General features: G+C 47.4%; 53 protein-coding genes (1 of these 53 running past the window's edge). 25 read left to right on the top strand and 28 right to left on the bottom strand.

The window, feature by feature from the left end:
• The 7 genes from EDC63_RS19095 to EDC63_RS13925 all read right to left on the bottom strand — a co-directional run.
• On the bottom strand, positions 1-95 hold the beginning of the coding sequence (locus EDC63_RS19095) for a methyl-accepting chemotaxis protein (RefSeq protein WP_124947145.1). It extends 2,725 nt beyond the left edge of the window; 95 of the gene's 2,820 nt are visible here — the first part of the coding sequence; its start codon is at positions 93-95; the stop codon falls past the left edge of the window.
• A gap of 42 nt (positions 96-137) precedes the next feature.
• Positions 138-632, bottom strand: a complete 495-nt coding sequence (locus EDC63_RS13950; protein WP_124947144.1) for a chemotaxis protein CheW — start codon at positions 630-632, stop codon at positions 138-140.
• An 11-nt stretch (positions 633-643) separates the two neighbouring features.
• Positions 644-2,782 carry a chemotaxis protein CheW gene (locus EDC63_RS13945; RefSeq protein ID WP_124947143.1) on the bottom strand — a complete coding sequence of 713 codons (2,139 nt, stop codon included), beginning with the start codon at positions 2,780-2,782 and terminating at the stop codon, positions 644-646.
• A 90-nt stretch (positions 2,783-2,872) separates the two neighbouring features.
• Positions 2,873-3,238 carry a response regulator gene (locus EDC63_RS13940; RefSeq protein WP_124947142.1) on the bottom strand — a complete coding sequence of 122 codons (366 nt, stop codon included), beginning with the start codon at positions 3,236-3,238 and terminating at the stop codon, positions 2,873-2,875.
• Positions 3,239-3,307: 69 nt separating this feature from the next.
• On the bottom strand, positions 3,308-4,114 hold the full coding sequence (locus EDC63_RS13935; RefSeq protein WP_124947141.1) for a hypothetical protein: 807 nt from the start codon (positions 4,112-4,114) through the stop codon (positions 3,308-3,310).
• Between the two features lie 381 nt (positions 4,115-4,495).
• Positions 4,496-5,149: a two-component system response regulator NarL gene (gene narL / locus EDC63_RS13930; protein WP_124947140.1), complete on the bottom strand. Its 654-nt coding sequence runs from the start codon at positions 5,147-5,149 to the stop codon at positions 4,496-4,498.
• Entirely contained in the window at positions 5,146-7,077 is a 1,932-nt protein-coding gene (locus EDC63_RS13925) for a histidine kinase (protein ID WP_124947139.1), read from the bottom strand. Before EDC63_RS13925 ends, narL begins: the two co-directional genes overlap by 4 nt.
• Positions 7,078-7,340: 263 nt before the next feature.
• Here EDC63_RS13925 and EDC63_RS13920 point away from each other — a divergent pair, with 263 nt between their 5' ends.
• From EDC63_RS13920 to EDC63_RS13885, 8 genes are all read left to right on the top strand, one after another.
• On the top strand, positions 7,341-8,600 hold the full coding sequence (locus EDC63_RS13920) for an MFS transporter (protein ID WP_124947138.1): 1,260 nt from the start codon (positions 7,341-7,343) through the stop codon (positions 8,598-8,600).
• A gap of 38 nt (positions 8,601-8,638) precedes the next feature.
• Positions 8,639-10,024 carry a NarK family nitrate/nitrite MFS transporter gene (locus tag EDC63_RS13915; RefSeq protein ID WP_124947137.1) on the top strand — a complete coding sequence of 462 codons (1,386 nt, stop codon included), beginning with the start codon at positions 8,639-8,641 and terminating at the stop codon, positions 10,022-10,024.
• A 34-nt stretch (positions 10,025-10,058) separates the two neighbouring features.
• Positions 10,059-13,775, top strand: a complete 3,717-nt coding sequence (locus EDC63_RS13910) for a nitrate reductase subunit alpha (RefSeq protein ID WP_124947136.1) — start codon at positions 10,059-10,061, stop codon at positions 13,773-13,775.
• On the top strand, positions 13,772-15,334 hold the full coding sequence (gene narH, locus EDC63_RS13905; RefSeq protein ID WP_124947135.1) for a nitrate reductase subunit beta: 1,563 nt from the start codon (positions 13,772-13,774) through the stop codon (positions 15,332-15,334). The genes EDC63_RS13910 and narH overlap by 4 nt, the downstream gene beginning before the upstream one ends.
• Positions 15,331-16,005 carry a nitrate reductase molybdenum cofactor assembly chaperone gene (gene narJ, locus EDC63_RS13900; protein ID WP_124947134.1) on the top strand — a complete coding sequence of 225 codons (675 nt, stop codon included), beginning with the start codon at positions 15,331-15,333 and terminating at the stop codon, positions 16,003-16,005. Before narH ends, narJ begins: the two co-directional genes overlap by 4 nt.
• Positions 16,006-16,028: 23 nt before the next feature.
• Positions 16,029-16,715 (top strand): respiratory nitrate reductase subunit gamma, encoded by a 687-nt coding sequence (gene narI / locus EDC63_RS13895; protein WP_124947133.1) that lies wholly within the window; start codon positions 16,029-16,031, stop codon positions 16,713-16,715.
• A 229-nt stretch (positions 16,716-16,944) separates the two neighbouring features.
• Positions 16,945-17,742, top strand: coding sequence for a peptidylprolyl isomerase (locus EDC63_RS13890; protein WP_124947132.1), 798 nt, complete (start codon positions 16,945-16,947; stop codon positions 17,740-17,742).
• Positions 17,743-17,778: 36 nt separating this feature from the next.
• Positions 17,779-19,338, top strand: coding sequence for an NAD(P)/FAD-dependent oxidoreductase (locus EDC63_RS13885; protein ID WP_132920946.1), 1,560 nt, complete (start codon positions 17,779-17,781; stop codon positions 19,336-19,338).
• A 145-nt stretch (positions 19,339-19,483) separates the two neighbouring features.
• Here the strand turns inward: EDC63_RS13885 and EDC63_RS13880 are convergent, their stop codons facing one another.
• Both EDC63_RS13880 and EDC63_RS13875 read right to left on the bottom strand, forming a co-directional pair.
• Entirely contained in the window at positions 19,484-19,930 is a 447-nt protein-coding gene (locus EDC63_RS13880; RefSeq protein WP_124947131.1) for a hypothetical protein, read from the bottom strand.
• 28 nt (positions 19,931-19,958) lie between these two features.
• Positions 19,959-20,300, bottom strand: coding sequence for a ribonucleotide reductase subunit alpha (locus EDC63_RS13875; RefSeq protein WP_124947130.1), 342 nt, complete (start codon positions 20,298-20,300; stop codon positions 19,959-19,961).
• Between the two features lie 580 nt (positions 20,301-20,880).
• Between EDC63_RS13875 and EDC63_RS13870 the strand changes: the two genes are divergently transcribed.
• The gene (locus EDC63_RS13870) at positions 20,881-24,858 is read left to right on the top strand and encodes a sensor domain-containing protein (RefSeq protein ID WP_124947129.1); all 3,978 of its coding nucleotides are present in this window, start codon (positions 20,881-20,883) and stop codon (positions 24,856-24,858) included.
• Between the two features lie 129 nt (positions 24,859-24,987).
• Here the strand turns inward: EDC63_RS13870 and EDC63_RS13865 are convergent, their stop codons facing one another.
• Complete coding sequence (locus tag EDC63_RS13865) at positions 24,988-26,301, bottom strand: ATP-binding protein (protein WP_124947128.1); 1,314 nt, start codon at positions 26,299-26,301, stop codon at positions 24,988-24,990.
• Positions 26,298-27,017: an osmolarity response regulator transcription factor OmpR gene (ompR, locus tag EDC63_RS13860; protein ID WP_124947127.1), complete on the bottom strand. Its 720-nt coding sequence runs from the start codon at positions 27,015-27,017 to the stop codon at positions 26,298-26,300. The genes EDC63_RS13865 and ompR overlap by 4 nt, the downstream gene beginning before the upstream one ends.
• Positions 27,018-27,211: 194 nt before the next feature.
• On the opposite strand from ompR, the gene EDC63_RS13855 reads away from it, so the two are divergent.
• The 6 genes from EDC63_RS13855 (at position 27,212) to EDC63_RS13830 (ending at position 31,893) form a co-directional block, all read left to right on the top strand.
• On the top strand, positions 27,212-27,592 hold the full coding sequence (locus EDC63_RS13855; protein ID WP_124947126.1) for a hypothetical protein: 381 nt from the start codon (positions 27,212-27,214) through the stop codon (positions 27,590-27,592).
• Positions 27,593-27,640: 48 nt separating this feature from the next.
• On the top strand, positions 27,641-28,198 hold the full coding sequence (locus EDC63_RS13850) for a DUF3106 domain-containing protein (RefSeq protein ID WP_165923001.1): 558 nt from the start codon (positions 27,641-27,643) through the stop codon (positions 28,196-28,198).
• A 302-nt stretch (positions 28,199-28,500) separates the two neighbouring features.
• A complete protein-coding gene (locus EDC63_RS13845; RefSeq protein WP_124947124.1) occupies positions 28,501-29,481 on the top strand; it encodes a GGDEF domain-containing protein in 981 nt (326 codons plus the stop codon).
• The gene (locus EDC63_RS13840; RefSeq protein WP_124947123.1) at positions 29,478-30,554 is read left to right on the top strand and encodes an ATP-binding protein; all 1,077 of its coding nucleotides are present in this window, start codon (positions 29,478-29,480) and stop codon (positions 30,552-30,554) included. The genes EDC63_RS13845 and EDC63_RS13840 overlap by 4 nt, the downstream gene beginning before the upstream one ends.
• 122 nt (positions 30,555-30,676) lie before the next feature.
• Positions 30,677-31,543, top strand: a complete 867-nt coding sequence (locus EDC63_RS13835) for an STAS domain-containing protein (RefSeq protein ID WP_124947122.1) — start codon at positions 30,677-30,679, stop codon at positions 31,541-31,543.
• Positions 31,540-31,893, top strand: a complete 354-nt coding sequence (locus tag EDC63_RS13830; RefSeq protein WP_124947121.1) for a hypothetical protein — start codon at positions 31,540-31,542, stop codon at positions 31,891-31,893. Before EDC63_RS13835 ends, EDC63_RS13830 begins: the two co-directional genes overlap by 4 nt.
• A 43-nt stretch (positions 31,894-31,936) precedes the next feature.
• On the opposite strand, the gene EDC63_RS13825 is transcribed toward EDC63_RS13830, so the two are convergent.
• The 3 genes from EDC63_RS13825 to EDC63_RS13815 are packed head-to-tail and all read right to left on the bottom strand — an operon-like array spanning position 31,937 to position 34,952.
• The gene (locus EDC63_RS13825; RefSeq protein ID WP_124947120.1) at positions 31,937-32,635 is read right to left on the bottom strand and encodes an anaerobic ribonucleoside-triphosphate reductase activating protein; all 699 of its coding nucleotides are present in this window, start codon (positions 32,633-32,635) and stop codon (positions 31,937-31,939) included.
• Positions 32,636-32,662: 27 nt separating this feature from the next.
• The gene (nrdD, locus tag EDC63_RS18985) at positions 32,663-32,878 is read right to left on the bottom strand and encodes an anaerobic ribonucleoside-triphosphate reductase (protein WP_124947119.1); all 216 of its coding nucleotides are present in this window, start codon (positions 32,876-32,878) and stop codon (positions 32,663-32,665) included.
• A gap of 28 nt (positions 32,879-32,906) precedes the next feature.
• Positions 32,907-34,952 carry a ribonucleoside triphosphate reductase gene (locus EDC63_RS13815; RefSeq protein ID WP_262982239.1) on the bottom strand — a complete coding sequence of 682 codons (2,046 nt, stop codon included), beginning with the start codon at positions 34,950-34,952 and terminating at the stop codon, positions 32,907-32,909.
• A gap of 593 nt (positions 34,953-35,545) precedes the next feature.
• Between EDC63_RS13815 and EDC63_RS13810 the strand changes: the two genes are divergently transcribed.
• Positions 35,546-36,004, top strand: coding sequence for a c-type cytochrome (locus tag EDC63_RS13810; RefSeq protein WP_223248352.1), 459 nt, complete (start codon positions 35,546-35,548; stop codon positions 36,002-36,004).
• A gap of 84 nt (positions 36,005-36,088) precedes the next feature.
• On the opposite strand, the gene EDC63_RS13805 is transcribed toward EDC63_RS13810, so the two are convergent.
• The 9 genes from EDC63_RS13805 to nosZ all read right to left on the bottom strand — a co-directional run bounded on the left by EDC63_RS13805 (position 36,089) and on the right by nosZ (position 45,112).
• Positions 36,089-36,460, bottom strand: a complete 372-nt coding sequence (locus EDC63_RS13805; protein WP_124947118.1) for a toxin-antitoxin system TumE family protein — start codon at positions 36,458-36,460, stop codon at positions 36,089-36,091.
• A complete protein-coding gene (locus EDC63_RS13800) occupies positions 36,457-36,729 on the bottom strand; it encodes a hypothetical protein (protein WP_124947117.1) in 273 nt (90 codons plus the stop codon). Before EDC63_RS13800 ends, EDC63_RS13805 begins: the two co-directional genes overlap by 4 nt.
• Before the next feature lie 2 nt (positions 36,730-36,731).
• Positions 36,732-37,241: a nitrous oxide reductase accessory protein NosL gene (locus EDC63_RS13795; RefSeq protein ID WP_124947116.1), complete on the bottom strand. Its 510-nt coding sequence runs from the start codon at positions 37,239-37,241 to the stop codon at positions 36,732-36,734.
• Positions 37,238-38,059 (bottom strand): ABC transporter permease, encoded by an 822-nt coding sequence (locus EDC63_RS13790; protein WP_223248351.1) that lies wholly within the window; start codon positions 38,057-38,059, stop codon positions 37,238-37,240. The genes EDC63_RS13795 and EDC63_RS13790 overlap by 4 nt, the downstream gene beginning before the upstream one ends.
• A gap of 5 nt (positions 38,060-38,064) precedes the next feature.
• Positions 38,065-38,976: an ABC transporter ATP-binding protein gene (locus EDC63_RS13785; RefSeq protein WP_223248350.1), complete on the bottom strand. Its 912-nt coding sequence runs from the start codon at positions 38,974-38,976 to the stop codon at positions 38,065-38,067.
• Entirely contained in the window at positions 38,957-40,180 is a 1,224-nt protein-coding gene (locus EDC63_RS13780) for a nitrous oxide reductase family maturation protein NosD (RefSeq protein ID WP_223248349.1), read from the bottom strand. Before EDC63_RS13780 ends, EDC63_RS13785 begins: the two co-directional genes overlap by 20 nt.
• Before the next feature lie 110 nt (positions 40,181-40,290).
• Positions 40,291-40,731, bottom strand: a complete 441-nt coding sequence (locus tag EDC63_RS13775; RefSeq protein ID WP_223248348.1) for a transcription regulator — start codon at positions 40,729-40,731, stop codon at positions 40,291-40,293.
• 86 nt (positions 40,732-40,817) lie between these two features.
• On the bottom strand, positions 40,818-42,998 hold the full coding sequence (locus tag EDC63_RS13770; RefSeq protein WP_124947113.1) for a 4Fe-4S binding protein: 2,181 nt from the start codon (positions 42,996-42,998) through the stop codon (positions 40,818-40,820).
• A gap of 164 nt (positions 42,999-43,162) precedes the next feature.
• Positions 43,163-45,112, bottom strand: coding sequence for a TAT-dependent nitrous-oxide reductase (nosZ, locus tag EDC63_RS13765; protein WP_124947112.1), 1,950 nt, complete (start codon positions 45,110-45,112; stop codon positions 43,163-43,165).
• A gap of 274 nt (positions 45,113-45,386) precedes the next feature.
• On the opposite strand from nosZ, the gene EDC63_RS13760 reads away from it, so the two are divergent.
• From EDC63_RS13760 to EDC63_RS13745, 4 genes are all read left to right on the top strand, one after another.
• Entirely contained in the window at positions 45,387-45,836 is a 450-nt protein-coding gene (locus EDC63_RS13760) for a hemerythrin domain-containing protein (protein WP_124947111.1), read from the top strand.
• 4 nt (positions 45,837-45,840) lie between these two features.
• On the top strand, positions 45,841-46,062 hold the full coding sequence (locus EDC63_RS13755; protein WP_223248347.1) for a DUF2249 domain-containing protein: 222 nt from the start codon (positions 45,841-45,843) through the stop codon (positions 46,060-46,062).
• A gap of 4 nt (positions 46,063-46,066) precedes the next feature.
• Entirely contained in the window at positions 46,067-47,359 is a 1,293-nt protein-coding gene (locus EDC63_RS13750) for a hypothetical protein (protein ID WP_124947110.1), read from the top strand.
• A 214-nt stretch (positions 47,360-47,573) separates the two neighbouring features.
• A complete protein-coding gene (locus tag EDC63_RS13745) occupies positions 47,574-48,245 on the top strand; it encodes a Crp/Fnr family transcriptional regulator (RefSeq protein WP_223248346.1) in 672 nt (223 codons plus the stop codon).
• Here EDC63_RS13745 and ubiT read toward each other — a convergent pair.
• The 5 genes from ubiT to EDC63_RS13720 all read right to left on the bottom strand — a co-directional run bounded on the left by ubiT (position 48,228) and on the right by EDC63_RS13720 (position 53,245).
• On the bottom strand, positions 48,228-48,698 hold the full coding sequence (ubiT, locus tag EDC63_RS13740) for a ubiquinone anaerobic biosynthesis accessory factor UbiT (RefSeq protein WP_124947109.1): 471 nt from the start codon (positions 48,696-48,698) through the stop codon (positions 48,228-48,230). The genes EDC63_RS13745 and ubiT overlap by 18 nt on opposite strands.
• 7 nt (positions 48,699-48,705) lie before the next feature.
• On the bottom strand, positions 48,706-50,283 hold the full coding sequence (locus EDC63_RS13735) for a lipoate--protein ligase family protein (RefSeq protein WP_165923000.1): 1,578 nt from the start codon (positions 50,281-50,283) through the stop codon (positions 48,706-48,708).
• Complete coding sequence (locus EDC63_RS13730; protein WP_132920945.1) at positions 50,280-51,182, bottom strand: U32 family peptidase; 903 nt, start codon at positions 51,180-51,182, stop codon at positions 50,280-50,282. Before EDC63_RS13730 ends, EDC63_RS13735 begins: the two co-directional genes overlap by 4 nt.
• 109 nt (positions 51,183-51,291) lie before the next feature.
• Positions 51,292-52,308, bottom strand: coding sequence for a ubiquinone anaerobic biosynthesis protein UbiU (gene ubiU / locus EDC63_RS13725; RefSeq protein ID WP_124947107.1), 1,017 nt, complete (start codon positions 52,306-52,308; stop codon positions 51,292-51,294).
• Positions 52,298-53,245, bottom strand: a complete 948-nt coding sequence (locus EDC63_RS13720) for a TIGR01212 family radical SAM protein (RefSeq protein ID WP_124947106.1) — start codon at positions 53,243-53,245, stop codon at positions 52,298-52,300. Before EDC63_RS13720 ends, ubiU begins: the two co-directional genes overlap by 11 nt.
• 285 nt (positions 53,246-53,530) lie before the next feature.
• Between EDC63_RS13720 and EDC63_RS13715 the strand changes: the two genes are divergently transcribed.
• The 5 genes from EDC63_RS13715 (at position 53,531) to EDC63_RS13695 (ending at position 57,496) form a co-directional block, all read left to right on the top strand.
• A complete protein-coding gene (locus tag EDC63_RS13715) occupies positions 53,531-53,788 on the top strand; it encodes a DUF2249 domain-containing protein (protein WP_124947105.1) in 258 nt (85 codons plus the stop codon).
• 107 nt (positions 53,789-53,895) lie between these two features.
• Positions 53,896-55,017 carry a hypothetical protein gene (locus EDC63_RS13710; RefSeq protein WP_124947104.1) on the top strand — a complete coding sequence of 374 codons (1,122 nt, stop codon included), beginning with the start codon at positions 53,896-53,898 and terminating at the stop codon, positions 55,015-55,017.
• A 35-nt stretch (positions 55,018-55,052) separates the two neighbouring features.
• Positions 55,053-55,688 (top strand): FmdE family protein, encoded by a 636-nt coding sequence (locus EDC63_RS13705; RefSeq protein WP_124947164.1) that lies wholly within the window; start codon positions 55,053-55,055, stop codon positions 55,686-55,688.
• Positions 55,672-56,220 carry a hypothetical protein gene (locus tag EDC63_RS13700; RefSeq protein WP_124947103.1) on the top strand — a complete coding sequence of 183 codons (549 nt, stop codon included), beginning with the start codon at positions 55,672-55,674 and terminating at the stop codon, positions 56,218-56,220. The genes EDC63_RS13705 and EDC63_RS13700 overlap by 17 nt, the downstream gene beginning before the upstream one ends.
• A 37-nt stretch (positions 56,221-56,257) precedes the next feature.
• Positions 56,258-57,496 carry an NnrS family protein gene (locus EDC63_RS13695; protein ID WP_124947102.1) on the top strand — a complete coding sequence of 413 codons (1,239 nt, stop codon included), beginning with the start codon at positions 56,258-56,260 and terminating at the stop codon, positions 57,494-57,496.
• Positions 57,497-57,671: the final 175 nt, after the last annotated feature.

Raw genomic sequence — 57,671 nt, 5'->3', positions numbered from 1 at the left:
TAGGTAATAACGCCTTTCAGGTCAGTTTTTGAAACAACGGAATCGTTTTCTGTCAGCACGTATTCGTTGTTGGTCACAGGCATGTTCATGCGCATTTTGTGGTTCCCTTTAACAGGTTAAATTTTAATTTTTGGCGATCAGATTGCAACGTTGTCTACCAGTTCCATCTCTCTACTGGTCATGAGCCGTTCAATATCCACCAGTATGATCATGCGTTCTTCAAATGTGCCTAACCCCACTATGTACTGGGTATCCATGGCGGCTCCGAATTCCGGTGGGGGCTGAATTTGTGATGCGGGAAGTGTAATCACATCTGAAACACCATCGACCACCATGCCAACAACGCGGTTGGCAACATTCAGAATAATGACAACCGTAAACTGGTCATATACGGGTGTGCCTAGTTTGAACTTGATGCGCATATCCACTATAGGGACAATAATGCCGCGCAAGTTAATTATGCCCTTGATAAATTCCGGGGTATTAGCAATATGGGTGACTGCATCATAGCCACGAATTTCCTGTACCTTGAGAATATCAATGCCATATTCTTCCTTGCCCAAAGTAAAGGTCAGAAACTCGTTGGTGTTGCCTGTGCTGGCATCAACTCTGGTTTCTTGTGATGTCTGCATGGTCTGTCTCCTTAATCTTTATTCTGTGTACTGGTTGTAACCAGCGAAGCGACATCCAGTATGACCGCTACACGGCCATCCCCCATGATGGTAGCGCCTGAAACGTGCGGAACCTTGCGGAAATTGGTCTCCAGACTTTTAATCACTACCTGATGCTGGCCCAGAAGTTCGTCTACAAATAGTGCGACTCTCTTGCCTTCTGCCTCCAGCAGCACCAGAATGCCCTGACTCGGTTCGGTTACTTTAGGCCGCATGTTAAACAGTTTGTGCAGTGCAATCAGGGGCAGATATTCGCCACGTACCTGTACAACCTGACCCTCGCCCGTGACGGTTTTGATGTCGGCTGGAGCAGGCTGCAAGGACTCTGATATAAAGGCGAGAGGGATAATAAATACTTCTTTGCCCACGCCAATGGACATGCCGTCCAGTATCGCCAGTGTAAGAGGTAGACGAATGGTGATTTTAGAGCCCCAGCCTGCTTCTGACTGGATTTCAACACGTCCGCCCATTTCCTGGATATTGCGTTTCACAACATCCATGCCCACGCCACGTCCAGAAACATCCGTGACCTCTTCGGCTGTGGAAAATCCGGGTGCAAAAATCAATTGCCAGACATCCTGGTCAGGCATGTTGTCTGTTACAGATAAACCCCGTTCTTTGGCTTTATCCAGTATTTTGTCGCGATGCAAGCCGCTACCATCGTCGCTGACTTCGATGATGATGCTGCCACCCTGGTGGAAAGCGCGCAAGGTGATGGTGCCCTTGGGGTCTTTACCCGCTGCGATGCGTTTTTCAGGTAATTCAATTCCATGATCCAGACTGTTACGGACTAAATGGGTGAGGGGGTCGGCGAGTTTCTCTATTAGCACCTTGTCCAGTTCTGTATCTTCGCCGATGGTTTTCAGTTCAATCTGCTTGTTGAGTTTGGAGGCTAAATCCCGAACCAGCCTGGGGAAACGGCTGAAAACGAAGTTGATCGGCAGCATGCGAATCGACATGACGGACTCTTGCAGATCACGGGTGTTGCGTTCCAGTTGTGCCATGCCGGTCATGAGATTTTCGTAAATGACAGGATCGACAGTAGAAGCTGCTTGAGCCAGCATGGCTTGGGTAATGACCAGCTCACCAACCAGGTTGATGAGTTGGTCAACTTTGTCTATGTTGACCCGGATAGACGTATCAGCAGTTGGGGTGGCTGCAGGTGTAGTTTGCACTTGCGAGGCAGTTGTTGTTGGAGGGGGCGTTTGTGCAGGCTGTGCTTTTATTTCCTCAATATCAGTAAAAAATCCATAACCGGCATCTTCATCAGGTGTGACCTGGGCAGGGGTAATTTCAGTAAAAAAACCGTAGCTGGTATTTTCAGCGGGAGTATCCTGCGGCGTTTCAATATGCGTGAAAAAACCATAACCGGGGTCTGAATCCGCTGTTTCGCTGTAAGTGAAGAAACCGTAACTTTCATCCTCGCTGCTTTGAGGTTGTAGCTGAATATCAACCTGATCGGGCTTGGTAAAGTAAGCGATGGTATCAAGCAATTCGGCTGAGTCGGCGTAGGTGGACAGTTCGATTTGCCACAAGGATGGGGATAAGGCAGCGCCATTCTGGATGATTTTCAGGTTGCCTAAACCGGAAAGCTCAGCAAAAAGATTGTCCAGATTGATCTCGGGTTCAACGGTAAACTCGATATGGTAATGTTTTTTTGTGGGCGCTGTGTCGGTTGCAGAAGAGGTATTTACAGGTGTTTCAATGGCAACCTGTTCAGCCGTTTTTTTTGCGAGGGCATCCAGCTTTCGACACACTTCGGAGATCACGGACTGTTCTACTGTGCCACCATTCTGATGGGCATTCAGTTGCGCTTTGAGTATATCGCCAGCTTTTAGAAATTCGTCTATCATTTCTGTGCGTAGCGGCAGTTCTTCCTTACGCAGCCTGTCCAGCAGCGATTCCAGAATATGCGTTACTTCGGTCATGTCGTTGAAGCCGAAGGTGGCTGCTCCGCCCTTGATGGAATGGGCAGCACGAAAAATCGCGTTCAGGTCATCCAGACTGGGCGCAGCAACATCGATATCAACCAGCAGGCTTTCCATGGTTTTCAGGTGTTCTGCGGTTTCTTCGAAGAACACCTGATAAAATTGACTCATATCAATGGTCATTTCATGCCTTTAATCCCAGCATTTTCGTGCAGGGTATCAGTGGTGTGATGCGTTTTTGCAAACCGGTATCATCCTTATCGTCGGGTGAATTTAACCGATGACTTTTTTGACAACTTCAATCAGTTTTTCCGGATCGAAGGGTTTTACCATCCATCCGGTTGCACCAGCAGCTTTGCCCTGGCTTTTCATGGCTTCACCTGCTTCTGTGGTCAGCATCAGAATGGGGGTGGTTTTGTATTCTGGTAATGTGCGCAAGGTTTTGATGAGCGTAAGTCCATCCATTATTGGCATATTCTGGTCTGTGAGCACCAGGTTGATGGTTTGTGACTTGGCTTTGTCCAGCCCATCTTGTCCGTCGACTGCCTCTACGACATTGTAACCAGCTCCTTTTAACGTATAAGCAACCATTTGACGAATGGATACTGAATCGTCAACTGCAAGAATCGTTTTTGCCATTGTGTTAGTCCCTGTGCCTTTTATTGGCGTTAGCGTGCGTTAAGTTAAAAGTTCTATAATATAAAACGGTTAAAACAAATCAATGTCACCTGCGCCCATATGAGTTTGAGAGACCGGATTGTATTTTGCTTTGCTGATCAGTTCTGAGGCTTCGTTGATCGCTTTCTTGAAGTGATTCAGATTCTGAATCAAGTTGCTTAAGTTATCCGAATCATGTTGGTTGAGTGTCATGTGAACATTTGAAATGTTTTTCATGATGCTTTCGAGGGAGTCTAACCGATTGCTTACGTGGGCAATAATTTGTGCTGCCAGATCCTGAAACTGTAATGAGGTAATGGTGGTACGTACATTTTGTCCGGTTTGCTCTGATAATGTTCCGATTTGCGCGACGAGAGCATCATTGTTGGCACTGCTTTCAGTTTCAATCAGCTTTTCATGGCTGATGTTCTCTGTTAGCTTCAAGTAAATAGCGTGCTGCTGCCGCGTCTGATTTTCTATAGCAGTAAAGCTGGTGAGTAATTTGTGAATAGCATCTTCCAGAAGGACTCTGAGTTGGGTCAGCTCATGTTTGGCCTCGTTAAACTGAGCATTGAATTCACGCGCCATATCATTAAAGAGCCCTTGGGTTTTCTGGGTTAGCTGCTCAAATTCTGCGCTGGTTTTTTGCCAGTCTGTGTAATTTTGTGTTTTGAAGGTAAGGGCGCGTCTAATAATCAGCATCCATCCAGCAATGAAAAACAGCAGCAGGATGTAATCTTCCGGTGCAAACTGCCAGTTTGAGGTGGACACCATTTTGATGCCGGCAATGACTGTAATAAGCAACAGGACTTGCAGTGTCGTTGTGATGATGGTTTTGTTCTTTTGAAAACTAACCAATTGATTGATAGCCTTAATGGTGCACCAGTTTGTATTAGGATTTGCAGATTTAACTATGGTTAATCCGTTCGCAAGAGCCGCTCTGCAAAAAGTTAAGTTTTTTTTACGATGGCAATATTTGTAGCATCGTTAAATTGTGCTCGCATCTGTTTATATCGGAATCTGGGCTTAAAACTTTAGTATCACCTTCCAGAATAAAGCCTGATTTGTATCAGGAAGATTGGATTGGCAAGGAAATACAGCTTCATATTGATTCTAAGCTAGATCATTCATGATAGATGTGTCTGGAAAATATGAAAGCTTTTCAAGAATAATGGGCGTTGCAATTAATTTACATGTGCAAATAGATAGTTGGAATCCGGTTGCAAAGTGATGCTTGCTTTAAGCTCTTCTAACTTTTTCCACTGCCCAGACGGCCGCTTCAACGCGTGATTTAAGATTCAGTTTCTTTAACAAATGTTTTACGTGGACTTTAACCGTACCTTCGGTAATATTGAGTTCACGGGCAATCAGTTTGTTGCTTTTTCCTGTGGCGATATGATCCAGTATTTTACCTTCCTGGTCGGTTAAGCCTGCCTCATCAGTGCTTTTGGGACGGCTCTCTGCCTTCAGGGCGTGGGCGAGCAACCCCGTCAGGCTATTACTTAACGCCATTTGACCCTGACCTGCGGAACGAATGCTGGCGAGTAAGTCTTCCGGTTCCATGTCTTTTAGCAAATAGCCATCTGCACCAGCACGCAGGGCATCAATGAGATCGTCGGCGCTGTCGGAAACGGTCAGCATGATAATGCGTGATTCAATACCTGCTGCCTTCAATATTTTCAGTACATCTATGCCCGACATATCTTTCATATTGAGATCCAGCAGGATCATGTCAGGCTGTTTGTCATAGGCAAGTTCGATGCCTTCCTCGCCGCTGGAACCTTCTCCGACGATGGTAAATTCTTCCGCTGTTTGAATTAACTGGATGACCCCTTTGCGAAACAAGGGATGGTCGTCAATGATCAATATGGTTTGATGTATTACCTGATTCATGTCGCAAGGTTGTCCTGAAGTGGTTGGATGGGGATAAATCGGTTACCGGAACGAAAGCTTAAATTGACATGCGTTCCACCTCCTTCCCGCTGGTCTATCTTCAAAGTGCCGCCTAAGCTGCGCGCGCGTTCTTGCATGATGGACGTACCGTAGTGATGCGTATCAGCGCGTTTGGTGGAAATTCCCACCCCATCATCTTCAATGTTAACTGAAATCGTGTTGTCTGCGATATGGGTGATGCTAACCCAGGCGTGCTGTGCCTTGGCATGGTGGGTGATATTCGCGAGCGCTTCACGCACGATTTGCATGATGTGAATTTCTTCATTGGCGGATAAATGCCAACCATTGAGGGAAGCATCAAACTGAATAGGAATGCCTGCACGTTTAGTAAATTCCAGGGTGGTTTTTTCAAGCGTGGGGATCAATCCATCCCCTTCGATTTTTAAGCGGAAAGTGGTGAGCAATTCTCGTAACTCCCGGTAGGCACTGTTCAAGCCTTCGCGTAATTCGCTGAGTACTTGATTTGCGTCTTCTGCACCATTGTGTTTTGACATGATGGTTTGCAGACGGCTGACCTGAATTTTCATGTAAGACAGGGATTGGGCCAGTGAATCGTGCAATTCACGAGCGATAGATCCACGTTCTTCAAGTAAAGATAAGCGACGGTTTTGCTCTGATCGTTTACCGGTACCAATTGCAATGCCTATGTGTCGACTCAATGCTTCCAGCAAGGTGGTTTGCCATGGCTCAAGCGGTTTGTTATTGGGTATTTCAAGCTGCATGATGCCATATTGTTTCTCCAGGTCATGCAAAGGAATAGCCAAGATCTGCCTTTCCTGGTGCTCACCCAAGTGTCGAACATGCAGCATGGTCGTCTCCAAACATTTGGCGCAATTTGTCAGTGTGCAAATGTTGATATTGCCTTTGCCTGGTTCAAGTGTCGAAGCCAATACGGCAGCCTGGTCATTTTCGTTCTCGATCAGGCAGGTAATGCCATGACCGACACCCAGTAAATGTTCAATGTCATTGAGCAAGGCGACATAAGAGTCTTTTGCAATGGGCGCATCGTAGAGTCTTGAAATGGAATGATAGAGCAGTTCCAGAGAGCGATTACTGCGCTCCAGATCAGCTGTTTTTTCAGCGACTCTGGATTCGAGGTTCTGGTACATTTTGGATAAATCTTCAGCCATGGCATTAAATGCTTCACCCAGTCGACCCAGTTCGTCTTCACCCGTATGTTGGGACCGGACACTGAGATCCCCTTTACCGGCATGTTCCGCACAGGAGAGCAGATCGCGCAATGGGGTGAATACATCGGTGTACATCACGTACATGGTGGCAAACACCACTATCAAGGTGGAAAACAGGGAAATGCCGAGAATTGTACTTAACATAACGATACGATTTTCGGCTTGCAGGGTTAATTGCTGGACCAAGTTATCTATCTTTACCACGAAATCGTTTATTTCATTGACTAACTCCGTGTCTCGCTTGGAAGTTTCGGCGAAAGTAACTGAATGGCTGTTGGGGGCGAAGGCTTGTATCCGAGGTTTTATGCTGGATTGCCAATCCAGCATAATGTCTTGATAACTGGCATTCGGAGACAGATTATCCTGAGATTCTGAAACTGAAATCATTCGTAATTTTGGTTTTTGCAAAGTACTTTCGAAGCGCTGGATGGCATTCTCGACATTTCGCCAGTTTTCTGCTGAATCGTTTCTTTGTGCAATCAAGACCAGGCTAGACATGCGGTAGCTTTGCATCCGCAGTGAGCCTGCTACGTTGATGGTTTCGGCGCTGCCCTGTGTAATGCCGGCAATGATGATGGAGCTGGCCATGCCAATGACGCCAAGGAGCGTAATCGCGGCCATGGCAATGCCAAGACGCAGCAGCAGGGAACGTTCAAAAAGCTTGTTGAAAATTTTCATATCAAATAACCGGTAAAAACCAAATTGAATTGCAGGGGCAGAAGAAGTACCACCAAAGAAAATTTCATTGTGTGGGTTGGTCTTGTGAATTCTAAAAGTAACAGTATACCAACAGGTTAGTGCATTTTCACTATACCACTTTAGTGGTATTCCTTCTATTTTAGTCAACTACTTGCACACTGGTTTATTGAATAGAAGCGGCCTAGACTGCAATTAAATTATATTTAAGATAAAAATATCCTGAAACGGGTAGAGGAGTAAAAATGGCTTTAAGTAAACAACAAATCTCCGTAGTAACTGCCAGCACCATTGCCTTTACGGTATGTTTTGCCATATGGATGATGTTTGCAGTGATTGGCATTCCAATCAAGAAAATGCTGAGCCTGAATGAAACCGAGTTTGGCCTGCTGGTTGCGACGCCAGTGCTGACAGGTGCATTGAGCAGACTTCCGCTTGGTATGTGGACAGACAAATTTGGCGGGCGAATTGTGTTTTTCGTGCTCATGCTATCCACAGTATTACCTATCTACTTGATTTCTCAGGCTACTGAATTCTGGCATTTTCTGGTGGCAGGTCTGTTTGTTGGCCTGGCTGGTGGATCATTTTCAGTGGGTATCGCCTATGTTGCCCGGTGGTTTCCAAAAACGCAGCAGGGTTTTGCAATGGGGATATTTGGTGCCGGAAACTCCGGCGCTGCGCTGACAAAATTTGTTGCGCCAGCCATTTTACTGGCCTTCGGTTGGGAAATGGTGCCTAAAGTTTATGCAGTGGCAATGTTCATCACCGCCCTGGTTTTCTGGATGTTTACCTTTACAGATCCCGAGCACAAAGTCAGTACGTCAATTAGCGTGCGGGAACAGTTGCACGCACTGAAAGACCCCCGTGTATGGCGCTACTGCCAGTACTACTCCATCGTGTTTGGCGGGTATGTCGCGCTGGCATTGTGGATGACCAAATACTACGTTGCAGAATATGGCTTCCACATTGAAGTGGCTGCCATGCTGGCTGCTGCATTTTCTTTACCTGGCGGTGTATTGCGTGCTTTTGGTGGTTACCTCTCCGATAAATTTGGTGCACACACCGTTACATGGTGGGTGATGTGGGTTTCGCTGGTGGCGCTGTTTTTCCTCTCTTACCCGCAAACCCAATTCACCATCGTGACAGTAGGTGGGCCTAAAACTTTCCACATCGGGTTAAATCCCACCATGTTTACGATTCTCATGTTTGTGGTGGGTGTGTCCTTTGCTTTCGGTAAAGCCTCTGTATTCAAATATATCTCTGATGAGTATCCACATAACATTGGTGTGATATCCGGCATTGTTGGGCTGGTGGGTGGATTGGGCGGTTTTTTTCTGCCAATCGCATTTGGCGCGCTGGTAGACCTCACTGGTATTCGTTCCTCTGCATTTATGTTGATGTTTGGCGTGGTGTGGGTGTCTTTGATGTGGATGTATTTTGCGGAAGTGCGTCCCGTATATGCTGCGCGGGAAAAAAAACGTAAGGCAGTGGATTTCCTTGAATAAACAGGTTTTTGATTGATTCAAATCATTTGGAGGTTGGTATGTCATCTCACGTAATTACAAAATGGGAACCAGAAGATAAAGCATTCTGGGAAAAGGAAGGCAAGGGAGTCGCCACGAGAAACTTGTGGATATCCATTCCCGCGTTGCTACTGGCGTTCTCGGTATGGATGGTCTGGAGCATGGTGGTAGTGAATCTGCCTAATGTGGGTTTCAAATTTGATAACAACGAATTGTTCTGGCTGGCTTCTTTGCCCGGTCTTTCAGGCGCTACGCTCCGTATTTTTTATTCATTCATGGTGCCGATTTTTGGTGGTCGTAAATGGACCACTATCAGTACCGCCTCCTTGCTATTACCCGCGCTGGGAATCGGGTTTGCTGTTCAGGATCCCACAACTCCCTATGCGACCTTCCTGATTTTGGCCCTGTTGTGCGGTTTTGGCGGTGGGAATTTCTCATCCAGCATGGCAAATATCAGCTTTTTCTTTCCTAAATCCCAAAAAGGGATGGCATTGGGGATGAATGCCGGTTTAGGTAATCTGGGCGTTTCTGTGATGCAGTTTGTAGTGCCTGTTGTAATTACTGCAGGAGTGTTTGGTGCTTTGGGTGGAGACCCTCAAGCATGGGTCAAAGGTGACTTACACAAGGATATGTGGCTACAGAATGCTGGGTTTATCTGGGTGCCATTTATCGTTGTATCTACATTGGCAGCATGGTTTGGCATGAATGATCTGGCTTCAGCAAAGGCTTCTTTTGCTGAGCAGGCTGTTATTTTCAAACGTTCGCATACCTGGATTATGTGCTGGCTTTACCTTGGGACCTTCGGTTCATTTATCGGTTACTCAGCTGGTTTTGCGTTGTTAACCAAAACCCAGTTTCCTGATATCAACCCGACTCAATACGCCTTTCTGGGTCCTTTGGTAGGTGCTTTAGCACGTGTGGCTGGAGGCTGGGTAGCTGACAAACTGGGTGGTGCTTCGGTAACGTTCTGGACATTTTTAATCATGGCGTGTGCTGCGTATGGTGTGATTGTTTTTCTTCCCCATGGCGGTGTCGGTGGCAATTTCTGGATGTTCTTTACCATGTTCATGATCCTGTTTGCAGCCAGCGGTGTGGGTAATGCCTCTACTTTCCGCATGATCCCTGTGATTTTCATGACCCAGCGTCAAAGAGAAGTGGCCGGTAAAGGTAAAGCTGCCGAAGAACAGGCTATCAAGGATGCGAATAAGGAAGCCGCTGCTGTGCTGGGCTTTACCGCTGCTTTTGCTGCTTACGGAGCTTTCTTTATTCCAAAAATGTTTGGAACTTCCATCGCCTTGACAGGCGGGGCAGACGCAGCAATTTACGGCTTTATCAGTTTCTATGTGAGTTGCCTGGTGGTCACCTGGTGGTTCTATTCCCGTAAAAATGCAGCGATGCCTTGCTAAAAAGCGTAACAGAATAACGTTCAGGAGTAATTAAATGAGCCATTTCATAGACAGACTGTCATTCTTTAAAAAGAATGTCGCAAACTTCTCCGGTGAACACGGCGTGGTGACAAACGAAGACAGAAGCTGGGAAAACGGTTATCGCCAGCGCTGGCAACACGATAAAATCGTGCGTTCTACCCACGGTGTTAACTGTACCGGTTCTTGTAGCTGGAAGATCTACGTCAAGAACGGATTGATCACTTGGGAAACCCAGCAAACAGATTACCCGCGTACTCGTCCAGACCTTCCAAACCATGAGCCACGCGGCTGCCCCCGTGGTGCCAGTTACTCTTGGTATGTGTATAGCGCACAGCGCGTGAAATACCCGATGATTCGCGGTCGTCTGATGGAATTATGGCGTGAAGCCCGTAAAACTATGGAGCCTGTAGAAGCCTGGAAGGCAATTAGCCAGAATCCTGAAACCGCCAGGAAATATAAGTCAGTACGTGGTCAGGGTGGTTTTGTGCGGGCTACCTGGGATGAAGTAACCGAGCTGATAGCCGCTTCCAATGTCTATACGATCAAGGACTTCGGTCCGGACCGTGTGATGGGATTTTCACCCATTCCAGCCATGTCCATGGTGAGTTACGCAGCTGGTTCACGCTATCTGTCGTTGATCGGTGGTGTACCGTTATCTTTCTATGATTGGTACTGCGATTTGCCTCCGTCTTCTCCACAGGTTTGGGGCGAGCAGACAGACGTGCCTGAATCCGCTGACTGGTATAATTCCACTTACCTCATGGTGTGGGGTTCCAATATCCCACAAACCCGTACACCGGACGCGCATTTCTATACTGAAGTACGTTACAAGGGAACAAAAACAGTTGCTGTTTCCAGTGACTATGGCGAGATGGTCAAGTTTGGAGATATCTGGCTGGCACCGACGCAAGGTACAGATGCCGCTTTAGCCATGGCCATGGGCCACGTGATTCTGAAAGAGTTTCACGTAGACAAGCAAAGCGAATATTTCAACAATTATTGCCGCCAATATACCGACATGCCCATGCTGGTCATGTTGAAAGATTTCAATGGCACACTGGTGCCTGATCGTTTCCTGCGTGCATCTGATCTGGATGGCAGTCTGGGGCAAGAAAATAATCCGGACTGGAAAACCATCGTCATTGATGAGAAAACCGGTTATCTGGTTGCGCCTAATGGTTCCATTGGGTTTCGCTGGGGCCAGAGCGGCATGTGGAACCTGGAAATGCGCGATGCCGGTTCGAGTGAGGAAATCAAACCTCAGCTGAGTTTGAAAGATCATGGCGACACCGTCGTTGGTATTGGTTTTCCTTATTTTGGTGGTACCGATGCGAATGATGTACAAGTGCGCAATGTGCCGGTGAAAACCATCAGTGTGCATGGTACTGACGTTAAAGTCGCTACTGTATATGATCTGATGTTAGCCAATTACGGGATTGATCGCGGGTTGGGTGGCGGTAATGTGGCCACCAGTTATGATGATATGACACCGTATACACCGGCCTGGGCTGAAAAACATACCACGGTAAAGCGCGCTGACATTATCACTGTTGCCCGTGAGTTTGCTGACAACGCCGATAAAACCCATGGTAAATCCATGGTGATAGTAGGTGCTGCGCTGAATCACTGGTACCACAATGACATGATCTATCGCGGCATCATTAACATGTTGATGATGTGCGGTTGCGTGGGTCAGTCTGGCGGCGGTTGGGCACACTATGTGGGGCAAGAAAAACTGCGTCCGCAAACCGGTTGGGCTCCACTGGCATTTGGTCTGGATTGGCACCGTCCTTCCCGTCAGATGAACGGTACGTCCTTTTTCTATGCTCATACCAGCCAATGGCGTCATGAGAAACTGGATACGGGTGAAATTCTGTCTCCAACAGGCGATGCGACCGCTGCCGACTATCGTTTGATTGATTTCAACGTGAAAGCAGAACGTATGGGATGGTTGCCTTCTGCACCGCAACTTCAAACCAACCCGATGGATGTGGTAAAAGCTGCTGAAGCAGCGGGTATGGATCCTGTTAAATATGCGACAGAGAAACTCAAAAGCGGCGAGTTGAAGTTGTCCTGTGAAGATCCGGACAATCCTAAAAACTTCCCGCGTAACCTGTTTGTATGGCGCTCCAATATTCTGGGTTCCAGCGGCAAGGGTCACGAGTATTTTCTGAAATATTTGCTGGGTACACAAAACGCCGTGTTTGGCCCTGATCTGGGGGAACTGGGTGAAGCTAAGCCGAAGGAAGTGGTATGGCATGACAAAGGTGCTGAAGGCAAGCTGGATTTACTGGTGACACTGGATTTCCGTATGTCTACCACCTGCCTGTATTCCGATATCGTACTGCCAACCGCCACATGGTATGAGAAAGACGATCTGAATACCTCAGATATGCATCCTTTCATCCATCCATTGTCCGAAGCAGTGCAGCCACTTTGGCAAAGCAAGTCCGACTGGGAAATCTACAAAGCCATCGCCAAGAAATTCAGCGAACTGGCTGCAACCCATCTGGGTACGCAGAAAGATCTGGTACTGACCCCGCTGATGCACGATACCCCAAGCGAGTTAGGCCAGGCAATGGGCGTGAAAGACTGGAAAAAAGGCGAGTGCGAGGCAATTCCCGGTAAAACCATGCCTAACATGACAGTCGTGGAACGTAATTATGGAGACACTTACAAGAAGTTTACTTCAGTAGGGCCGCTACTGACCAAAGTGGGTAATGGCGGTAAGGGCATTTCCTGGAATACCGAAAGCGAAGTCAAACAACTGGCCGAAATTAATTACACGGTGCAGGAAGAAGGTATCAGCAAAGGCTTGCCAAAAATTGAATCAGCGATTGACGCCTGTGAAATGATCCTGATGCTGGCACCGGAAACCAATGGTCAGGTTGCAGTGAAGGCTTGGGAAGCGTTGTCTAAAATCACGGGGCTTGATCACACTCATCTGGCAATTCCGCGTGAAGATGACAAGATCCGTTTCCGTGATGTGCAGGCACAGCCTCGCAAGATTATTTCTTCACCCACCTGGAGCGGGCTGGAATCTGAACATGTGAGCTACAACGCGTGCTACACCAATATTCATGAGTACATTCCATTCCGTACTCTGACAGGACGTCAGCAGTTCTATCAGGATCACAAATGGATGCTGGATTTTGGTGAAGGGCTCTGTGTTTACAAACCGCCTATTGACACCAAAACCGTCAAGCCGGTGATCGATAAAATGGGTAACGGCAACAAGCAGCTCGTTTTGAACTGGATCACGCCGCACCAGAAATGGGGTATCCACAGTACTTATACGGATAATTTGCGCATGCTGACGTTATCCCGCGGTGGCCCTCATGTCTGGATTTCGGAAGTAGAAGCGAAGGAAACCGGCATTGTGGATAACGACTGGATTGAAGTCTATAACGTGAACGGTACGCTTACCGCTCGCGCTGTGGTCAGCCAGCGTGTGCCACGGGGCATGGCGCTGATGTATCACGCACAGGAAAAAATCATCAACGTCCCAGGTGCAGAAACCAGCGGCTATCGCGGCGGTATTCATAATAGTGTGACACGCACGGTAACCAAGCCAACGCATATGATTGGCGGTTATGCACAGCTTTCCTACGGTTTCAATTACTACGGAACGGTGGGTTCAAATCGTGATGAATACGTGATTGTTCGCAAAATGAAAAATGTGGACTGGATGGAAGGCCCACTGGACGAAAGCAAGGAGGCTGCAAAATGAAAATCCGTGCCCAAGTAGCAATGGTGCTCAATCTGGACAAATGTATCGGCTGCCATACTTGCTCTGTTACGTGTAAAAACGTGTGGACCTCGCGTGATGGTGTGGAATATGTCTGGTTCAACAACGTAGAAACCAAACCAGGTATTGGCTACCCGAAACAGTGGGAAAATCAGGATATCTGGAACGGCGGCTGGAAGCGCAACAGCAATGGCACCATTGAGCCCCGTCAGGGCGCTAAATGGCGCATTCTGGCCAACATTTTCGGCAACCCCAACTTGCCTGAGATAGACGATTATTACGAGCCTTTCACTTACGACTATGAGCATCTGCAAAATGCCAAATTGTCGGAAACACCACCTACAGCACGTCCTGTATCCGTGATTACCGGCAAGAAAATGGACAAGATTGAATGGGGTCCAAACTGGGAAGACGATCTGGGTGGCGAGTTCTCCTCCCGCGGTCGCGACAAGTGTTTCGACAATGTACAGAAGGAAATGTACTCGACCTTCGAGAACACCTTCATGATGTACTTGCCACGGTTGTGCGAGCACTGTCTGAACCCCACTTGCGTAGCCTCCTGTCCTTCCGGTTCCATCTACAAGCGTGAAGAAGACGGTATCGTGCTGGTAGATCAGGACAAATGTCGCGGCTGGCGCATGTGCATCAGCGGTTGCCCTTACAAGAAAATTTACTATAACTGGAAGTCTGGCAAGGCAGAAAAGTGCATCTTCTGCTATCCACGGATTGAAGCTGGTCAACCGACTGTTTGTTCCGAAACCTGCGTAGGCCGGATTCGTTATCTGGGTGTGTTGCTGTATGACGCTGACCAGATTCAGACGGCAGCCAGCGTTCCTGACGAAAAAGATTTGTACGAAGCGCAGTTGCGATTGTTCCTGGATCCGAATGATCCCAAGATCATCGCACAGGCGCGTGCCGATGGCGTGCCAGAAGCATGGCTGGACTCCGCACGCAAATCGCCGGTTTACAAAATGGCGATCGACTGGAAAATTGCCTTCCCACTGCATCCGGAATATCGGACATTGCCGATGGTCTGGTACGTTCCACCCCTCTCGCCAATTCAGTCCGCAGCAGAAAGCGGCCAGATGGGTATGAACGGCATTATTCCGGACACCAAGTCATTGCGTATCCCGGTTAAATACCTGGCTAATTTGCTGACTGCCGGTAAAGAAGCGCCGATCGTTACTGCGCTGGATCGTATGCTGGCCATGCGTGCCTACATGCGGGGCAAGTCGGTGGAAGGCGTAGCCAATACATCGGTACTCCAGCAGGTTGGTCTGACAGAAGAGCAGGTAAATGACATGTATCGTTATATGGCTATTGCCAACTACGAAGATCGCTTTGTGATTCCAAGCGGCCATCGTGAAGAAGTGGTAGACACCTTCGACGAGAAAGGCAGTTGTGGATTCTCGTTCGGTAATGCCTGTTCTGATGGCACGTCTGAAACCAGTCTGTTTGGCACCAAAAAACAGGGTTCAATGATTTTCGTTGACATGCCAAAGTCGCGGAAGAAAAAAGACTTGGAAGGAGCATCATCATGAAAACATTTAAAATTCTTTCGCTGTTGTTGAGCTACCCGCAGGCTGAATGGGTGAATGAGCTGGATTTGATGGAGGCCGTTCTGGAGGAAGAAAAAGGACAGAACGGATCAGCAAAGCAACAAGTTGCTGATCTGTTTCAGTCACTGCGTGCGGAGACATTGCTTGAAGCTGAGCAAACTTACGTAGGTACGTTTGATCGCAACCCTTCTCACTCCCTTCACCTGTTCGAGCATATTCATGGTGAGTCACGTGATCGTGGTTCGGCGATGGTGAACCTGATTGAGGAATACCGTAAACACGGGCTGGATATGGATGCCGCCGAACTGCCGGATTATGTCCCGCTGTTTCTGGAATATCTTTCCCAGCTGCCGGATCAGGATGCTATCAAAATGCTAAGTGAGGCAGTGGATGTGCTGGCGCTGATTGGTCGCAAGCTCGAAGGCAACAATAGCCCGTACCACACTGTATTTAAAGTGCTGGAAGGGATGTCGCCTGTAGAAGCCAAACCATTGCCGGAAGTCCCGATTCGCGAAATGGAAGAAACCATCATCCAGTTTGGGCCAACAGCCGATGGCACCGAACCGCTGATGGTGCCGAAACCGCAAACGGCCTATGTACGTATGCCCGAGTCCCGCAAAGCAGCCGCTGCAGCTGCTGGCGGCGCAAACTGAACTGTCATTAAGGAGATCAAGTCATGGATTACTTACATAATCTGCTTTTCGGGATTTACCCCTATGTGGCCCTCGCCATCTTTTTACTGGGTAGCCTGATTCGTTTCGACCGTGAGCAATACACCTGGAAGAGTGACTCCAGTCAAATGCTGCGTGGTAAACAGTTACGTCTGGGTAGTACGTTGTTTCACATTGGCGTGTTATTTCTGTTTTTCGGGCACATGGCCGGACTGCTTACCCCTCACTGGTTGTACGAGGGATTAGGGCTTTCTACACCGAACAAACAGATGATGGCGATTATCAGTGGGGGTATTGCGGGATCTATTTGTCTGGTGGGGATTACCCTGCTGACGCATCGCCGTTTGACAGACCCACGCATTCTGGCCACCAGCAAGCCGATGGATATCATTATCCTGCTCTGGATATTTGCCACCCTGGTACTTGGATTGATCAGTATCCTGTTTTCACTGCAGCATAGAGAAGGCGGCGTGATGTTGCAGCTTGGCTACTGGGCGCAGCATATTGTTACCTTCCGTGCTGGTGCGGCGGATGCATTGGTATCTGTGCCATTTATCTACAAGCTGCATCTGTTCTTTGGTATGACGGTATTTGTGCTCTTCCCGTTCACCCGTCTGGTGCATGTGTGGAGTGGTTTTGGTGCCGTCTCGTATCTGGTGCGTAGTTACCAGGTTGTCAGGCAGCGTGGTTAATCCAGGGACCGGCTATTGGACGTTAGCCGCACCCAAGAGTTCATGAGTTTCCATCCGGAAATGCCATAACTCCCTCGCCCCTTTTGGAAGAGGATTGGGGAGAGGGGAGGTAAGCGTCAAGGTGTTACCCCTCTCTCCTTGGTCCTCCCCGTCAAATGGGGGGGCATGTGTATCCGGATGAGAACTAATTAAGTTTCATAAAAGCAACCTGAATCATGGAGAAAGAATCATGGGTATCAGCGTCAATGATGTTGAAATTACAGATGAAGCGGTAGAGCGCGAGTTGCCGCACCATGCCAATGCACCTGCGCCCGTTAAAGCTGCGGTAGAAGCACTGGTGCTGCGTGAAGTATTGTTGCAGGCAGCACGTAACAAAGTTGCCATGGCCCAGGAAGAACTGCGGGCACTGGAAACCTCCCAGGCTGAAGATGCAGAATCATTGATCGAAGATGCACTTATTGATCGATTGATCGAAATGGAAGTGCAATCACCGGTTCCGACCGACGAAGAATGCGAAACCTATTATCGCAAGAATCTCGATCAGTTCCGCAATGGTGATCTGGTAGAAGCCAGTCATATACTGTTTCAGGTCACACCCAATGTCCCCCTGGATGCGTTGCGGGGTAAAGCTGAAGAAATTCTTCAGCAGGCATTGGCGCAACCAGCGCAATTTGAAGAACTGGCACGTACTTATTCCAACTGCACCTCGGCAGAAGTGGGTGGCAGCCTGGGCCAGTTGACCAAAGGGCAAACTGTTCCGGAATTTGAACGGGTGATTTTCAGCCTTGAAGCCGGAGAAATTTCGCCCAAGCTGGTTGAAACCCGTTTCGGGCTGCATATTGTCCGGGTTGAGCGTAGTGCAGAGGGCCGCACACTGCCGTTTGACATGATTAAAGATCAGCTCGCGCACTATCTGGCTGAGCAAGTTCGCGCTCGCGCGCTCAAACAATACCTAAAAATTCTGGTAGGACAAGCTAATATTCAAGGAGTGGAATTAGAAGGCGCGAAGACGCCTCTCGTGCAGTAGCGGGTTAACTTAAACATCGCACCAAAGGAGATCGTCATGACACATGTAGTAATTGCAGGAGCAGGTATAGCAGGGGTTCCTGCAGCTTACGCCATCAAAAACAGGCTAGGCCCGCAGGATAAGGTCACAGTGGTTTCAGATAAGGATTATTTTCATTTTGTACCGTCCAACCCATGGGTTGCCATGGGGTGGCGAGATACGAAAGACATCTCGTTTCCTATTGGCCGCTGTCTGGCAGATCGAGGTATCGATTTTATCCCTAAAGCGCTGAAAAAAGTGGATGGTGCCAATAACCAGGTAGAACTGGTAGATGGCACAAAGCTGGCTTACGATTTCCTGATACTGGCTACAGGCCCTAAGCCGGCGTTTGATGAAATTGAAGGACTGGACCCCGACAAAGGCTATGTTCACTCTGTTGTACACATGGAAGATGCCCATAAATCCTTTACGGACTATCAGGAGTTTGTGAAAAATCCTGGCCCGATTGTGATTGGAGCAGTACAAAACTCATCGATCATTGGCCCTGTGTATGAATTTGCTTTTCTGGTCGATGCTGATCTGCGCCGTCGCAATATTCGGGACCGTGTACCAATTACACTGATCACCCCTGAACCCTATGTAGGGCACCTCGGTTTGGGTATAGAAAGTGATACGCGCCGCTTACTGGAAGAAGCACTTGCCGCCCGGAATATTACCTATCTCACCAATGTAAAAACCAAAAAGATAGAGTCGGGTGTGGTGCATATTGCAGAATGCGATGCACTGGGAAATGAAGCCCGTACAAGTGATGTGCCTTTCGCCTATTCTGTTTATTGGGCCGCTTTCCGAGGTATTCATGCGCTTCGCGATAGCACCGGCCTGACTGATGAACGTGGTTTTGTGAAAACGGATGAATACCTGCGCAGTACTGCCTACCCTAATATCTACGCAGTGGGCGTGTGCGGCGCACATCCTTCCGTATCCAAATCACCGTTACCATTAGGCGCGCCTGATTCCGTTTATACCATTCAAAATGAAGTGGATGCCGCTGTGCGTAACATAGAAGCAACGCTGAAAGGGGAGGCGCTCACCAGTCCAGCACCTATCCGTGCCAAGTGGCTGACTGACATGTCCAAATCCGGTGCACTGTATCATTCAGAGCCACAGATTCCACTACGCAACATCAATTGGCTCAAAGAAGGTAAATGGGTGCATCTCGCCAAAGTGGATTTTGAAAACTACTTCATCAACAAGATCAAACTTAAACCCGCAACCGCTGGCGTCCCCGTATCAAGCCATATCGCAACGCTAATGCGGAAACTGCAAACCCCTGAGGGTGAAAGCGCTAAAGTTTCTGTGAGTTCGCGTGCTGCAACAAGGCCGTTGGCAGTGCCGGTTAAAAAAGACTTTGATTACGATCTACGGGCATTATCGCAAACTCTGGGCCAGGAAGAGCACGCACTTGCGGCAGCCTTGTTAGAGTCTGCTCTGCGTGATGCAAAATCCTTACTGGCAGGGGTTAAACTGGATGATATGCAAAAATTCCGGCATGACCTGATGATAGCGGATTTGCCGGAGAATCAACCGGGGGTTGAGTTTCACGGTGGAGGAACATAAGGCAATGGTTCGCGGAGTGTGGTGAGCGTGTAATCACGACCGCCACTAACTGTGAAAGTTAAGTGCTTCCTTCTCCCTTATACGGGGGAGGGATTTGGCTTATATAGCTGATTGAATGAGACCATCAAACTGATTTATTGAACAACTATGAGTTGATTTGAGAATCAGCGTGCTTTGCAGCACCTTCAAAAGCCGCTTTTTCAAAGTGATTGTCAAAATAGGGATCTTTGCCAACCATTAAGGCCAGCATACTTGAGCCAAAATACAGTGGCAAAAAAAGCAAACCCCATCGTTCGTATTGTTTCACGTGTATGCGTTCGTGGAAACGCAATGCATGCATGGTTTCATGGTTGCGAGCGAGTACCACATGCCCGAGGGTAATGGCCTGAATCTGCATATTTCGTCCAAGTGCTGAAAGGAGTCCGGACAAAATACGTCCTCCTGCACACTCAAGCACACCTTCATTCACACTCAGTTTGCAACCCCCCGGCAGCGAGAGGATCCCAAGTGCCAGGCCAAGCAGTGAAATGGGTGCTGCCCATAGATAAACTGCCAGGGTGTAAATAGCACGTAATAGTTTGTTATTGCGCATTTTTAGGGCTGGTTAATTAGCCGCAAGCTTATTCAAACTGCATCGGGGAACCTTCCCGGTCATAAGCCAGAAAATTGGAAATCGCACCCTGCTGGATCGATTTAACCATCATTTCCATCGCTGCTTGTGCTTCGCTACTACTAGGTAATTCGCCTTGTTTACCTGCCAGGCCGGCAACAAAAACAACCTGCCAAGGCTGACCCATTTGTTGAGATTCCGAAATCAGATCTGTAAAATTGCTTAATTCCTTCAGGGTCTTATCCACGTACATAACAGGATTTAAAGCGCCGCCCTGCCCAGCCTGAAATCGTTGGGCTTCAATATCGCTATGTTCTTCAGGTAGCTCAGTCTGGGCGAATACAAAGAGCATGCGCTGCGGTTCGGGTTGTTGTGCTGCTGCGCTTAATAGTGCTTCGAAAGTGGCGATATTAATGGTGTTTCTCCTTTGATTTTTTTGATATTCGGATGTTCTGTAGAAAATAATCCTTCATGTGATTATAAATGGCTCAGCCATAAATAGGTAAAGATAAGGCATGCCAAATAAACGCGTCAATGGCGGAATTATATAGCTAAAGCATTCAAGCCTTGTGCTGAAGTAAATCAACCAGAACTGTGCTAGTAGTCTGACAAATGGCAGCCGTCGATCTTGATTTTGAAAAATTATGATGCATTGTTATATATAATAAACTCACACGTACATTTCTTGAAGAATGCTCTATATTTGGTAGGTGCGATACGCTTTATTTCATAGCGTGAACGCAACTGTTGTCATGCGATAAGTGAAAAATAATCTATGGTTAATAACCATTGGCACCAAGAAAAACTATACGAAAGCAGGTGGATGAGCCTGTTAACGAAGCTCTTTTTGCATATCTCGTGGGATAGTAAACAATTAATTGCAAGGTTTCATCAAAAGATGTGGGCTTTTTCGAATCAAACGGAGACACCTCTTGAAAACGCAAGAACAGGCTACCCTCCTTAGTAATCTGATTGACTCTGCGATGGACGCTATTGTCTCAACGGACGAGAGCCAGAACATCATCATATTCAATCATGCTGCCGAGCTTATGTTTGGCCGCCGCGCAGACGAAATCATTGGTCAGCCACTAGAGAAACTCATCCCTGCTCGCTTTCATGCTTCTCATCGTCAACATGTAGAAAATTTTGGCAGGTCAGGAATTACAACGCGCACTATGACAGCGCCCGGAGTATCTTACGCTTTGCGTGCCAATGGCGAAGAATTTTTGTTCGAGGCATCGATCTCGCAGGTGGAAATTGATGGAAAAAAAACCTTCACGGCGATTCTGCGCGACATCAGTGTGCGTAAGCAGACGGAAAAGGCGCTGAAAGAGAGCAATACCATTTTCCGGCAACTGACGGAAAATATACGCGAAGTTTTCTGGCTAGGTGCTCCAGATTGGAATGAGGTGTTCTTCATTAGTCCGGCTTATGAAAAAATTTGGGGACGTTCTTGCGAGAGTCTTTATTCCAGACCGCTGGATTGGCTGGATGCCGTGGTGGATGCAGACCGCGAACAAATCATTGCAGCTATCAGCAAGAAAAGTGCTGGTAATTTATCTGACATAACATTTCCAGAATATCGAATACTCCGGCCGGATGGTTCTGAGCGGTGGATATATGCTCGTGCTTTTCCCGTTATTGATGCAGAAGGAAAGGTTTATCGCATTGCCGGCATCGCTGAGGATATAACTGAGCGAAAGCAGGCCGAAATGGAACTGCGCCATGAGCATGATCTCAATCAGCGTTATCTCGACACAATGCAAACTATGATGGTAGCGCTGGATCACGATGGTTGCATCACTATGATCAATCGAGCCGGCTGCGTATTGCTGGGCTACAAGGAAGACGAATTGTTGGGGCGTAACTGGTTCGCTACCTGCCTGCCTCAGCATGATTTGGACAAGGTGTTATCTACTTTTCATAAGCTCTTGGTCGGAGATGTCAATGCGGTAGAGTATTTTGAAAACCCCGTGCTATGCCGTGACGGAAGCGAGCGGATGATCGCATGGCACAATACGGCTCTCTGCAATGAGCGTGGCAATATCATCGGCACCCTCGGCTCTGGAGGAGATATCACCGAGAGCAAATTGACAGCAGAGATTTTACGAATCAGTGAAAATAAATTTTCAAAAACATTTCATAGCTCACCTAATCCTATTTCAATTACAACGCTTTCAGAAGGCAGATTCATTGAGGTTAATGATGCCTGGGTTCGCATTACTGGTTATACCCGCGAAGAAGCGGTTGGTCATACATCCATTGAATTGGATATTTGGGAAAAAGCTATTAATCGCGCTAGTTTTATCTCAGAGCTAACTGAAAAAGGGCGTGTCACCAATCTGGAATTTCATTTCAAGACAAAAATCAAAGAAGTAACTTGTCTGGTCTCTGCGGAACTCGTTGAAATACAAAATAAGCAATGTATTGTGCTTATAGCCCAGGATATTACTGTTCTCAAGCAAACAGAGCATGCCCTCAAGCTTGCCAATGAGCGGCTGTCGTTTGCGTTGAGCGCTGCTGGAGCTGGTTCATGGGATTGGGACATGCGATCAGGGAAGCTTGATTGGTCGAATGAACTTTACAGTTTGTTCGGTATGGATTCTGAGAGAAAAGAGGCTACCTTTGAAGCTTGGAGAGGTGTGTTGCATCCCGATGATGCGCAAGCAGCAGAAGATCGTATTATGGATGCAATACGAGAACGCATAGCTCTCAGCAACGACTACCGAATCGTTCTTGAAAGCGGTGAGGAAAGATGGATACGGGCACTGGGTAACACGACCTATGATGAGCAAGGCAACGCATTGCGTATGGCTGGTATTTGCTTCGATATCAGTATTCAAAAGAAAGCTGAAGAAAAACTCCAACTCTCCGCGCGTGTATTTGCTGAGGCCCATGAAGGCATTGTAATCACGGATGCAGATGCTAACATCATTGATGTCAATCCGGCATTTTGCGATATTACGGGTTATAGACGCGAGGAGGCGATAGGTCAGAATCTGCGCATTTTTAATTCAGGCAGACAGCCTCCGGAGTTTTACACTTTGATGATGCAGTCACTTGCCGAAGCAGGCTATTGGCAAGGGGAAATGTGGAACCGTAAAAATAATGGGGTAGTATATGCGGCACACCTCACCATTTCTGCTTTGCGCGACAAGCTTGGCAATGCCGTAAACTTTGTTGGCCTGTTCTCTGACATTACCCAAACCAAACAACAGCAGCAGTCGCTGGAACTGATGGCACACTATGATGCCCTGACGCAACTGCCTAACCGGGTGCTGTTCGCAGACCGTTTCAAACAAGCCATGAATCACTGCAAGCGTGATAAATCTCTTTTGGGTGTGTGTTATCTCGATCTGGATGATTTTAAAAAAGTAAACGATACCTATGGGCATGAAGCAGGTGATCAATTGCTGATCGAAATTGCGCGGCGCATCAAGTCTGTTATGCGCGAAGAGGATACAATATCACGACAGGGAGGAGATGAATTCGCATTGCTACTGGGAGGGCTAGATAGGGTCGAGCAATGCTTTAACATGCTCGAACGGATCCATCGTGCCATCGTCCAGCCATATGTAATAGATGGCCAGATTGTTACCCTTAGCGCCAGTAGCGGCATAACTATCTATCCATTAGATGAAGCTGATGAGCCTGATACGTTATTACGCCATGCCGATCAAGCAATGTACCTGGCTAAGTTGAGTGGACGGAATCATTATCAGTTATTCGATCCCGAACATGATTTGCAGGTGCAAAGCTATCGTAATCAGCTGCACATTATTGAAGGAGTCTTTGCTCGGAAAGAGTTCTGTCTGTACTACCAGCCGAAGGTGAATATGATGACAGGTGAAGTTGTTGGTCTGGAAGCCCTGATCAGATGGAACCATCCAGAGCATGGCATATTACCGCCCTCCGATTTTCTTCCCGTGATAGAAGGCACGTCTTTGGAGATTATGGTTGGTAACTGGGTGATCGATGAGGCGCTTCGGCAAATGGCAGAGTGGAAAGAATCTGGTTTAGAGATCAAAGTGAGCGTTAATATCTCTCCGCGCCATTTGCAAGGGGAAGATTTTTTCATGCATATTGAGTCCGCGCTTGCGCAATACCCGGAAATCTCTCCGCAGCAATTTGAACTGGAAGTGCTGGAAAGTAGTGCGATGGAAGACCTGCTGCTGGTAAGCAGAGTAATCCGAGATTGCCATCACCGGCTTGGAATTAAATTTTCACTTGATGACTTTGGCACAGGCTATTCATCGCTTACCCATATACGTAATTTGGATGTTAGTGTCGTCAAAATCGACCAAAGTTTTGTGAGCGACATGATTGGCGATCCCGATGATTACGCCATAGTGGAAGCAGTGCTGGCGTTGAGTAAGGCGTTCCGACGTGAGGTCATTGCAGAGGGAGTAGAAACCAAGGAACATGGGCTTATGCTGTTAAATATGGGTTGTACTTTTGCACAGGGTTATGGCATTGCACGCCCGATGCCACCTGACGCAATACCTGCCTGGGTTCGATTTTTTGAGATTCCAGAGGAATGGAAAGCAAGTGCCAAATTGCTTCTCACACCTAAAGAAACACAATTACAGTTGCTTCGAATCGAATGCACTTACTGGCTGGAACAATTAGAAAAAAAACTGAACTCAAGCGCTGAATCAGAATTGCGCTGGCCTATTATGATAAAAGAGAAGTGCCACTGTGGTCGTTGGGTAGAACAAGCAAGGGAGGAAAAAGACATTCCCCAAGAATGGCTCAATCAATTAGAACATTCTCATGATGAACTTCATTCTGTTGGCAATGAATTAATGCATCTGTACCATTCTGGTAAGATCAATGAGTCAAGGAGTGGAATTGGGCGTCTGCGGACCATCTATCAAACTGTCGAGGATATTCTGAATCACTCTTTTTGAGGATGCTGTAACAGTACTTGGTTAACTAGCTTGAAGTGATGGGTTATTTATGTTGTTGCCGCAGTTGCTCTATGGAACAGTTGTTCTGCGAGCTGTTTCTAACTGGATAAATCGGATAGAAAGTGACTGTCAGGAAACGATTGGGATAATAAACGTTGCTTTTAATCCCCCACCTTCGCGTGATTCTAATCTCAATTCCCCTCCCTGTATGCGCGCTGCGCGTTCTACAATAGCCAATCCAAGCCCCGATCCACCTACGCCGCTTCGAGCGCTTTCAAGACGAACAAAGGGGCGTTTGGCTTTTTCTATGTCTTCTACCGGTATGCCTGGTCCGCGATCCTGTATGACAAAAAACGCACAGGGGCGCCCATGCCAGTCAGCATTAAAGCTTTCCAGAGAGATTTCGTCCCCGCCATATTTGATTGCGTTGTCTAGCAGGTTGGTGAGTGCACGCTTGAGCAATTGCGGACGCGCTTTAACAGGCGGAAATTCTGCCAATGTGATCAGCAGGCTTTTGCCACGCTTCATGTAGGGTGCGGCTACAGTACTGACCAGTTCTTGCAGATCGATCTCGGCTATGGGTTCTTGCTCACCGAGCCGGGCATATTCAAGAAACTGGCCCACTACTGCGTCCATTTGTTCCACGTCGGATATCATCCCTTCCCTGCTGGCTTCGTCATCAATAAATTCTGCTGCAATGCGCAACCGGGTGAGGGGGGTTCGCAAGTCATGGGAAATTCCGGCCAATACCAGTGCACGTTCTTGTTCGATCGCTGCTAAATCTGACGACATCTGGTTAAAAGCGCGCACTACAGCAATGGTTTCTGCAGCACCGCTTTCTTCCAGTGGCGTGGGGGTTTCGCCATGCCCCACAGCATAAGCCGCACTCGCCAGTTTTTTGAGTGGCTTGCCCACTTGTCGAGCAATTAAAGCGCCGCCGATCAGTGCAAAGAACATGACAAGTACACTCCAACCGAGCCACTGCCAGGGTTTTGGTCGCTCAATACGTTCAGCTGGCATCATGATCCAGAATTCCTGATCGCCAATAAAAAAACTTACCCAAAAGCCTTCTTCGCCATTCCTGGCTGATGCAAAGCGCGTATTCGGGCCTAGCTGTATACGTATATCTGTAGCCATTTTTTGATTAACGCCATAATGTAATGCAAATGGCACCAACTGTTCATGGGGATCAGCCAGAAAAACCCTTATGCCGTCAGATTCTGCCATTTCATCCAGTAAAGCGGATCTGAGTGTAGGGTCAGCGGAAAGCACGGCGGCGCGGGTGAGATTGACAACTGATGTGACCATTTGCGCAAGTTGCATAGCGCGGGGGGTGCGCTCTGCCTGGCGGAATAAAATGGTGCTTGCGATAAGTGACAGCAATATCAGTAAAGCGATCAGCAGAAAGGCCCGTGTAGCCAGGCTGCGGGGAAACAGGTTCATGCAGTCGTCCCGTCAGGAACAAATGTATAGCCGTGCCCCCACACTGTCTGGATATATCGTGGTTTGGCCGAGTCCGGCTCGATCAGCTTGCGTAGTCTGGAAATCTGTACATCGATAGTACGGTCAAATGCTTCATGGTCACGGCCACGCGCTAATTCCATGAGGCGGTCCCGTGATAACGCCTGTCTCGGATGATTAACCAATACTTTCAGCAAGGAAAATTCACCGGTGGTGAGCTGTGTGGCGACTTCATCACGGAACAAAGTGCGGCTACCCAGATCAAGCCGGCATTGGCCGAAAATCACTTCGCCAGCACTTTCGACGGGTGCGCCTGGTTGTACCATACCCTGGCGACGCAGAACTGCATGAATACGCGCAACCAGTTCGCGAGGGCTGAAAGGTTTAGCCAGATAATCATCTGCTCCCATTTCCAGACCTACAATGCGGTCAATTTCATCTCCTTTTGCCGTCAGTAATATAACGGGTGTGGTTTCCCCTGTGCCACGTGTACGGCGGAGTATGGATAACCCATCTTCACCCGGTAACATCAGGTCAAGTATCCATAGATCAAATCGGGCGCGTTCAATGGCCTGAGACATTTCGCGCCCGTTAGCTACCGCTTTGACTTCGAAACCCTGTTCGGTAAGGTAGCGGAACAGCAACTCGCGAATGCGGTCGTCATCGTCAATAATCAGAATGTGGGCAGGTGTGTTCATAGTGGCTATCATAAACGTCAACGCGGACATAATTGTTAATAATTGTAACGAAACTCTCCGGTGCAACAATTTGTTACAACTTTCAGTATTCCTTAAACAGGTTATTTACATCTCGGTTTTAAGATGGCATTAACGCTTGAAATTGATCAAGAGTTAGCGAAATACCCCCAAACTTGAATACAATGGAGAATATCATGAATGCATTAAAAAACACTTTCGTTACTGTGATAGGCTTGGTACTTGCTTCTGTTGCTGCTTCATCTGCGTTTGCACAACCCGGCGTGCATCATGGAGAAGCGCATGCCCATCGTGTGAATGCAGCAACGCGCGACCCTGGCGTAAACAGACATCAGATTCATCAGCATGAGCGTATTCAGCAAGGCGTTCGTTCAGGTGAGTTGACTCACAGTGAAGCAAAAAATCTCAGGTCCGAGCAGAGGTCTATTCGTCAGGAAGAACGCCAATATAAATCCGATGGCGTTTTGACCAGAGATGAACGTAAAGATTTGCATCAGGATCAGCGTGCAGCCAGCAAAGATATCTATAACGAAAAACATGATGCGGAGCGTCGTTAGCCCTTATTTGCTTTTTCGGGGAATACAACTTTACTAAGGAAAATGATTATGAAAAACATGACCAAAAGGTTATTGCTGGTTACTGTATCAGCAACCTGGGTTTTGTTGGGTTCCCCGGTATTTGCAGATCAGCTCACATCTGCTCAGAATCGAATTTCACCTGAGCAGAGGGAGCAGTTTAGAAATATGCCACCAGAAGAACGCCAGGCTATACGTGAAAAGATGCGTGAGCAGCGCCAAAGTATGACCCCTGAGGAGCGAACGGCAAGGCAGCAGGAATTCCGTCAGGGCAATCCAAATGCTTCGCCCGAAGAACGCCAGGCAAAGCGTCAGGAGTTGCGCGATCGTTGGCAGCAAATGAGCCCGGAGGACCGGGAAAATCTTAAACAAAAATTCAGGGAGCGTTCACAAAATACTTCGCCCGAAGAACGTCAGGCAAAACGTGAGGCATTACGTGAGCGCTGGAAAAATATGAGCCAGGAAGATCGTCAGCGTCTGTCGGATGATTTTAAAAACAGACGGCAGCGTCCCATGCAAGAGGGTGGGGCGCCTATGAATGGTGCTCCTCGTGAAAGAAAAGGCCAAGGCGGGATGCGTTCAAGATAAAACTCTTTAGGATTTCATGGGGTTTTCATGACGATATTAGATGGCAATGCCAAGCATTTCTGACCGGGCTTATGCGGATAAAGCGGGTTAAAAATAGGGGGGTGTAAATCTTTTCGCTGATTTGACAGTGCTATTCGGAAATGTAGCCAGTATTCGTTTTTGTTTGTACTATTTTGATTGTAAATGTTATCTGGCTTTAATTTCTTTGTATCTTTCGATCATTTAGTAGCATAATCCATCCTGCATGACCAATTTCCTTTAGGTTGTTATAAGCGGCTAAATCAGGGTTGCATAATTTGTCGATGGTGGAATTATTAAAACAAAATCTGGTGATCGAACCAGATATTCAAAATTTTATGGGTTTCGTGCTCTTGGCTGTGAAAAGTCTGGGGGGAAATCAATTTTCTGCCACATCTTCTTGCCTTCAAATTGTTGCCAGTTTACGACTTGCCGGTGCAGGCACTGGCCTTCCTCTTCCCGTGACACTGCTCCTTGAGGATAGTCAGCTCACCGTACATTTTGGTCAAGGTGTTGCGTCCAGTGTTGTCGATCTGAAAGATTCACCCGAAGCAGGAATTGTTGAACAATTACGCCTTCATTTGCAACAGTCCACAGAAATTGCAGATCCCGCATTGCTGCTGAGACGGAATGCAGAAATGATTCGCCATCTTGATGAAACGCGGATACGTACTGAAAAAGAAATTGAAATCATGCAGCAGACACTGGCAAAACGTCAGGAAGAATTGGGTGAGTCTATCCGCAATGCAGAGACGGACCCGCTCACCGGACTGTTGAATCGTCGTGCCTATGATGAAAGATTGAGTACTGGATTTCAGCGCACACTCCGACAGCGTGATGAGGTGTTATCCCTGATCTTGTTTGATCTGGACTTTTTCAAGCAGATCAATGATGAACACGGGCATCAGTATGGCGATGCCTATCTGATTAAAATGGCGCAGGCAATGCTACATTCTATTCGTGATGGCGTAGACCATGCTATCCGGTTTGGTGGCGACGAATTTGCTATTCTGCTCTATGCCAATAAAGATATTGCCTGCAACAAAGCGATGCATGTGTTGAGCCAAATGAATAATAAGGTGAGTATTGGTATCGCCTCACTTTCTGCGGATGAGCCGGGTGAGCGCGATATGCAAAATTTTATTCACCGCGCGGATGTCGCATTGTATGAAGCAAAGCGAGCAGGACGAGGCCGTGTTGTGGTGGATACCTGGCATCCCGATGGCAGCATCACCTGGGCTCACTTTCTGCCGGATTCCAAATGAGTCAGGAATTGAAAATTGACAGCAATGAATGCAAGCTCTTATTTGCTGATCCCATACAAAGCGAAAGTGCAGGTATTCTGCTTCGCTCGCGTTTGCAGGCTAGCGGCAGACGTATGGGTTTTTCTGATGTCCGCCGTGAAAATATGGTGCTGGTTGCATCTGAAATGGTCACTAATTTAATAAAGCACGCAGGCGGAAAAGGCATGATTCAGGTATGGCAGCAACCTGGCCCTGCGCTTGATATTATTTCATTTGATTTTGGTCCGGGTGTCGATGACCTTGCTCTGGCTCAACAGGATGGCTACTCAACCAGCAAAACATTGGGTAAAGGGCTTGGCAGTATGCAGCGCCTGAGCGATGAGTTTGGTATCTATACGCAGCAGGAAAAAGATGCAAAACATGGCCGCTGGCATGGCACGGCACTCTGGACTCGGTTTTATTTGAACAAGCATAATTCTGCTGGTTCGGCCGGTTTGAATATGCCTGCTGTTGCCCAATCAGGATTTGAAATAGGTGTTTTTTCACGTGCGCTCAATGATGATCGTTTTAATGGGGATAAAATATATCTTCAACAACATGGTGCAAAGCTCAGGCTTTTGCATCTGGATGGGTTGGGTCACGGAGAAATTGCGCAACGGGTTACATCCAATCTGGGATGTTATTTGAGTGTGGAAGGTTTGGATAAATTACTGGCAGCAGTGGATCATCATTTAACTACCGGCGAACGTGGTGCTGTGGCCATTGCCGCTGAGTTTGATTTGTCGAAGAAGAACCTGAATGTGTTGGGTGTAGGTGATATGAGCGCCTATGTGTATATTCATGACTCAATAAATAATTTGTCATTTGCCCCCGGCATTTTGGGTAGAGAACATAAAACGCCTACTGCCACGCAACTCGTTTTTGAAAAGAAAACATTGTTCATTACTGCGAGCGACGGTATCCGCCGTGGTTGGGACAAGGATTCATTTCCCAGGTTGTTCAATCAGCATCCACAATTAATTGCCTATGTGTTAGGGAATGTGATGCCCAGGGTGACAGACGATCAATCCATCTGCGTTATTCGGTTAAATTGAGCCTGTAAGCCGGATAGGAAGGAAATGTAAGCCTTGATTAGATGCATTTTATTTTTTTGATAAAAGTGTGCAAGGTTGAATGGTAAATAACAAATAAATAAAGATTATCCAAGGAGAACTGCATGGCCCAGAAAAAAAATACTGCTCATCACACTATGATCGAACAGCTCAAACTACAGGTTGGTAATATTTCAGCAGCAATTGAATCGCAAGGTCAAACGGTGTTCGGTAGCAGTAATTTAATGAGTGGGGATGAAATTACCGATTTCAGTATTGAGTTTCTGGAGCTCATGGTTGTCCTTTTGGACGTCCCTAATCCTCTTGACCATGACCAACCGGCTTTCCAGGCTCTGCAGGGATTTTTCGGCAGTATGTCCAAGCAGATATTGGTGCGCGGCGGTAAAATGGAGGATTTTGTACGCTATATGCAGTTTCTTCAGCGTTGCTTTATTGAGTCGCTGAAAGAAGATAAAAATGTGACGGTTGAAGATACGCGTGGCATTTTGTTGCTTCTTTCCAGCGTATTCAATGAATTGACGCTTTCGGTATTTCAGGCTTACATCGAGGAAAAAGAAAAAACCATTTATGCACAACAGCAGGAGTTGCGGGAAACCTCAACACCAATCACCGAAATATGGGATGGTGTGCTGACTCTGCCGATCATCGGTACACTTGATTCCAGTCGTACCATGGTCGTGATGGAAGCGCTCTTGAATCGCATTGCAGCCGAACGCGCCAGCGCAGTGGTGATGGATGTGACAGGTGTGCATTCCGTCGATTCGCAAGTATCGCATCACATGATTCAGATGGTACGTGCGATTCAGTTGATGGGGGCAACAGCCATTCTGACTGGTATCCGTCCGGAGATTGCGCGGGCAATGACCAGTCTGAATATTGATTTGGGTAATGTCACCACGCGCGCCAGCCTATCTGATGGATTGAAAGAAGCATTCAAGATTTTGGGTATTGAGGTATCGGCCAAAGCATGAACCAGTATGGCTACCATCTGACGCCTATTGGTGGCGGCGACTTTCTGCTGGAACCGATGTACGGATTGGATACCAGTAAAGCCGACGAGTTAATCGAAGGCATTCTTTTGCGTTTGCAGGCTTCAAAATCTGTGCGGCTATATTATGATCTGGGTGAAATCACAATCATTGATCCGGTCTATTACACTTGGCTGGAATTATTGGCACGCGCCTGTTGCACCATGAATGTCCGTATGGTCTGTATTCATATGCAGCCAACTGCAGCCTTCGCGCTTTCTCATTTTCTGCAAGGAGACCCTGCATTCGAAACTGCACTGGATGTTGATTCGCGCAACTCAACTGTTGTATAAACCGGGGAAAAAGCATGGTGCTGTTTTGAAGGTAGTGCTTTGATCAGGCAGTTCGCATAAAAAACTGATCAAAGCTGGGGGAGATACGGGCTATTACCAGATTTTTCATTGCTGCAGAAATTATGGTCTCAAGCAGATTTTGATCGGCACAACCTGATGCCCGAAATTCCTGAAGTACGAAATTTGTGGCTCCCATTTCCACAAGCTCAGTCGCTAGTGTCAGCAGATCAGATTCATTGAGCAGTTGAGGGTGCCAGGTTGTTCTAAATTCATGTGCAACCCCGCTTTTAATTAACAGTTTTGTGCTGATACGTGCTTTTTCTCCGCTATTCGATACACCGGTGATTTTTTCATATTGCTCAAATGGCGCTTTTATATCCATGCCCACCCAGTCTACCAAGGGAAGGATTTTCGCCAAGCGCTCCGGATACATGCCTGCCGTATGCAACCCCACTTTAAAGCCAAGGTGATGGATTTCGTGGATTGCCGTTTCCAGCGCGCCTTGTAAAGTAGGCTCGCCGCCGCTAAAAACAACAGCATCCAGTAATCCATTTCGCTTTTTCATGAATTCGATTATGTCTTGCCATGAGATTTGCGTTGGTTCATTTGCCGGAATGAGATGTGGATTTTGGCAATAACTGCAGCGCCATGGACAACCTTGGCAAAATACTACGGCAGCAAGATGGCCGGGGTAGTCGGTTGTGGTGAGTGGCGTAAAACCACCTATCCGTAAGTCGTCCATGTTGAGAATTGTGTGCCGATGCAGTAGTTAATTTGCCGAAGTTTGTGCTGGGTTGCATAAACTGGCACGTGATTCCTGAAAGAAAGTACGCTCGCCATGTTCGCCCTTCTTGCCGATATTGAATGAAGAAACCGGCCGGTGGTAGCCCATGACGCGGGTCCATATTTCACATGGTTGGCGTTCTTCGTCGGTGAGCGTGATGGTATTTTCACTGGCATGATTTTGTATGGATAAGTCAGTCATTTTTGTTACCTCCTTGAAGTTGATCTGATCAAGCTGTAGCTGATTTTTTGCGCTTTTCTGCGATGATTTCTGCATCGCACTTCGGGCAAAACTTGTGCTCTCCTTCCAGGTAGCCATGTTTCGGGCAAATGGAAAAGGTCGGGGTAATGGTAATGTAGGGCAGTCCGAATCGTTCCAACGAACGACGCACCAGTGCTTTGCACATTTCTCCGCTGGAGATGCGTTCGGTCATGTAAAGATGTAGCACTGTTCCACCCGTGTATTTTTTCTGAAGTTCTTCCTGGCGTTCCAGTGCTTCAAACGGGTCATCGGTGAAGCCGACAGGGAGCTGTGAAGAGTTGGTGTAATAAGGTGTTTCAGTCGTGCCGGCTTGCAGAATATCAGGAAAGCGTTTTTTGTCTTCCTTGGCAAAACGGTAAGTGGTTCCTTCTGCCGGGGTGGCTTCCAGGTTGTACATGTGGCCGGTTTCTTCCTGAAATGCCAGCATTTTTGCGCGGATGTGGTCCAATAGCCGTACTGCTAGCTGATGCCCTGCTTCGCTGGTGATGCCGTACTCGTCACCGCTGAAGTTACGGATCATTTCGTTGATGCCGTTGACGCCCAGAGTGGAAAAGTGATTACGCAGGGTGCCCAGGTAGCGTTTGGTGTAGGGGAACAATCCGTTGTCGATATGGCGCTGGATTACTTTGCGTTTGATCTCCAAAGTGTTTTTGCCAATCTCCATTAGTTCGTCCAGGCGTGCCAGCAATGCAGGCTCGTTGCCTTTGTAGAGATAACCCAGTCTTGCACAGTTTACGGTTACCACGCCGATAGAGCCTGTTTGTTCTGCACTGCCAAACAAGCCATTACCGCGTTTGAGTAGCTCCCGTAAATCCAGTTGCAAACGGCAGCACATGGATCGGACCATATTGGGCTTGAGCTCGGAGTTAATGAAATTCTGAAAATACGGCAAGCCGTATTTTGCCGTCATTTCGAACAGCAGCGTGGCATTTTCTGATTCCCAGGGAAAGTCAGTAGTCATGTTATAGGTGGGTATAGGGAAAGTGAATGCTCGCCCCTTGGCATCGCCCGTTGTCATGACTTCAATATAAGCTCGGTTGATCATGTCCATTTCTACCTGCAGATCACCATAGGTGAAAGGCATTTCTTCACCACCGATAATGGGGATTTGCTCCTGCAGGTCTTCCGGGCATACCCAGTCAAAAGTCAGATTGGTAAAGGGAGTTTGTGTACCCCAGCGTGAAGGCACATTCAGGTTGTAAATCAATTCCTGAATAGATTGCTTGACCTCTTCGTAGCTCAGGTTATCCTTGCGGATAAAGGGTGCCATGTAGGTGTCAAATGAACTGAATGCCTGCGCCCCCGCCCATTCGTTTTGCAGCGTACCCAGAAAATTCACGATCTGCCCCACCGCGCTGGACATGTGCTTGGGTGGCCCGGCTTCTACCTTGCCCGGCACACCATTCAAGCCTTCGTGGAGCAAAGTACGCAGCGACCATCCCGCACAGTAGCCCGCCAGCATGTCCAGATCATGAATGTGAATATCCCCTGCGCGATGTGCCGCCCCTGCTTCCGGTGCATACACATGGTTTAGCCAGTAGTTGGCAACCACTTTTCCGGATACGTTGAGAATCAGCCCGCCCAGACTGTAACCCTGATTAGCATTGGCATTGACGCGCCAGTCCTGTTGTTCCAGATATTCGTTAACAGAAGAGGCAACATCCACCATGGTGTTGCGATCCTGGCGCAGTTTCTTGTGCTGTTCGCGGTAGACAATGTAAGCGCGGGCAGTCTGAAAGTGATTGGCCGAGATCAATACCTGCTCAACCACATCCTGAATATTTTCAATGGCAGGTGCGTTGTTGTGAAATTTGTGAGATAGCACTTTTATCACATGGGCGGTAAGCAGTTCTGCTTCATTGCCGTCAAACTCTTCGCTAGCCTGGCCTGCTCTCTGAATGGCCGAGCGAATTTTATCTGGGTCAAACGCTGCGCGCGTGCCATCGCGCTTGAGCGCTTCATTGGGTATTGAAACTAATCGTTGGTTAGGGGGTTCCGTTACGAATGTTGTCACTTTTTTTCCTCCAGTTAATCTTTGGTAGCTATCTGAATGCACTGGCAGTTATTAAATATTTTATTGCCGGTTGATTAAGCTTCGATTACTAAACACAATATATAGTGTTATTTTTTATTAAATATACTCCATGTGGTGTGACTGTCAAGAGGAATTAAAGGTATTTTTATCTATAAAATGACTGTGATTATTCTTGCTGTAATTTATGGTAATCAGATTTGTCGGGCCAAGGCTTCAAGCCTGTTTTTAGCCACTACAGTGGGATAATGGCAGTTAAATTAATTGTGTATGTTAGCTTGCTGGAAAGGTATGCAGCCATCTAGCCTCTGAGCTGGCTACCTTTTAAAATTCCCGATCAGCGGTAATTACAGTGCACACTTAAATTGATTTCGGTTGGTGCTGTTTAATGGGGGGGGCAGGTCAGTGCGATTTTGCTAACATTAATCATTGATAAAAGGTCAGTGCTTACTCTATGAAACTAACCTAAAATTCAATTTATCAGTTTATTGGCTTGCTTTCTTGATGTTAGTCAATGAGATGAATCGCAGTTCTGGTAATATCAAATTTCAATATCCAACTAAGGAGTATGTAAAGTGATTAAAACTGGCAATAAATTCATCCCCGCCCTTGTTATTGCTCTTGCACTTTCTGCTTGCGGAAAAAAAGAAGAAGCACAGACTGCCGCTCCAGCTCAGCCCACCGCCGAAGCTGCCAAGCCCGCTGAGACTGCTGCACCAGCAGAAGTGGAGAAACCGGCTGAAGAAGCTAAGCCAGAAGAGCATGCTGCTGATGAAGCGAGTATTAAAGCTGAAAAAACATTCAAGGCTACTTGCTCAATGTGTCACCAGACTGGAGCTGCCGGCGCGCCAATTTTGGGTAATAAAGAAGATTGGGGTCCACGTATTGCTCAGGGGATGCCTACGCTTTATGAACACGCTATTAAAGGGTTCACTGGTAAAAAGGGAATGATGCCACCTAAAGGTGCTAATGCTTCTTTGTCGGATGATGATGTTAAGGCAACCGTTGATTACATGGTAAGCAAAGCCAAGTAAGCGAGGTTAGTGTGTTAAACCTGAAAGGGGGTTCTGCCCCCTTTTTTCTGCTCAATATTCTCTTTACGAGAGCAATGTATATACCTAGGTTACATTCAATCTTGCGGATTCAAGCAAGGGGTCCAGCAGCAAAGCATCTATTAATTGCTTAACGTTATCCCACGGTGCGCGACCGGGTACAGTCAGCAAATCTGGAAGCAAATGACCATCGGCATTATGCAGATGATTTGGAAAAGTGGACAATTCTTTATGTAAAGGCGCTGTGTCGATACGTAATTCGGCATCTCCCCATGCCCATTGTATGGAATACTCATGAGGATTGAGGTAACGCAATTCAAGGGCTAAACCAGAGTCGAACATCACTAGCAGTGCATCCTGCTTTAACTGAATTTCACCATCAAGCTGATCCGGATAATGTGCCTCTATACTTTCTTTCAGATCTATATGGAGACTCATGACAATTTGGCTTCCTTTACTGCATTGCTCATTTCATTGCGAATTGCATCGCGCGTTTCAGCCAGAATACAGGCGCTCAAATAATTTTCGTAAGCCGGGTGTTCAGGCGTTTCGCCAGCCATGATTTTACTCAGCAAAGCCTGCTCATCTTCTACACCATGTTGCTCAAGCAATGATTTTCGGTTTTCTCGTAAAACATAAGTCAGGCGAGAAAGCGATTCGATTAATTCAGCATCGTCTTGATCCAGCCCCTCAAAATAATTTTTCATTTTTACATCCTTTCATCATGCTGAGCGCCACCATCCAGTGAGACCATATTGATGGTTACTTCGTCAAATTTCAATATTTTCCCACCAAATTGTTTAACGAAGGTTTGTGCATCTTCGATGCGTGAAAATGCACCAAGTGTCGGGCCCATAGAGCCAGACTTTTTGCTATCAAGCACATAATAAGCGGATTTAGCATCAATCCAGTTCCCTTTAGGCTGATCCCAAGGGGTTTTGCCCATATCTTGCGTGAACAAAGCCTTTACACGTTTTTTCTGCTCTGGCCGCAGATAGATGGAAAACATTTCCATGGTGTCGCAGAAGAAATCCGGATCACCTTTATCATAGTGAATCTGTGCTTTTGGCCCCGGGTAGTCTGCCAAAATCATGCCATCCAGTGAACAGGAAGTGCCCTGATTGATTTCGACAACTTTGATCGCTTCATCCTGTTTGGTACAACCGAAAGTTAATGCTGCAAGCAATAACGACATCAGTACTAAATTTGTCTGTTTCATTTAAATCTCCAGGAAGCAAACCCAAGTGGGGCGATAATCCATATCATCATTGCTGTTCCTAATATCCAGGGGTTGGCCAAACTTTCAGGGAATACCGTAGACAATCCATAGAGCGACTTTACTTCTTCCATGCCGAAAATGTTCAGAATACGGAAAATATCTGCCGGGTTCAGGAACAACAAATAAGGAAAAATATCGCCACCATATTCTCCTCCTGTTACGACTAACGCTCCCAACAGCAACAGATCGAATACCAATACAAAGAAGAACCACAACGCAATGGCGATGCCGCTTGCGCTCGTGCGATCTGTAGCGATTACTGAAACTGCCACCGCCATACTCAGAAATGCCATACCCATCAGGATGGCACTGAACATAAAACCGGCATAGTGGAACAGTGAAGCGGCATCAATCTGATAGGACAGGAGAAGCCCGACAACCCCGAATCCAGCCAAAGTTGAGAAAGCCAGCGCACCGGACAATCCACAAAATTTTCCAAATAGCAGTTCGAAACGGGTAATTGGCATGGAAAGCAGCAGATCGAGCGATCCTCTCTCACGTTCACCAACAATAGCGTCGTATCCCAGAATCAGTGCAATCAGCGGAATAAGATAAATTACCAGAGAAACCAGGCTGGCGATAGTTACCTCGATGTTGTTAAAGCCGACGGCACCCTGTTGTGCCGCGCCAAAATACGCAATCACCAGCGCGAAAGCAGTAAACACTGCAGCTACTGCCAGTACCCAGCGATTGCGTATCCGATCCCAAAATTCTTTGGATGCGACTACGCCAATTTGATGCCACTCGATGTTTAACATTCCGCTTATCCTGAATAACCTAAAAAGACATCTTCCAGTGAAGGTTCCCGTACATGCAAATCCGCCACTTTGCCATCTAGCCCGGCAATAATGGATAAAGCAGCCATTTTTGAATTGCGCGGGCAACGTATCAGCAATTTCCCATCTTCTTCTACTGCTTCGTCCAAGCCGAGTGGTAATAGCGCCGTTTTGAGATCATCTAACGTTCCAGGCTGCATTTTTATTTGCATAATCAGTGGCAGATCCATTTCATCGCGCAAACTTTGCACCGTGCCTAAGGCTTGTATCTTGCCCATCTTCATGATGGCCAGTCGATCTACTCTCTCCTGAATTTCTGCCAGGATATGCGAGGTCAAAATTACCGTCACACCTTGTTCGCGCATTTCTCGCAAGATCTGATAAAACTCTCGGATTCCTTCTGGATCAAGACCCGTAGTGGGTTCATCCAGAAACAGGATGGCCGGTTTGCCCAGCAGTGCCTGAGCAAACCCCAGACGCTGCCGCATCCCTTTGGAATAACCTCGCACACGCCGGTTTGCTGCATGGCTAAGCCCCACTTTATCTAGCAGTTCGGCACATGTGTTTTTACTGACACTTTTAAGATCAGCAAAAAACCCCAGTGTTTCCAGCCCCGTCAGGTTATCGTAGAAAACCACGTTTTCTGGTAAATAACCGATGTTACGACGCACCTGACGAAATGCCTCACCCTGTATTGATTTGCCAAGAATGCGGATTTCGCCTTCGCTCGCAGGCAGAAGACCTAGCATCATCTTGAAGAGCGTACTCTTGCCTGCGCCATTATGGCCAATCAGTCCAAATATTTCGCCTTCCTGCACAGCAAGATCGACACCCCCGACAGCGCGGATTTCGCCAAATTGCTTCGCAACAGCGTTTACCTCAATGACGTTGTTTTTCAATCCAGCTACTCCAGTTTTCATGATAAGGACGCATATGCGGATGGCGGTCCACTATAGATGGGGCGCGTAACAAGGGGAACTGCTGTGCTACCAGCCGTAACGTCTGGACTGCCGGACTGTTTAACAGGAGTTTAATCATCGGATGTTTCCAGGTCATTCGATCAACAATATCATTCGCTTCATACGATACGTCTCCCGCGCCGTCACCATCCCGATCCCAGCCGACATAGTTACTCCAATAATTTCCCTGCTCTTCGCCCCAGATCTGATCATTCGACGCCACGTATTTTATCTGGTCCTGGTTGGCTATAAAGTCATTGCCATTGACCTTGTTATTTTTCGAGCCAGCCCAAAGGTGTACCCCTATACGATTTGCTACAACCAGATTATTCTTTATCGTATTGTATTCAGCATCGTAAATAAAAAACCCGCGTGCATTACCCGCTACAATGTTGCCTTCGATGACGGAATCCTGAATGGTGCGCAACATGATGCCATGATCGGAATTTCCCCATGCACGATTATTTCGAACGGTCAGATTACGCACTTCCATAAGAGCCAGGCCACCACGATTAAGATAGGACTCATTGCCTTCCCACACGTTGTAATAGGAATTCATGTAATGCGTACCATAGCGCAGGTGATGGATTTTATTATCTCGAAATAGTGCGTGATGCGAGACGTCTACGTAGATACCATCCCGGGTAAAACTGATGTTATTCCCGATAATCTTTGCGCCGATTGTGTTATATAGCTGAATGCCATTACCTCGTTGAGATGACATGAAATCACGTTTGCCTGTAATCAGGTTGCTGATTATCTGCACATCTTTGGCCTTTTCTATCCATAATCCAAAAAGCGTATAGATCAAATCATTGCCGCTGATCACTGCGCGATCAGAACCGGGCGCTACATAAATACCGGCATTCTGTGCTGTTAAATCACTGCCGCTGTCACGTACGATAAACCCTTTCACGCTTACGTCAGGGGACTTGATACGGATTACATCTCCGGGTTGGTTATCGCCACTTATTGTTGGCCGATTCATTCCAATAAGGGAGAGCGGTTTATCAATAATAATTTGCTCATGATAATAGCCGTGTTCAACCTTGATAGAATCGCCTGACGCTGCAGATTTAATTGCATTAGCAATAGATTCGCCTGGCGCTACACGCCATTCTTTCGCCGCAACCGGAAAAGCCACAAAGCATAAGCATAAGCAAAAATAATAAAATAACTGTTTCACGATCTTATATTTATTGGTTATATGGATCAAAACATCATGGCCTTAATAGGTATGCAATAGTGCGATTCTCAACTGGTTACATCAGGCAATACGCCAAGCAGATAAAGTACCCAAAACAATCCAGCGCCAATCAGCAAGTTTTTGGTTGCTACATAGGCAATCATATCCGGTACGTTAGCACGGCGGTACTGGCGTCCCCACCATGGGCCTTCCTTTACCCAGGGTTTGCAATGCATGCGGCAGAAGCATTCATACACACTCCAGCCTGTCCACCATGCTATTACTACAGCAGGCGCTACCCGTCCGGTTGCTGCCAGCATCCATGCCACTGTAACTGCCAATAACAAACCAATGCTTGCCGCAATAATGGCTGGTTTTTGAGCCAAAAATCCGGGCCCCCAAGGAAAAAGATGATATTTGACTTCATCCCACAGCCATTGAGGCCAACTCTTTTCCTTTTCACTTGGTGGCAAGGATAAATTGCTTCCAGGTGTATGTTGCTCAACCATGATAAATCCTCCTGTTTGGATATCGGATGGGCCACGTATCTAAGATAAACAAAGCATGCACTTTTGGTACGAGTCTGACTATTGCTTTATTTCTTCTGCTGTATTTCCTTTATAGGGATAAAGTATCCCTGTGGTGAAATTTTCGTTAACGGTTGCCCCGCTTTCTCTCGCAACTTACGTTCTTTCGAGAGGGGCGGACATGCGTGTGAATCATAATACATCACCATGCAGTCCAGACATAACAGACACTCCCGCTGGTCAATTTTTCCCTGCTTGTCTATGGCAAGAGACCCACAGCCAACAGCGCAGGCCGTACATGTATTGCACTCTTTTTTGCGCTTAAGCCCAAAAAAACGGAAAGTGGACGGTATGGCCAACCCTGCACCAAGAGGGCAAAGATACTTGCAAAACGGCCGCTCTGTGAATATCGAAATGCCAAATAATGCTCCCCAGAACAAGACAAATGGCCAGGATCGATTCCATACGCCCACCAGGAAGGTAGTCTTGAAGGGTTCAACTTCTGCCATTTTTTCCGCCATTCCCATAGAGTAGAATGATACGGCAAGCAGCCCGGCAAATATCCCGTATTTTAGCCACTTTAATTTGTCGTGTACCGCGTGAGGCAGCATAAACTGGAAGCGCTTAAGGCCGATCCGTTCGCCAAACTTGAAAGCCAGCTCGGAAAGCGACCCATAGGGACATAACCATCCACAGAATAATCCGCGCCCCCAGAAAAACACAGTGATGATGATGAACCACCAGAAAATGAAAATGAAGGGGTCGGACAGGAATAGTTCCCATCTCCATTGATACAGTATGGAATGGAACCAGGTCAGGATCTGGGTGATACTTGGCTGTGCCATCAGATAGAATCCCACAAAGCCAACACTGGTAATCCATATGAAATACTTTGGAATGCTTACCCAGCGTTTGTCCTTGCGTTTAGCGCGACGTACCAGCTTGTCGCGCAGACCATAAACAATGGCTGTTCCTAAAAGCAGTAGTACAAACAGCCCGATTTCAATTTTCTTGTCCTTCCACACGCGAACCCAGACAGGCTCGGGGCGTTCTACGGCAGGACGTCCGCCTTCCAGATAGCGCGCAGGTAACCAGTATTCCTTATCAAAATTCGTAAAGGTTTTGGTACCGGTTTCTTTATCGGCTTTATTAGCCAGGAACACCAGACTCCAAGGATAAGCACCACTAAAACTCTTACTGCGGATGATGAAGATCCCGGCTTCATGGTAAGCCGGTGCGCCAGCTGCTTCAATTCCATACAGATTAAGGTAATCCAGATCACGGAAAGTGAAGGTATCCATTTCCTGAGATACCTGAATACGGTCGTAGATGCCGCCCCGTACGAAGCCGGAGCCTTTGAATGATTCCATACCATTGGCAATGATAAATATAGCGTGCTCACCCGGTTTCAGGTCAGACATCAATCTGTTATAACCAAATTCCCCCAGCACGTTTTTACCCACAGCCGGGGTATTAAGATAACCAAAGTACATGTCGATGTATGGTCCCTCACCTTCGACGCCAACATCTTTCGTGGAAACGGTGAGGTGCTGTACCACGCCTTGTTTGACCATCTCTTCCCAACTTAACTTGTTCGAGATGGCGGTAAATTTTGCCTGGGGCCTGATAGTTGGTTTGATGATACCAACTTGTTTGGCTATTTCCATACCGCTGCGCAGCATCACCTGGTTTTGCGCGATCACTGTCACTGTAGCGCCGCTTATTGCATCAAGCCCAATATAACCTTGCCCTTCGCGCGACTTTCCAATTTCAATTTTGCTACCGACAAATTTGCCTAAGTATTGCTTAATAAATTTGGTCAGTTCGGCCTCAGGAATTCCCAGCAGAAGAATTGGCTCGCTATGGCGCAGGACCTTTGCACCGGTAATAATGCCTTGTTTATCCATACCAATAAGCGTGACCACCGGTTTGCCTGAATAAGCAGGAATATCCACAATGTCCGTGGACAGAAATACATATCCGATTAGTTTTTTATCACCAGAATCACCCTGGTAAGCCTCCACATAAGGAGGTTTTCCCTTACGGTTGGAAAAACTGTCTGCGCCAGGCATCACGTCCTGGCAAGGGACGTATGCACATAAATTTGGATCAGTCGAAAGTTGAGCTGGGAGGGGCGCTTCATAGGTACCGCTGGAAGCAATGGCTGACGTTGACCAGACAGGTGCCACCACGATGAGGATAAACAAAAATCCTCGAATCAATGCTGAAATGTATTTATTTAAAATCATAGTAAGAATCAGCCTGCTTTGTTCGTGTATCCGGAAGATTCATATTAACAAACTGGCAACACACTTAGTTTGAGGTAGATCAAGCTAATTGATTATTTTGAAACAAAAAAAGGGGGACCGAAATCCCCCTCCCTGCTCGCGACAGGGAAAACCGCTAATTGTTATTAAGCTTCAACCAACATCCGACTACGCATCTCCAGATGCAGCGCATGACAGAAGTGAGAGCAATAGCACCAGTAAACGCCTGGCTTGTCAGCCTTAAAGGTGACGGATTTGGTTTCCTGCGGGTTCACGATAAAGTTGATGTTGTATTTCGGAACCGCAAAACCATGGGTCAAATCTTCGACTTTATCCAAATTGGTCAGAATAATGGTTACTTCATCGCCACGTTTAACTGTGAACTCACGTAAACCTATCGTTGGGGCTTGGGAAGTGAGATGCACGGTAACCTTGTTGCCCTTGCGTTCAACGCGACAATCTTTTGCATCCTTGGTAGCCAGTGGGAAATCATCCAGATTGTAGACTTGTCTGGTTTTTACCCTGTCGCGTCTGACCACAATGGCGTCATGTGGCTCCGAATAGGTTGTATGGTCCGCTACCAGCTTCATTTTGTCGCCACTGATGTCTATTAGCTGTGCGCTTTCAGGGTGCAAAGGTCCGACGGGAAGGAAACGATCCTTGGAAAATTTATTATCTGAAATAAAGAATTTGCCGTCGGCTTCTTTGGTTTCACCCATGGAGGTAAAGCCATGACCAGGCTGATATGTCACGTCAATGCGATCTACTACAGGTTTGGCGGACTTGTCTCCTTTAAATGACTTAATGGCCGCATCCAGATTCCATTTGACGATCTGGCTATCCAGGAACAGCGTTGTGTAGGCATTACCACGACCATCAAAGCCAGTATGCAGTGGGCCCAGGCCAATTTCCGGTTCAGCTACAACTGCATCGCGGGCTGTTTTTAACTCACCATCGAACCACTTCAATACCAAACTATGTTCAATCAGGGTGGCAGTAGGCGATAATTTTCCTGAACAGGCATAGTACTTGCCATCTGGACTGATATTCACGCCATGCGGGTTTTTCGGTACAGGTACATAACAGGTCAATGAAGTTTTTGGGTCCTGATTGGCAGCAGATGTACCATCAACCACTGGTACCTTTGAATCGCCAATGGTATAAGTTTTTCCTGCCTTGACAGCAGCCTCAATGCGAGCGATGTTGAAGAAGACGCAAGCATCACGTTCGGCCGCCATCATGTCTTCGTAATGTACACCATTTTCGGTGTTGTACTGGTTTGAGCACGCTAATTTCCCGTCGTAAGAAGTGGCAGTCAAATCCATATTGCCATCAACCTTGCACTGCCAGCGCACTTCCATTGTTTCTGAATCGACGCAGGTAAACAAACAGCCGTATTTCGATGGGTCGTTCAGATCTCGCCCATCATTCGGGTGCGGAATATGAAACTCACTGCCACAAAATACGCGCGTTGTGTGATTGATACTTTGATCTACCGGATCGCGTTTATCAGTGAAAATTCCGTGAAAACCCTGAATATTTGGCAACTCAGTAATTTTGTCGCATTCCATCGTATCCATGCGAATGCGTGCAATTCGGCCATGTATTTTGTCGTTGGTCCACATATATTTACCATCATATGTGCCATCAACATAAGAGCCATGCACATGGTGGGTATCGCCAGTATTATATTTGACACTACCATCAGGTTTTGTGCCGATGATTGCCTTGGATTCGTTGGTAATGCCCCATCCCACCATACAGTCCATATTAAACACTGGAATCTGCTTTAGCGTCCGACCAGATGGTAGCCCGTAAATCCGCACATCTCCGGAATGCCCACCACTGGAAAACATATAGTAATCATCCAGTTTGCCAGGGGGTACTTCATATTTTCCAAATTCACTAGCCATAGTTGTAGCTGGCGCATTGCCTGCAGCACTAACTGGTTTTGCAGCTTCTTCAGTTTTCTTGCAGGAAGAAAGTCCAACCGACAGGCCTGCACCAGCAAGCCCGACAAATGCCGCCGTGTTGAGAAATTTGCGTCGTTCTGCATTAATAGGGGTGCTTTTGTCCGATTTATTCTTTTCTTCCATGATCGTCTCCTTAAACTATTTTTTACAAAATTTGCTGCGAGCTTGAAAACAACAGGACTACACTTTTCCTGCGACATTTTGTCACAGTATAGCCACTAAACAGGATAAACGCATCCCGTTTTCTTGATTGAGATCAATGTTTTTAATATTCAAAAAAGAAAAATGCTTAAATTGCCCGAGATGGCGCTGCATAACCGAGTTGATTTGAATCAAGGAGATTTTCGTTAAACGAGCATAGAGTGGCTGCAATATAAACAGCATTTAGGAGTAACTCATGAGCATGATCAGCACTTATCTCACGTCTGACCATCATCGTTGTGATGAATTATTTGCCCAAGCCGAAGAGTCTGTCGCAAAGGGGGACTGGTTAAAGGCTAATGCAAACTTTGCCCAGTTCCTTGCAGCCATGCGGCACCATTTTGGAATGGAAGAAGAAATTGCATTTCCAGCTTTCGAACAGGCAACAGGTGTTAACAATGGGCCAACCTGGATGATGCGTATGGAACATGAACAAATGCGCGAAGTGTTTGACAGTATGAACAATGCCATTGCGGCGAAAAATGCAATTGATTATCTAGGGCAGTCGGAAACGCTCTTGATCGTTATGCAGCAGCACAACATGAAAGAAGAGCAAATGCTGTACCCCATGTCAGATCAGGTGCTAGGCACTGGACGCGACGATGTTGTCAGGCGTATGCAGGCCTTTGATAAGTCAGGTGCGTAACATAATGAATTGCGAAATCATGCTGGATGTTCGCGGGTTGGAGCCACCCGAGCCGATGGTAAAAATAATGGATGCGTTAGATACGTTGCAGCCAGGAGAAGCACTTTGTGTGGCGATTCATCGAGAGCCTTTTCCGCTGTATGCCATGCTGGATGAGCAGGGCTATGTTCACAGCACAACATGGAGCGAGGATGGCTACTACGAAATAATCATCAGGCTTCAGTAGATTAATGCAGTTAGCCGGCCTGTCATTGGACCAAGCCCCACCTCTTTCGGTGCCGTTTCGCTTCTTCCTTAGTGCACCGCTATTTATGCTGCTTGCGGCGATATTGTTGCTTTCAGCGGGCCCTGATGCACTGATCACACGTTGGTCACCCGCTATGTTGGCTGTTACGCATATGCTGACCTTAGGGTTCATGACAATGGTTATGATGGGCGCCATGCTGCAAATGCTACCAGTTGTGGCAGGATCGCCCGTGTTGAAACCGCGTTTAATTGCCTTGCTAGTACATCTTCCTCTGACAACGGGCGCATTATTGCTTTCTGCCGGTTTTTTTCTTGGGCAGAATGCCCTGATAAGACTCGCAATTCCGGTTTTGATAGCAGGATTTGTCGTATTTTTGGTGGCAACCGGCGCTAGTTTGATCCGCGCAACTGCGCGTAATTCAACGGTTAATGCTATGCGTCTGGCCATTATATCGCTTGCTGTGACAGTTGCACTGGGTGTACTTCTGGCAGCTGCATTAAGCGGATACGCAGATGTGTCGATACTGAAATTAACCAGTTTACATGCAACATGGGGTTTGCTGGGATGGTTAGGATTGCTGGTGATCAGTGTCGCTTACCAAGTAGTCCCAATGTTTCAACTGACACCTGTTTATCCTAAACAGGTGTCCAGATGGCTTGCGTGGGCCATGTTCATATTGGTGATTTTCTGGTCTGGAAGCATATTTCAACAAAATGAGATAACCTGGGTTAGCACTGCGCTATTGAGTTGTTTGGCAGGCGGTTTAACCGTATTTGCAGTAACAACAATTTACCTGCAGCAAAAAAGACGGAGGCGAATTCCAGATGTGACACTGCAATTTTGGCGTTTTGGATTGGCCAGCCTTTTGGTAAGCATTACGCTTTGGGCTGCAGGGCGGTTCATGCCTTCGATTCAGACATCGGCAGTTTACCCGGTTTTGCTGGGAATATTGTTCATCATGGGTTTTGCTGCCTCAATCATTACCGGCATGTTATATAAAATTGTACCGTATCTGGTGTGGTTTCACCTGCATGCACAGCGAAACAGAGGAGGAGGTGTTCCCAATATGAAAGAAATCATACCGGATGTTTTTGGATGGATTCAACTGAACTTACATATTTTTTCAAGTGTATTTTTACTATTTGCAGTGATATGGCCGACGGTATGGATGACAGTTATAGCATCCTGTACGCTTGCAGCTTCGTCTGCGCTGCTATGGATAAATTTGTTCCGGGCTGGTCGTTTGTATATGAAATATGCAAAGATGCGTTCTTGAAACGTATTCAATATCATCCATCTCAATACCGCTTTTAGCTCGCCACTTTGTCGTGAAAAAGGATTAACGATAGGGTTGGTGTGGCTTTTCCGCTTTCCTGCCCTTGACGAAATTCAAAAATGGAGTGGCTTCTTCATTGACAACATGTTGTTCAACTTTCTTCATACCCTGAATCATTTATAATACAAAAAAACATTTCAGCACTGGAGACCCATTGAGTAAAATCCGAACCAGCGAAATTCTGTCTAAATTGCCCCTGTTCAATGAAATGGGGCCGGACAACATTGAATACATCGCCAAATCTGTTCAGGAAATTCATGCTGAAAAGGGACAGGTGTTGTTTCGTGCTGGCGAAATGGCTCTAGGTTTTCATGTGGTGGTATTTGGCCAGGTTAAGCTGGCTTTCACTTCCGCAAAAGGGGTTGAAAAAGTGGTGCAGCTCTTTGGAGCCGGGCAAAGCTTCGGGGAAGCTTTAATGTTTTTGGAAAAACCTTATCCGCTTTCAGCCATCACGCTCTCTGATTCTCTGCTGCTGCATATTCCGAAATCTGCCGTTGAGAACGGGATTTCTCAGGATAAGCAATTTGCTCATAAAATGCTGGCTGGCCTTAGCATGCGACTGCATGGACTGATTCACGATGTTGAAGCCTATTCGCTTCGCTCCAGCGCCCAACGTGTCATTGGTTATCTATTGCAGCATGAAGATCTGGATACCGCCCCTACGCTGCATTTATCGGTGAGCAAAAACGTAATTGCCTCACGCCTCAACATCACTCCGGAAACCTTATCGCGCATCCTTCATGACCTGGTTAGCGCCAATCTCATTAGGGTGGAGGGCAAAGATGTCACCATTTTGAATGTTGAAAAACTACGGGCGTATGGTTGACTTTAGCAGTGCCACCAAAGGAGCTGGAAGCAGGCTCGTTGCATCCAGCGGGGGAAGATCTAAAGCATCCAGCGTATTTTTGACGTACAGGCCGAGTTCTGTGTCGCCTTCCATGGTAAGGCGGCGGTTGAAAAATAGCGTATCAGGATCTTCTTTACGTAATCCCATCATCAAAAAATCGTAGGCATTGGCGCTGATGATTAAATCCGGTTTGGATTTTGGGCGCGTAGCTACAAAGCTTTTAGGGGTGATGCTGAAGTGGAGAGTGGTAGCGCCATCTTTAATGCAGATGCAGATATTTTTACCGTGCAGTGGTTTTAAATCCTGCAGCTTGAGGTGGCGGGTGAGCGTGATGTTGAGCAGTGTGGTGAACAATAGTGAATGCGGGTGTTGTGGTAGTAAAGAAAGTATGCTGCCGACAGATTTTGGCAAGGTAAATGGCAAATTGCTCATGAGCGAGTCACTCCTTGGAGGTGTAGTCTGCGATAGTCTGTTTATAAACAGGCCCCGGAACAAATTGCATTAATTGTTGCAATAACGGGGTATCCAGCTCAGCCTGTGCCTTAAATTGCCCAGCATAGGCGAGATTTTCTTCTTTCAGTTCATAGCAATTGGCCCCGCCGATATCCATCAGCACGGCAGGAATACCCGCATCGCGAAAAGCCTGATGGCGCTTGATGAAAAAATTACTGCAGCACATTCCTACGTAAGCTTTGACGCCCTGATCTTTCAAGGTGTTAAGCGTGGATACCAGGTGTTCGTATTTTGTAATGGTGATGGGTCGCATGTTGCGCTCGCGGGCTAGTCGGTAAGCTTCACCGACTTCGCACAGACCGCACTCCGGGCAGTCTTCGAGTTCGCGCCAATGACACCATGTTGGTTTTGCGCAATAGGGGATCAGCATGACGTCGGCGGATTCAAGAATGGCTTGCGCTGGCATACTGTCGTCCGGTCGAAAAAGCATCAACTTGTCAGCATTGATACCGAGTGTTTGTTGTAAATGGGATTTTTCAATGGATAGTTGCAGTACCTGGGCAAGGTCACTTGCGGTAAATCCAACCAGTTCAGCATGGTTGTTGCGCAAGATACGGTGTATTGCGCCATCCAGCATACATGGTGATAAGCCCACTAGGCCTTGTTCCACTTGCTGAAATAAATCTTGTGGTAATACATGAACGTCTCCCGCTAGTTGCACATGCCTGATCGAGTAGGCTGCATGGTCGAAATGAACACGTGCGCGAAGTACGCCACCGGCTGTTTTCCAAATCGCTTCCATGTTGCTTTCATTCTGCCAGTTAATGCGATCTGTAAAGGAAGCATCCGTTTCAGGATTCAATGCCAACTTGTGGTGGATGAATTCCGACTGCAGATTAAATTGAAAAAATAGTCCTTCTTGAATAGCGGCGATGATGTGCAAGGAGTCCGGAATTTTCCCCAGGCTCTGACGTACCGTTACTAGCCGTTCGCGTGCGCTAGCCAGTCCATCAGCAGAAAGTTTTTCCGTAGGCACACGCAATGCTTCAAGCATGGACTGAATGTTTGCATCCAGTAAAAGGGTTGCCTGAAATAGCAGGGAGTCGCCTTCGACAGCAAGAAAAGCGGAGGCGATCTTGCGACCGTTTATCTCAAGGTCATTAGGGAAGTGGAAGCGGGTAAATATGCCCATGGTAGCCAGGCCAGTGGCCAATCCGGTACAGAACATTTCAAGAAGCTGTGCCCCTCGCAAATTTGCTAATCCCCTGCGGCTGATAAGCAGGCTGATGCACTGTTGCGTTTCATCCAGATACAACGCACCGCCGCCGCTTATGCGGCGTGCAATCTCGATGCCGTGGGTACGGCAATATTCCAGTCGCAGCTCCCGGTCTAGGGGTTGATGAAAGCCGACGCAAGCGGTTGGCAGGTTGCGGTAGAAGCGTAATGTATCCGGTTGCAGCCCTGCCGCATGCTGTTGTAGCAATACTTGGTCCAGGTACAGGTTTCGCATGCCGGAGGAAGGGGTTTCTTCAATGTATAGAATGTTTTCTGCCGAGGTGTTCATTGTGCGGTTATTCCCGTGGATTGTTCCAGACCTGCTTTGCCGTGCCAGTAGCCATCGCAGCCTTTGTCCGGCATCCATTTGGCCAGTTGTTGCATGCATTTCTGTGCGGTATCTGGATTGTTCAGAGATTGCCAGAATTGTTCAATAATTTTTGTGGTATGCCAGGCTTGGGGGCTGATGCGGACGATATTCACACCCATTTCATTCATTTCCACTAATTCGTTGATGAGGTTGTATACGCTGGCAGATTGTGTCTGGATGCCATTCAAAACAAGAAATGGCTGTCCTTCTCGGGTATTAAGTGTGAGGCCGTTAGCATAATCCAGGCAGCGGAACTGGCAATCATCCTTGGGCAGGTTATGGTGACGGGCAGTGAAGCAGCGTGCGGAAAATGCAAGGGGCAACCGTCCAAAAGCGAACACTTCCGTTTCCATGTTGGCTGGTTTTTCAAGTTGCATTTTGTGCAGCATGCCCCGTGACATTTCAACCGGCATGACCCATCTTTTGGCACCTGTTTCGGCGAGGAGCGACAAAGCAGGTGAGTTGTAGACATTAATATGCGGGCCGATAACAAAAGGTAGCCGCCCAGTAAGCAGGTGCACCGCGCCCATGTCGTTGGCTTCTACGGAAAATTGGTCATTATCAGCAAGTTTTCGCAGGATTTTCAGATCGGATTCAGATTCCAGCAGTGCCTGTGAAGAAAGTACGACTTCTTTTCCCGCCGATGCCAGCTTTTCTGCAACTGAAAGCCAGTCATCATGTCGCAGGTTATGGCGGCGAGAGCAAACGGTTTCTCCCAGATAGACAATGTCTACTGCTGTGGCAGCGATTTCTTCGTAAAATTTGAAGATTGCTTCCCTTTCCCAATAGTAAAGGATGGGACCAAGTGATATTTTCATGATGATTTTTCGCAATGCAGTTTTTTTGGGTGTAGATCTGTTAAGGCACAGAGAAACACTGCTGCCTGGTGCTTGAGCGTTTCCAGGTGGGAAAAGGTTAAATGTGGTCTTATTTCCATGGTCGGTGATAGGCCCCCAGTGTGTGCTGCTGGCCTTCTGCTACGCTGCTGAGCTGCGCCATCCACTCCGGGTTTACAATAAAACTGTCAGGTGCGCGTTGACAGGCATCTATTGCCGCTCGCCATACTTTGGTTACCTGCGCCACGTAAGCCGGGCTGCGTTGCCGCCCTTCAATCTTGATCGCGGCGATGCCCATGAGTTGCATTTCAGGCAACAGCGCAAGCGTGTTCAGGCTGGCTGGTTCTTCGATAGCGTAATAGGTTTCATTGCCGACTTCGAACCGGCCTTTGCATAACGTGGGATATCCAGCACTTTCTGTATCGTTATATCTGTCCAGCAATACCCCGTTTAAACGAGACTCCAAGCCTTTTGCCGTATGCTCCCAGCGCACCGCTTTAGCAGGGGAGCATACACCACAGGTATTGGGTGATTCACCAGTGGCATAAGAGGATAAAGCGCAGCGCCCTTCCACCATTACGCACAGGCCGCCGAAACCGAATAACTCAATTTTTACCGGTGTGTTTTTCACCACATGCTCTACTTGGGGCAAGGATAATACGCGGGGCAGTACTGCACGGCTTATGCCGAAATGTTCATGAAAAAAATTGATTGCTTCGTAGTTGGTGGCGGAGCCTTGTACGGACAGGTGCAGTCGCAGGTCTGGATAGTTTTTAACCGCATAGCGCATGAGGCCGATGTCGGCCAGAATAACGGCATCCATGCCCAGCTTAGCTGCCTTGTCTACCGCACCTTGCCAGCGTTCCCAGTTGTCTGCTTGCGGATAGGTGTTCAACGCCAGTAAGACCTTTTTGCCTTTATTATGGGCGTAGCGTATGCCTTCCCTGGCATTGGACTCATCAAAATTGAGGCCTGCAAAATTGCGCGCGTTAGTGTTGTCGCGAAATCCGATGTAAACGCAGTCCGCTCCGTGGTCAACAGCGGCTTTGAGTGCAGGCAGACTTCCAGCAGGGCATACCAGTTCCGGTGCGGTAGCTTTATGCGACATATTTCAGCCTGGAAACTGCATGTTGAGCGAACTGCCCCTGTTGGTGATCGCGTCTGCGAAGCTCTTTTTCGATTCCGTTCAACACATTCCACTTTTGCGAACACCATTCTGGTGCCAGCAAAATAGCTTTAGGTGCTGTGCCGGTCACGCGATGAAATACAATCTCCCGTGGTGTTCGCTCGATCAGGTCGGCGGTAATGCGGATATAATCGTGCATTTCCAGCGGTTGATATTCTCCCCGTCGCCATTGGTTGGCGAGCATTGTTCCTTTCACAACATGCAGCGGGTGCAGTTTCAGACCATCCACGCCCAAACTGAGAACCGTGTCCAGGGTGCTGTGATAATGCGCTTCAGTTTCGCCAGGTAAGCCGATAATGAGATGGGCGCAAACCGGAATGCCGCGTTTTCTGGCTGCTACAACGGAAGTTGCATATTCTTCGAGGCCATGCCCGCGGTTGACGCGTTGCAGCGTCTCGTCGAAAGCAGACTGTAATCCAAGTTCCAGCCAAACCTCGCGACCTTGTTGAATGTATTTCACCAGCAGATCCAATACTTCGTCAGGTACGCAATCAGGACGGGTGCCTACAGACAAACCAATGATATCTGGGTTGGCCAGCGCTTCCTGATAGAGTGCTTCAAGTTGTTCAACAGCAGCATAGGTATTGGTGTAGGCCTGAAAATAGGCAAGGAAATGTTTGGCACGGGTGCGCTTGAAGATGGCTTTTCTGCCAGATGCGAGTTGCGCTTCCATGGTAAGTGGGTTGTTTCCGTTGGGGCTAAACGAAGTGTTGTTGCAAAAAGTGCAGCCTCCTATGCCCTTGCTGCCATCTCGATTGGGGCAAGTGAATCCGACATCCAGTGCAATCTTGTGCACGCGCTTGCCATGGCGGCGCAGCATGTGTTGCCCGAACGTATTGATGTGATCTGACAGTGCCATTTAACGATGATTGTATGTTCGTTTCAGGAGCAGGGTAACCTAAGTATTGAAGCTTATATTAGGACATGACTATCTTAATGTAAAGTTAAAATACGAAATACAGGAAGCGATAATATTGTAATTTGTCAGTAATAATTGAAGTCGGAAAAATGAATTAAAATTAAACTTGTATTTTTAATACATCTTATTAAAATAGGAAGTGATTCGCTGAAGAATTGATGAGTTGGTGTAACAAATAAGCAGGAAGAAGATTGTTTGAATTTTTTATCGTGAAAGGAGAATACTATGTCGCAGCCGCACTTACATATTTTACCGGAACAGATCTATCCATTTGATGCCAGAGGCGTTGCCAAGCGCTTTCGTCACGCGGCCATTTTTGGGTCATTGGACGCGTTGCATCCAGGTGAAACCATGCGTTTTGTGAATGATCATGATCCCCTGCCTTTGCTGGATCAATTGAAAGCGCGCTATGGCGATGCTGTAAATATTAACTATCTGAAGCGTGAACCAGGGCAGATCGTGATTGACTTTACCCGCATATAATTCTAATTTAAACATGATAGTTGGCGCCGGGCTTAAATAAGCGATAAGTGACGTATCTTGCAGTGTAATACTGCTTCCAGTTAAGTTATCCAAATGGATGTGTGATTGTGCTACCCGTCCTTGTTTTCATAGCGATTGTGGCATTCATTGCCGCGTTGATCTTGCCCTGGTTGCTTAATGCATCGCTGGTAGCTTTTATTCATCTGGTGTTTTCAGTCGGCATCATGCCGCTGATCATTGGGGCGATGATGCACTTTGTACCAGTGTTAACCCGCAGTGCATCACCCTCGCGCAGCGCAAAAACCTTGCCAGTATGGGCGTTGCTGGCAGGTTTGCTGGCATTTATCTCTTTTGCCTACCCAGCTGAAGCAACGAACACTTATTATTTTGCTGGGTTACTGGGGTGGATTGTTGCGGGAGCAATGGGATGGTGGATATTTCAGCGTGGTGCAATAAGCCTTGGTAGGCCGCATCCTTGTCTGAATTGGTATCTGGCGGCGATTGGGTGCCTGATGCTTGCGTTGACTGCCATACTGTTGATGAATTTTTTCCCGGAGCAACGCCTGCCGCTTCGGCGATTCCACCTGCACCTGAATACCTTGGGTTTTATCGGCTTGACAGCCATTTCCACCTTGCAAGTGTTGCTTCCTACTGCAACAGGCAAAACGGATGGGCATGTTGCGCAGCGGTTACGTAGTGACTTGAAATGGATGGTGGCGGGGGTGCTTTTGATTGCCACTGGTGCAGGTTGGGTGCCATTGCTGGTGTGGCCTGGTTTGCTGATGCTAATCTACCCGGTGATGCGGCTCTTGCAGGTGTGGTTGAGTCTTTACAGGCATGAAATAATAAGCAGGAGCGGCGCAGCACCAGCACTGGGTATAGCCTTGCTGGGGTTTGTCATGGCAGTGCTGTTCGGTGGGTTACATGGCGCAGGCATGATTAGCGCGAATAATGCCGCGATTGCTTATATTATCAGTTTCCTTTTTCCTTTGGTAACGGGTGCAGCCAGTCAATTATTACCTGTATGGATTCGCCCCGGCCAACAAAATAAGTGGCATACTCAACTCAGGCAACAACTAACCTATATGGCTGGATTGCGTGCCAGTTTATTCCTTGCAGCCGGTGTCGTAGTGAGTTCAGGGTGGCATTGGGGCGTTTATATTGCGCTGGCTGGTTTGGGCATGTTTGCTCTGCAACTGGTGAAAGGCTTGCTCGCTGCCAGAAAGTAACTTAAAAAGCAAAGCGTAACATTTAGGAGGATATGATGACTTATCCCGTATTTTTTGATCAGGTAAGAAAAATAACGATGCATGACCCCTTGGCTGAATTTCTGGGTGCAGCGACCAATGGTTTGATTGAATACACCTATACCGATGCAGTAAAACTCGCAGGCCATTCTTGCCCGACAGTAGCGGGAGCCTATTTAATGGCAGTCAAGGCGTTGTATAAATTATTTGATGGCAACATTCCGGAGCGAGGGAAAGTAAAGGTTCAGTTTAAAGAGGATGCAGCAAAAGGTGTGACAGGGGTGATTGCTAATGTTGTGGGTTTAATTACAGGCGCAACCCAGGAAACCGGATTCAAAGGTATTGCAGGTAAATTCGATCGAAGGAATTTATTGAGCTTTAATGCCGGAATTAATGACGACATTTGTTTTGTGAGAATAGACACAGGGGCAAGTGTCTCGATGCAATACCACCCGGATATGGTACCTCCCATGCCTGAAACGCAAGAGCTGATGCAGAAATCCTTGTCTGGTAATGCGACCGAAGGGGAGATGGAAAAATTCAGAGAGCTTTGGCAGGTTCGGGTTAAACGGATTTTAATCGACCACTTTGATGATCCGGAAATGGTGAAAATGACATTCCAGCCTGCGGAGGAAAATGCCCTTACCAAATGAAATTCAAGTCAGGCTGACACCGGAGAAAATAGCAGCCCATTGCCAGGAACTGGACAAGCAATCAGCCAGTGCAGGCCATACGCTTGCTGCACTGACGGGATTGCAAACTTGCCTGGCAACCATGGTGCCTTCCGGTGACCACGGGCTGCCAGTATATCGGGAAATAATGGCAGTGATAGAGCAGCACGCAACTGCCACTAGAGCACGACTGCTGGAAGAAAGCGCTATTGCGCTGGTAAGGGCGCTGCGTGAGCGAAATCAACATGAAATTACGCACATTCATGCAGCACTGTCTCGTAATGGATTCATGCTGGTGGCGAAACAGGCTATTGCTCAATTGCTGTCAGAGGAGTTGGTCGTGTCGACAGCCTGGGCAAAAAGCTGGTGTGAGGATGCCATCACGAGAGCGCAAGCCGCGAGTGGATACCCTGACAGTCTGAATTTTCAAGGAGCCGGAATTCAGCCTGAAGCCTATGCGGCAATGACGGAAATGTTTGCTTATTTAGGCGGTTCAGTCACCTATATAGCGTAGAACCAGTTTAGTTGGCCTTTAAAAAAAGAGAAATCTCATGAACCCCCAGTCAACGACATGGCGCAACTTTACAGCGGCACCGCACAGAGTGATGTTTTTGGCCGGTGCTGTGCAAGGTATCGCAACCATACTCTGGTGGCTGATCGACCTTTCAGGAAGATACGGCATTGGTCCTCAATTGGGCACATGGACGCTTCCCTCGATCTGGGCCCATGCTTATCTGATGATCTACGGATTTTTCCCGTTTTTTATTTTCGGTTTTTTGTTTACAACCTATCCGAGCTGGATGTATGGCGAAAAGGTATCGGCACGATATTATGTCCCTGCATTTTTGCTGATGGCGGGTGGGGTGGTTTTATTTTACGTGGGAATGATCGCAGGCTTAAGTGTTATGGCGGCAGGAGTAATGCTGATGATGGCGGGATGGGGTATCGCACTGTATGCCCTGTTGCGAATATTTATCAACGCTTCTCACCCGGATAAGCGGCATCCGCTGGTAACCACTATCGCCCTGATAATGGGCTGGATGGGGATGGGCGGCATGCTGTTATGGCTGGTTGCTGATTACAATTGGGCGCTGGATTTTGCACGGATCGGGGGTATCTGGTTTTTTCTGCTGCCGGTTTTCATGACGGTCAGCCATCGTATGATTCCGTTTTTTTCCAGTAAAGTGATTGATCATTATGTGGTTGTGCGACCGTATTGGGTGCTGTGGCTGATGCTGATATGCTCGGTAGGCCATGGCGTGTTGCAGTTTGCGGGTGCATACGCCTACCAGTGGCTGTTTGATCTTCCTCTTTCAATTGCTGCTTTGGTTCTGACCTATTTGTGGGGAATACATCGTAGCTTTAAAAACAGATTGCTGGCTGTGCTGCATGTCGCATTTTTCTGGCTGGGAATCGCCATCGCGCTTTATGCAACGCAAAGTATCGCAATGTTTTTGAGTGGTGGGGAGGTGTTCCTGTTTGGACTGGCGCCTTTGCATGCACTGACCATTGGTTTTTTTGCAACCATGATGCTGGGCATGGTTTCAAGGGTGACGCTTGGGCATTCCGGTCATCCTCTGGTGGCAGATTTAGTGACAAGTATTTTTTTCTGGGGCTTCCAGCTAGTTACATTGCTGCGCGTGTTACCTGATCTGTTAATGGTGGCTAACAGTCATATTTCTTATGCTTATTTGCTGGCAGCTATAGTGTGGTTGATGAGCTTCGTTCCCTGGGTTTTCAAGTATGCGCCCAATTACTGGCGCCCCAGGGCAGATGGAAAACCTGGCTAAAGAAGCCATTGCGAAGAATGATTGGGCAACGGCAAACTCCAGCAAGACTAGTTTCTCGGTTCCATGAATCATCATTTAGAACGCGGATTCAAGTTTGAAGTGCAAGGCCTGTTGATTCGAAGAATACCTGATTGGGCGTTTGATATCCAAGTCGTTTTCTGGGGCGATTGTTCAA

Origin of the sequence: Sulfurirhabdus autotrophica (genome assembly GCF_004346685.1) — a bacterium.
GTDB lineage: Bacteria > Pseudomonadota > Gammaproteobacteria > Burkholderiales > SMCO01 > Sulfurirhabdus > Sulfurirhabdus autotrophica.
This window is presented reverse-complemented; position numbering and strand designations above follow the sequence as displayed.

Bases quoted from the DNA above. Each gene is read 5' to 3' on its own strand.
- narI (WP_124947133.1), top strand. From the start codon at position 16,029: ATGGATTACTTACATAATCTGCTTTTCGGGATTTACCCCTATGTGGCC.
- EDC63_RS13735 (WP_165923000.1), bottom strand. From the start codon at position 50,283: ATGAACACCTCGGCAGAAAACATTCTATACATTGAAGAAACCCCTTCC.
- EDC63_RS13950 (WP_124947144.1), bottom strand. From the start codon at position 632: ATGCAGACATCACAAGAAACCAGAGTTGATGCCAGCACAGGCAACACC.
- EDC63_RS13700 (WP_124947103.1), top strand. From the start codon at position 55,672: ATGCCCTTACCAAATGAAATTCAAGTCAGGCTGACACCGGAGAAAATA.
- EDC63_RS13755 (WP_223248347.1), top strand. From the start codon at position 45,841: ATGAATTGCGAAATCATGCTGGATGTTCGCGGGTTGGAGCCACCCGAG.
- EDC63_RS13865 (WP_124947128.1), bottom strand. From the start codon at position 26,301: ATGAACCTGTTTCCCCGCAGCCTGGCTACACGGGCCTTTCTGCTGATC.
- EDC63_RS13790 (WP_223248351.1), bottom strand. From the start codon at position 38,059: ATGTTAAACATCGAGTGGCATCAAATTGGCGTAGTCGCATCCAAAGAA.
- EDC63_RS13800 (WP_124947117.1), bottom strand. From the start codon at position 36,729: ATGAAAAATTATTTTGAGGGGCTGGATCAAGACGATGCTGAATTAATC.
- EDC63_RS13840 (WP_124947123.1), top strand. From the start codon at position 29,478: ATGAGTCAGGAATTGAAAATTGACAGCAATGAATGCAAGCTCTTATTT.
- EDC63_RS13915 (WP_124947137.1), top strand. From the start codon at position 8,639: ATGTCATCTCACGTAATTACAAAATGGGAACCAGAAGATAAAGCATTC.
- EDC63_RS13920 (WP_124947138.1), top strand. From the start codon at position 7,341: ATGGCTTTAAGTAAACAACAAATCTCCGTAGTAACTGCCAGCACCATT.
- EDC63_RS13730 (WP_132920945.1), bottom strand. From the start codon at position 51,182: ATGAAAATATCACTTGGTCCCATCCTTTACTATTGGGAAAGGGAAGCA.
- EDC63_RS13880 (WP_124947131.1), bottom strand. From the start codon at position 19,930: ATGCGCAATAACAAACTATTACGTGCTATTTACACCCTGGCAGTTTAT.
- EDC63_RS13910 (WP_124947136.1), top strand. From the start codon at position 10,059: ATGAGCCATTTCATAGACAGACTGTCATTCTTTAAAAAGAATGTCGCA.
- EDC63_RS13770 (WP_124947113.1), bottom strand. From the start codon at position 42,998: ATGATTTTAAATAAATACATTTCAGCATTGATTCGAGGATTTTTGTTT.
- EDC63_RS13940 (WP_124947142.1), bottom strand. From the start codon at position 3,238: ATGGCAAAAACGATTCTTGCAGTTGACGATTCAGTATCCATTCGTCAA.
- EDC63_RS13925 (WP_124947139.1), bottom strand. From the start codon at position 7,077: ATGAAAATTTTCAACAAGCTTTTTGAACGTTCCCTGCTGCTGCGTCTT.
- nrdD (WP_124947119.1), bottom strand. From the start codon at position 32,878: ATGACTGACTTATCCATACAAAATCATGCCAGTGAAAATACCATCACG.
- EDC63_RS13855 (WP_124947126.1), top strand. From the start codon at position 27,212: ATGAATGCATTAAAAAACACTTTCGTTACTGTGATAGGCTTGGTACTT.
- narH (WP_124947135.1), top strand. From the start codon at position 13,772: ATGAAAATCCGTGCCCAAGTAGCAATGGTGCTCAATCTGGACAAATGT.
- EDC63_RS13795 (WP_124947116.1), bottom strand. From the start codon at position 37,241: ATGAAACAGACAAATTTAGTACTGATGTCGTTATTGCTTGCAGCATTA.
- EDC63_RS13945 (WP_124947143.1), bottom strand. From the start codon at position 2,782: ATGACCATTGATATGAGTCAATTTTATCAGGTGTTCTTCGAAGAAACC.
- EDC63_RS13885 (WP_132920946.1), top strand. From the start codon at position 17,779: ATGACACATGTAGTAATTGCAGGAGCAGGTATAGCAGGGGTTCCTGCA.
- EDC63_RS13760 (WP_124947111.1), top strand. From the start codon at position 45,387: ATGAGCATGATCAGCACTTATCTCACGTCTGACCATCATCGTTGTGAT.
- EDC63_RS13875 (WP_124947130.1), bottom strand. From the start codon at position 20,300: ATGCTCTTTGTATTCGCCCAGACTGAGCTACCTGAAGAACATAGCGAT.
- EDC63_RS13775 (WP_223248348.1), bottom strand. From the start codon at position 40,731: ATGGTTGAGCAACATACACCTGGAAGCAATTTATCCTTGCCACCAAGT.
- EDC63_RS13805 (WP_124947118.1), bottom strand. From the start codon at position 36,460: ATGAGTCTCCATATAGATCTGAAAGAAAGTATAGAGGCACATTATCCG.
- ompR (WP_124947127.1), bottom strand. From the start codon at position 27,017: ATGAACACACCTGCCCACATTCTGATTATTGACGATGACGACCGCATT.
- EDC63_RS13850 (WP_165923001.1), top strand. From the start codon at position 27,641: ATGAAAAACATGACCAAAAGGTTATTGCTGGTTACTGTATCAGCAACC.
- ubiT (WP_124947109.1), bottom strand. From the start codon at position 48,698: ATGAGCAATTTGCCATTTACCTTGCCAAAATCTGTCGGCAGCATACTT.
- EDC63_RS13845 (WP_124947124.1), top strand. From the start codon at position 28,501: ATGGTGGAATTATTAAAACAAAATCTGGTGATCGAACCAGATATTCAA.
- EDC63_RS13890 (WP_124947132.1), top strand. From the start codon at position 16,945: ATGGGTATCAGCGTCAATGATGTTGAAATTACAGATGAAGCGGTAGAG.
- EDC63_RS13705 (WP_124947164.1), top strand. From the start codon at position 55,053: ATGACTTATCCCGTATTTTTTGATCAGGTAAGAAAAATAACGATGCAT.
- EDC63_RS13720 (WP_124947106.1), bottom strand. From the start codon at position 53,245: ATGGCACTGTCAGATCACATCAATACGTTCGGGCAACACATGCTGCGC.
- EDC63_RS13715 (WP_124947105.1), top strand. From the start codon at position 53,531: ATGTCGCAGCCGCACTTACATATTTTACCGGAACAGATCTATCCATTT.
- nosZ (WP_124947112.1), bottom strand. From the start codon at position 45,112: ATGGAAGAAAAGAATAAATCGGACAAAAGCACCCCTATTAATGCAGAA.
- EDC63_RS13835 (WP_124947122.1), top strand. From the start codon at position 30,677: ATGGCCCAGAAAAAAAATACTGCTCATCACACTATGATCGAACAGCTC.
- narJ (WP_124947134.1), top strand. From the start codon at position 15,331: ATGAAAACATTTAAAATTCTTTCGCTGTTGTTGAGCTACCCGCAGGCT.
- narL (WP_124947140.1), bottom strand. From the start codon at position 5,149: ATGAATCAGGTAATACATCAAACCATATTGATCATTGACGACCATCCC.
- EDC63_RS13695 (WP_124947102.1), top strand. From the start codon at position 56,258: ATGAACCCCCAGTCAACGACATGGCGCAACTTTACAGCGGCACCGCAC.
- ubiU (WP_124947107.1), bottom strand. From the start codon at position 52,308: ATGTCGCATAAAGCTACCGCACCGGAACTGGTATGCCCTGCTGGAAGT.
- EDC63_RS13830 (WP_124947121.1), top strand. From the start codon at position 31,540: ATGAACCAGTATGGCTACCATCTGACGCCTATTGGTGGCGGCGACTTT.
- EDC63_RS13750 (WP_124947110.1), top strand. From the start codon at position 46,067: ATGCAGTTAGCCGGCCTGTCATTGGACCAAGCCCCACCTCTTTCGGTG.
- EDC63_RS13825 (WP_124947120.1), bottom strand. From the start codon at position 32,635: ATGGACGACTTACGGATAGGTGGTTTTACGCCACTCACCACAACCGAC.